This is a genomic window from Shewanella rhizosphaerae, assembly GCF_019457655.1.
Lineage (GTDB): Bacteria > Pseudomonadota > Gammaproteobacteria > Enterobacterales > Shewanellaceae > Shewanella > Shewanella loihica.
Map to the genome: position 1 here is coordinate 459,439 of NZ_CP080420.1, position 55,443 is coordinate 514,881.

At 56.7% G+C, this 55,443-nt stretch carries 55 protein-coding genes (2 of these 55 cut by a window edge); 30 read left to right on the forward strand and 25 right to left on the reverse strand.

Features of this window, described 5'->3' with window-relative positions; all coding sequences use genetic code 11:
* The 4 genes in view from K0I63_RS02100 to K0I63_RS02115 are tightly spaced (at most 12 nt apart) and all read left to right on the forward strand, a layout consistent with a single transcriptional unit that may run on beyond the window.
* Nucleotides 1-242: the 3' end of a TolC family protein gene (locus tag K0I63_RS02100; protein WP_220082370.1), read on the forward strand. Its footprint begins 1,162 nt before the window's first position; only the last 242 of its 1,404 coding nucleotides appear in the window; its start codon lies beyond the left edge, outside the window; its stop codon occupies nt 240-242.
* Nucleotides 232-1,203, forward strand: coding sequence for an HlyD family secretion protein (locus tag K0I63_RS02105; protein ID WP_220082371.1), 972 nt, complete (start codon nt 232-234; stop codon nt 1,201-1,203). Before K0I63_RS02100 ends, K0I63_RS02105 begins: the two co-directional genes overlap by 11 nt.
* A 12-nt stretch (nt 1,204-1,215) precedes the next feature.
* Complete coding sequence (locus K0I63_RS02110; protein ID WP_220082372.1) at nt 1,216-2,388, forward strand: ABC transporter permease; 1,173 nt, start codon at nt 1,216-1,218, stop codon at nt 2,386-2,388.
* On the forward strand, nt 2,385-3,530 hold the full coding sequence (locus tag K0I63_RS02115) for an ABC transporter permease (RefSeq protein ID WP_220082373.1): 1,146 nt from the start codon (nt 2,385-2,387) through the stop codon (nt 3,528-3,530). The genes K0I63_RS02110 and K0I63_RS02115 overlap by 4 nt, the downstream gene beginning before the upstream one ends.
* Nucleotides 3,531-3,566: 36 nt before the next feature.
* Here K0I63_RS02115 and yjgA read toward each other — a convergent pair whose 3' ends face one another.
* Complete coding sequence (gene yjgA / locus K0I63_RS02120; RefSeq protein WP_041406308.1) at nt 3,567-4,106, reverse strand: ribosome biogenesis factor YjgA; 540 nt, start codon at nt 4,104-4,106, stop codon at nt 3,567-3,569.
* 149 nt (nt 4,107-4,255) lie between these two features.
* Here yjgA and pmbA point away from each other — a divergent pair, with 149 nt between their 5' ends.
* The 5 genes from pmbA (at nt 4,256) to arsJ (ending at nt 9,430) form a co-directional block, all read left to right on the forward strand.
* Entirely contained in the window at nt 4,256-5,596 is a 1,341-nt protein-coding gene (pmbA, locus tag K0I63_RS02125) for a metalloprotease PmbA (protein ID WP_220044053.1), read from the forward strand.
* A 165-nt stretch (nt 5,597-5,761) separates the two neighbouring features.
* Nucleotides 5,762-6,112 carry a metalloregulator ArsR/SmtB family transcription factor gene (locus tag K0I63_RS02130; protein WP_434086785.1) on the forward strand — a complete coding sequence of 117 codons (351 nt, stop codon included), beginning with the start codon at nt 5,762-5,764 and terminating at the stop codon, nt 6,110-6,112.
* A 4-nt stretch (nt 6,113-6,116) separates the two neighbouring features.
* Nucleotides 6,117-7,151: an ACR3 family arsenite efflux transporter gene (gene arsB / locus K0I63_RS02135; protein ID WP_220082374.1), complete on the forward strand. Its 1,035-nt coding sequence runs from the start codon at nt 6,117-6,119 to the stop codon at nt 7,149-7,151.
* Nucleotides 7,152-7,186: 35 nt separating this feature from the next.
* Nucleotides 7,187-8,197, forward strand: coding sequence for an ArsJ-associated glyceraldehyde-3-phosphate dehydrogenase (locus tag K0I63_RS02140; protein ID WP_220082375.1), 1,011 nt, complete (start codon nt 7,187-7,189; stop codon nt 8,195-8,197).
* A 3-nt stretch (nt 8,198-8,200) separates the two neighbouring features.
* Nucleotides 8,201-9,430 (forward strand): organoarsenical effux MFS transporter ArsJ, encoded by a 1,230-nt coding sequence (arsJ, locus tag K0I63_RS02145; protein WP_220083358.1) that lies wholly within the window; start codon nt 8,201-8,203, stop codon nt 9,428-9,430.
* Nucleotides 9,431-9,739: 309 nt separating this feature from the next.
* On the opposite strand, the gene K0I63_RS02150 is transcribed toward arsJ, so the two are convergent.
* Nucleotides 9,740-10,225, reverse strand: coding sequence for a DUF2938 domain-containing protein (locus tag K0I63_RS02150; protein ID WP_220082376.1), 486 nt, complete (start codon nt 10,223-10,225; stop codon nt 9,740-9,742).
* Between the two features lie 77 nt (nt 10,226-10,302).
* Between K0I63_RS02150 and K0I63_RS02155 the strand changes: the two genes are divergently transcribed.
* Both K0I63_RS02155 and K0I63_RS02160 read left to right on the forward strand, forming a co-directional pair.
* Entirely contained in the window at nt 10,303-10,725 is a 423-nt protein-coding gene (locus K0I63_RS02155) for a helix-turn-helix domain-containing protein (RefSeq protein ID WP_220082377.1), read from the forward strand.
* Nucleotides 10,726-10,929: 204 nt separating this feature from the next.
* Nucleotides 10,930-12,303, forward strand: a complete 1,374-nt coding sequence (locus K0I63_RS02160) for an alanine/glycine:cation symporter family protein (protein ID WP_011864230.1) — start codon at nt 10,930-10,932, stop codon at nt 12,301-12,303.
* Nucleotides 12,304-12,372: 69 nt separating this feature from the next.
* Here K0I63_RS02160 and K0I63_RS02165 read toward each other — a convergent pair whose 3' ends face one another.
* The 7 genes from K0I63_RS02165 to K0I63_RS02195 all read right to left on the reverse strand — a co-directional run bounded on the left by K0I63_RS02165 (nt 12,373) and on the right by K0I63_RS02195 (nt 18,037).
* The gene (locus K0I63_RS02165; protein ID WP_220079741.1) at nt 12,373-13,473 is read right to left on the reverse strand and encodes an ABC transporter permease; all 1,101 of its coding nucleotides are present in this window, start codon (nt 13,471-13,473) and stop codon (nt 12,373-12,375) included.
* Nucleotides 13,460-14,482: an ABC transporter ATP-binding protein gene (locus tag K0I63_RS02170; RefSeq protein WP_220082378.1), complete on the reverse strand. Its 1,023-nt coding sequence runs from the start codon at nt 14,480-14,482 to the stop codon at nt 13,460-13,462. Before K0I63_RS02170 ends, K0I63_RS02165 begins: the two co-directional genes overlap by 14 nt.
* Nucleotides 14,482-15,435: an HlyD family secretion protein gene (locus K0I63_RS02175; protein ID WP_220082379.1), complete on the reverse strand. Its 954-nt coding sequence runs from the start codon at nt 15,433-15,435 to the stop codon at nt 14,482-14,484. Before K0I63_RS02175 ends, K0I63_RS02170 begins: the two co-directional genes overlap by 1 nt.
* A gap of 230 nt (nt 15,436-15,665) precedes the next feature.
* The gene (locus K0I63_RS02180; protein WP_011864234.1) at nt 15,666-15,839 is read right to left on the reverse strand and encodes a hypothetical protein; all 174 of its coding nucleotides are present in this window, start codon (nt 15,837-15,839) and stop codon (nt 15,666-15,668) included.
* Between the two features lie 328 nt (nt 15,840-16,167).
* Nucleotides 16,168-16,860 (reverse strand): TorF family putative porin, encoded by a 693-nt coding sequence (locus K0I63_RS02185; RefSeq protein WP_220044063.1) that lies wholly within the window; start codon nt 16,858-16,860, stop codon nt 16,168-16,170.
* Between the two features lie 239 nt (nt 16,861-17,099).
* On the reverse strand, nt 17,100-17,372 hold the full coding sequence (locus tag K0I63_RS02190; RefSeq protein WP_011864236.1) for an HU family DNA-binding protein: 273 nt from the start codon (nt 17,370-17,372) through the stop codon (nt 17,100-17,102).
* 254 nt (nt 17,373-17,626) lie between these two features.
* The gene (locus K0I63_RS02195) at nt 17,627-18,037 is read right to left on the reverse strand and encodes a hypothetical protein (RefSeq protein WP_011864237.1); all 411 of its coding nucleotides are present in this window, start codon (nt 18,035-18,037) and stop codon (nt 17,627-17,629) included.
* 265 nt (nt 18,038-18,302) lie between these two features.
* Here K0I63_RS02195 and K0I63_RS02200 point away from each other — a divergent pair, with 265 nt between their 5' ends.
* Nucleotides 18,303-18,812, forward strand: coding sequence for a DUF4240 domain-containing protein (locus tag K0I63_RS02200; protein ID WP_220082380.1), 510 nt, complete (start codon nt 18,303-18,305; stop codon nt 18,810-18,812).
* 21 nt (nt 18,813-18,833) lie between these two features.
* On the opposite strand, the gene K0I63_RS02205 is transcribed toward K0I63_RS02200, so the two are convergent.
* The gene (locus K0I63_RS02205; protein ID WP_220082381.1) at nt 18,834-19,133 is read right to left on the reverse strand and encodes a hypothetical protein; all 300 of its coding nucleotides are present in this window, start codon (nt 19,131-19,133) and stop codon (nt 18,834-18,836) included.
* Nucleotides 19,134-19,315: 182 nt separating this feature from the next.
* The gene (locus K0I63_RS02210) at nt 19,316-19,627 is read right to left on the reverse strand and encodes a hypothetical protein (protein WP_220072932.1); all 312 of its coding nucleotides are present in this window, start codon (nt 19,625-19,627) and stop codon (nt 19,316-19,318) included.
* Between the two features lie 247 nt (nt 19,628-19,874).
* Between K0I63_RS02210 and K0I63_RS02215 the strand changes: the two genes are divergently transcribed.
* Nucleotides 19,875-20,396: a DUF3016 domain-containing protein gene (locus K0I63_RS02215; protein ID WP_220082382.1), complete on the forward strand. Its 522-nt coding sequence runs from the start codon at nt 19,875-19,877 to the stop codon at nt 20,394-20,396.
* 14 nt (nt 20,397-20,410) lie between these two features.
* On the opposite strand, the gene K0I63_RS02220 is transcribed toward K0I63_RS02215, so the two are convergent.
* Together K0I63_RS02220 and K0I63_RS02225 are read right to left on the reverse strand one after the other, a co-directional pair.
* Nucleotides 20,411-22,183 carry a bifunctional diguanylate cyclase/phosphodiesterase gene (locus tag K0I63_RS02220; protein WP_220082383.1) on the reverse strand — a complete coding sequence of 591 codons (1,773 nt, stop codon included), beginning with the start codon at nt 22,181-22,183 and terminating at the stop codon, nt 20,411-20,413.
* 115 nt (nt 22,184-22,298) lie between these two features.
* Nucleotides 22,299-22,610, reverse strand: a complete 312-nt coding sequence (locus K0I63_RS02225) for a prephenate dehydrogenase (protein WP_144199949.1) — start codon at nt 22,608-22,610, stop codon at nt 22,299-22,301.
* Between the two features lie 48 nt (nt 22,611-22,658).
* On the opposite strand from K0I63_RS02225, the gene K0I63_RS02230 reads away from it, so the two are divergent.
* Together K0I63_RS02230 and K0I63_RS02235 are read left to right on the forward strand one after the other, a co-directional pair.
* On the forward strand, nt 22,659-23,543 hold the full coding sequence (locus K0I63_RS02230) for a TraB/GumN family protein (protein WP_220082384.1): 885 nt from the start codon (nt 22,659-22,661) through the stop codon (nt 23,541-23,543).
* 108 nt (nt 23,544-23,651) lie between these two features.
* The gene (locus K0I63_RS02235) at nt 23,652-24,284 is read left to right on the forward strand and encodes a chemoreceptor glutamine deamidase CheD (RefSeq protein ID WP_220083359.1); all 633 of its coding nucleotides are present in this window, start codon (nt 23,652-23,654) and stop codon (nt 24,282-24,284) included.
* A gap of 8 nt (nt 24,285-24,292) precedes the next feature.
* Here the strand turns inward: K0I63_RS02235 and K0I63_RS02240 are convergent, their stop codons facing one another.
* Nucleotides 24,293-25,075: a methyltransferase gene (locus tag K0I63_RS02240; protein ID WP_220082385.1), complete on the reverse strand. Its 783-nt coding sequence runs from the start codon at nt 25,073-25,075 to the stop codon at nt 24,293-24,295.
* Between the two features lie 202 nt (nt 25,076-25,277).
* Here K0I63_RS02240 and K0I63_RS02245 point away from each other — a divergent pair, with 202 nt between their 5' ends.
* Nucleotides 25,278-26,117, forward strand: a complete 840-nt coding sequence (locus K0I63_RS02245) for a MaoC/PaaZ C-terminal domain-containing protein (protein ID WP_220073900.1) — start codon at nt 25,278-25,280, stop codon at nt 26,115-26,117.
* 133 nt (nt 26,118-26,250) lie between these two features.
* Here K0I63_RS02245 and K0I63_RS02250 read toward each other — a convergent pair whose 3' ends face one another.
* The gene (locus tag K0I63_RS02250) at nt 26,251-27,141 is read right to left on the reverse strand and encodes an aldo/keto reductase (RefSeq protein ID WP_220082386.1); all 891 of its coding nucleotides are present in this window, start codon (nt 27,139-27,141) and stop codon (nt 26,251-26,253) included.
* Between the two features lie 173 nt (nt 27,142-27,314).
* Between K0I63_RS02250 and K0I63_RS02255 the strand changes: the two genes are divergently transcribed.
* The gene (locus K0I63_RS02255; protein WP_220082387.1) at nt 27,315-29,009 is read left to right on the forward strand and encodes a formate--tetrahydrofolate ligase; all 1,695 of its coding nucleotides are present in this window, start codon (nt 27,315-27,317) and stop codon (nt 29,007-29,009) included.
* A 105-nt stretch (nt 29,010-29,114) separates the two neighbouring features.
* Here K0I63_RS02255 and K0I63_RS02260 read toward each other — a convergent pair whose 3' ends face one another.
* Nucleotides 29,115-30,737, reverse strand: coding sequence for a mechanosensitive ion channel family protein (locus K0I63_RS02260; protein ID WP_220082388.1), 1,623 nt, complete (start codon nt 30,735-30,737; stop codon nt 29,115-29,117).
* Between the two features lie 124 nt (nt 30,738-30,861).
* On the opposite strand from K0I63_RS02260, the gene K0I63_RS02265 reads away from it, so the two are divergent.
* Nucleotides 30,862-31,197 carry a hypothetical protein gene (locus K0I63_RS02265; RefSeq protein WP_220082389.1) on the forward strand — a complete coding sequence of 112 codons (336 nt, stop codon included), beginning with the start codon at nt 30,862-30,864 and terminating at the stop codon, nt 31,195-31,197.
* A 118-nt stretch (nt 31,198-31,315) separates the two neighbouring features.
* On the opposite strand, the gene K0I63_RS02270 is transcribed toward K0I63_RS02265, so the two are convergent.
* Nucleotides 31,316-31,513 carry a hypothetical protein gene (locus K0I63_RS02270; protein ID WP_150099935.1) on the reverse strand — a complete coding sequence of 66 codons (198 nt, stop codon included), beginning with the start codon at nt 31,511-31,513 and terminating at the stop codon, nt 31,316-31,318.
* A 230-nt stretch (nt 31,514-31,743) separates the two neighbouring features.
* Between K0I63_RS02270 and K0I63_RS02275 the strand changes: the two genes are divergently transcribed.
* The 6 genes from K0I63_RS02275 (at nt 31,744) to rraB (ending at nt 36,437) form a co-directional block, all read left to right on the forward strand.
* The gene (locus K0I63_RS02275; RefSeq protein ID WP_258406159.1) at nt 31,744-32,004 is read left to right on the forward strand and encodes an ABC-type zinc uptake system zinc chaperone; all 261 of its coding nucleotides are present in this window, start codon (nt 31,744-31,746) and stop codon (nt 32,002-32,004) included.
* Nucleotides 32,005-32,081: 77 nt separating this feature from the next.
* Entirely contained in the window at nt 32,082-33,287 is a 1,206-nt protein-coding gene (locus K0I63_RS02280; protein ID WP_220082390.1) for a hypothetical protein, read from the forward strand.
* Nucleotides 33,271-34,182, forward strand: a complete 912-nt coding sequence (locus K0I63_RS02285; RefSeq protein WP_220082391.1) for a metal ABC transporter solute-binding protein, Zn/Mn family — start codon at nt 33,271-33,273, stop codon at nt 34,180-34,182. The genes K0I63_RS02280 and K0I63_RS02285 overlap by 17 nt, the downstream gene beginning before the upstream one ends.
* A 61-nt stretch (nt 34,183-34,243) precedes the next feature.
* A complete protein-coding gene (locus K0I63_RS02290; protein WP_220082392.1) occupies nt 34,244-35,035 on the forward strand; it encodes a metal ABC transporter permease in 792 nt (263 codons plus the stop codon).
* A gap of 235 nt (nt 35,036-35,270) precedes the next feature.
* Entirely contained in the window at nt 35,271-36,005 is a 735-nt protein-coding gene (locus K0I63_RS02295) for a 1-acylglycerol-3-phosphate O-acyltransferase (RefSeq protein WP_011864256.1), read from the forward strand.
* 24 nt (nt 36,006-36,029) lie between these two features.
* On the forward strand, nt 36,030-36,437 hold the full coding sequence (gene rraB / locus K0I63_RS02300) for a ribonuclease E inhibitor RraB (protein ID WP_220044080.1): 408 nt from the start codon (nt 36,030-36,032) through the stop codon (nt 36,435-36,437).
* A 77-nt stretch (nt 36,438-36,514) separates the two neighbouring features.
* Here the strand turns inward: rraB and K0I63_RS02305 are convergent, their stop codons facing one another.
* Entirely contained in the window at nt 36,515-37,486 is a 972-nt protein-coding gene (locus K0I63_RS02305) for a GGDEF domain-containing protein (protein ID WP_220044081.1), read from the reverse strand.
* A 13-nt stretch (nt 37,487-37,499) separates the two neighbouring features.
* Nucleotides 37,500-38,495, reverse strand: a complete 996-nt coding sequence (locus tag K0I63_RS02310) for a response regulator (protein WP_011864259.1) — start codon at nt 38,493-38,495, stop codon at nt 37,500-37,502.
* A 404-nt stretch (nt 38,496-38,899) separates the two neighbouring features.
* On the opposite strand from K0I63_RS02310, the gene K0I63_RS02315 reads away from it, so the two are divergent.
* On the forward strand, nt 38,900-39,709 hold the full coding sequence (locus tag K0I63_RS02315) for a crotonase/enoyl-CoA hydratase family protein (RefSeq protein WP_220082393.1): 810 nt from the start codon (nt 38,900-38,902) through the stop codon (nt 39,707-39,709).
* A 171-nt stretch (nt 39,710-39,880) separates the two neighbouring features.
* Nucleotides 39,881-40,378 (forward strand): YqhA family protein, encoded by a 498-nt coding sequence (locus tag K0I63_RS02320; RefSeq protein WP_144199921.1) that lies wholly within the window; start codon nt 39,881-39,883, stop codon nt 40,376-40,378.
* Nucleotides 40,379-40,439: 61 nt separating this feature from the next.
* On the opposite strand, the gene K0I63_RS02325 is transcribed toward K0I63_RS02320, so the two are convergent.
* Together K0I63_RS02325 and rapA are read right to left on the reverse strand one after the other, a co-directional pair.
* Nucleotides 40,440-41,324 carry a DUF3530 family protein gene (locus tag K0I63_RS02325; RefSeq protein ID WP_220082394.1) on the reverse strand — a complete coding sequence of 295 codons (885 nt, stop codon included), beginning with the start codon at nt 41,322-41,324 and terminating at the stop codon, nt 40,440-40,442.
* 133 nt (nt 41,325-41,457) lie between these two features.
* On the reverse strand, nt 41,458-44,364 hold the full coding sequence (rapA, locus tag K0I63_RS02330; RefSeq protein ID WP_220072947.1) for an RNA polymerase-associated protein RapA: 2,907 nt from the start codon (nt 44,362-44,364) through the stop codon (nt 41,458-41,460).
* 365 nt (nt 44,365-44,729) lie between these two features.
* Between rapA and K0I63_RS02335 the strand changes: the two genes are divergently transcribed.
* The 3 genes from K0I63_RS02335 (at nt 44,730) to K0I63_RS02345 (ending at nt 52,680) form a co-directional block, all read left to right on the forward strand.
* Nucleotides 44,730-46,124 carry a PhoH family protein gene (locus tag K0I63_RS02335; RefSeq protein ID WP_144199915.1) on the forward strand — a complete coding sequence of 465 codons (1,395 nt, stop codon included), beginning with the start codon at nt 44,730-44,732 and terminating at the stop codon, nt 46,122-46,124.
* Between the two features lie 241 nt (nt 46,125-46,365).
* A complete protein-coding gene (locus tag K0I63_RS02340; RefSeq protein ID WP_011864265.1) occupies nt 46,366-50,058 on the forward strand; it encodes a response regulator in 3,693 nt (1,230 codons plus the stop codon).
* Nucleotides 50,059-50,280: 222 nt separating this feature from the next.
* Nucleotides 50,281-52,680, forward strand: a complete 2,400-nt coding sequence (locus K0I63_RS02345) for a zinc-dependent metalloprotease (RefSeq protein ID WP_220082395.1) — start codon at nt 50,281-50,283, stop codon at nt 52,678-52,680.
* A gap of 72 nt (nt 52,681-52,752) precedes the next feature.
* Here the strand turns inward: K0I63_RS02345 and K0I63_RS02350 are convergent, their stop codons facing one another.
* On the reverse strand, nt 52,753-53,292 hold the full coding sequence (locus tag K0I63_RS02350) for a hypothetical protein (protein ID WP_220082396.1): 540 nt from the start codon (nt 53,290-53,292) through the stop codon (nt 52,753-52,755).
* Between the two features lie 309 nt (nt 53,293-53,601).
* On the opposite strand from K0I63_RS02350, the gene K0I63_RS02355 reads away from it, so the two are divergent.
* Complete coding sequence (locus K0I63_RS02355; RefSeq protein ID WP_223294754.1) at nt 53,602-53,910, forward strand: hypothetical protein; 309 nt, start codon at nt 53,602-53,604, stop codon at nt 53,908-53,910.
* Between the two features lie 118 nt (nt 53,911-54,028).
* On the opposite strand, the gene K0I63_RS02360 is transcribed toward K0I63_RS02355, so the two are convergent.
* From K0I63_RS02360 to K0I63_RS02370, 3 genes are all read right to left on the reverse strand, one after another.
* Nucleotides 54,029-54,412: a DUF6677 family protein gene (locus tag K0I63_RS02360; RefSeq protein ID WP_220082397.1), complete on the reverse strand. Its 384-nt coding sequence runs from the start codon at nt 54,410-54,412 to the stop codon at nt 54,029-54,031.
* Nucleotides 54,413-54,464: 52 nt separating this feature from the next.
* The gene (locus K0I63_RS02365) at nt 54,465-54,866 is read right to left on the reverse strand and encodes a hypothetical protein (protein WP_220082398.1); all 402 of its coding nucleotides are present in this window, start codon (nt 54,864-54,866) and stop codon (nt 54,465-54,467) included.
* 325 nt (nt 54,867-55,191) lie between these two features.
* Nucleotides 55,192-55,443, reverse strand: the 3' portion of a protein-coding gene (locus tag K0I63_RS02370) for a c-type cytochrome domain-containing protein (protein ID WP_011864271.1). It continues 159 nt past the right edge of the window; 252 of the gene's 411 nt are visible here — the last part of the coding sequence; its start codon lies beyond the right edge, outside the window; the stop codon is at nt 55,192-55,194.

A 55,443-nucleotide genomic window follows, 5' to 3' on the forward strand; every position in this document is an offset into this window, starting at 1 on the left:
ACCTGTCGCTGTCGCTTGCCAAAGAAAACAAACGCCTAAGGGATCTCGCCTTCAGCCAGGGGCTGTCGACCTCTATCGAGAAGGTGGACGCCGAGCTTAAGCTGAGCGGCGTGCAGACCCAGCAGTTGGCGGCCCAGTATCGCTACGTACAGGCCTACGCCAGATTGATGGCCATCAGTGGCCAGTTAGATGAATTTATCGGTCGTTCACGCACCGCCCAGGAGAGAGCTGATGCGCACTAACAGAATCCTAGCCATTGTCGCCCTAATCGCCTTGGTGGCCATCCTGGCCTACGGCTTGATGCTGGCTCATACGCCCAAGGCCGAGCGACTGCAGGGGCAGATCGAGGCCAGAGAGTACAACATCTCCTCTAAGGTGCCAGGGCGTGTGGCGCAGGTCATGGTGCGCCGTGGCGACCAGGTGGCCGAAGGCGATCTCCTGTTTGCCATCGACAGCCCTGAGCTCAATGCCAAGCTGATGCAGGCCCAAGGGGGCCGCGACGCCGCCAAGGCGTTGCAACAGGAGGCGGATAACGGCGCCCGCAAGCAGCAGGTAGCGGCTTCTAAGGAGCAATGGCTAAAGGCGAAGGCGGCAGCAACCCTGGCCGAGACCACCTACCAGAGGGTAGAAGCCCTGTTTAGCGAAGGGGTGTTGGCCCGTCAGAAACGCGACGAGGCCTTTACCCAGTGGCAGGCGGCCAAATACACCCAGCAGGCGGCCTATGCCATGTATCAGATGGCCGAAGAGGGCGCTCGCGAAGAGACCAAGGCTGCGGCCGAGGGTAATGCCCGCATGGCCGAGGGGGCGGTCAAAGAGGTCAGCGCCATTTTGGCCGACAGCCAGATGCGCTCGCCCAAGTCCGGCGAGGTCAGCGAGGTGCTACTGCACCCTGGCGAGCTGGCGCCTAGCGGCTTCCCTGTGGTGAGCGTTATCGACATGCAAGATGTCTGGGCCGTGTTTCAGGTGCGTGAAGATCAGCTTAAGGGCTTTAAGGTGGGCGATACCCTGGAGGTGGAGATCCCGGCGCTCGGCGAGCGTTACCCCTTCAAGGTGGCGCACATCAGCGTCATGGGCCATTTCGCTACCTGGCGCTCCACCGAGAGTGGCCACGACTTCGATATGCGCACCTTCGAAATGGAGCTCAGACCCGTGTCGCCCATCGCCGACCTGAGGGTGGGCATGACCAGCCTGTTGGTGCAATAGGCCTTGGCATCCATGGGGCAACTCATCACGCGGGAACTCAGGCGGCTGTGGCAGTCGCCCTGGCAGCTCGCCCTGGTCAGCTATCTGCCCTTGCTGGGCACGCTCGCCCTCTGGTGGCTGTTTAGCGCCGGGCTGCCTCGCGCCCTGCCTGTGGCCGTGGTGGATCAGGATCAGAGCCAGCTGAGCCGCATGCTGGTGCGTCAGTTGAGTGCCAACTCGGTGATCAGCCCAGTGAGCTATCAGGATATCGGCCAGGCACAGGCCTCCATGGAGAGGGCCGAGGCCTATGCCATGGTGGTGCTCCCCTTCAAGCTGAATCAGGACCTGATGATAGGGCATCAGCCCAGTATCGATATTCGCTACAACGCCCAGTTTCTGCTGGTGGGCAAGCTGCTCTCCAGCCAGATCCAGCTCAGCCTGGCCGATGGTCTCAAACAGAAGGCGCGGCTGAAGCAGCTGGTATCTGGCGTGCCGCCGGTGCAGGCGGAGATCAACCTGAATCTGATAAAGACCCAGAGTAGCGCACTCTATAACGCCAACAACAACTATGTGGCCTTCCTGGTGCCGCCGATATTGATCGCCCTGGTGCAGATAGTGGCCATGCTGGTGTTTGCCAATGCCCTTACCGAGGAGCTGAGGCGCGAGACCCTGGCCGAGTGGTTTAGCCTAGGCACCTACCGGGTGCTGCTGAGTAAGGTCTTGGTCTATACCCCACTGCTGATGTTGCAGCTGGGGCTTGTCTACGCCTGGCTCTATGGCTATCTGGGATTGCCGATGCGCGGCGGCCTGGGTCAGCTGCTCATCGCCCAGCTGGTGATGCTCCTGGCTGTGTGGCTTATTGTGTTGACCATCTTCGCCCTGCTGCAAGATTCGGCCCGGGTGATCAGCTTTTGCACCGCCTTGTTCGCGCCCTCCTTCGCCTTCATGGGGGTGACTTTCCCCACCCACGAGATGCCGCTTCTGGCGCAGTGGTGGCGACAGATCATGCCCTCGAGCCACTATGTCAATACCCATATCGGCGTCATCGCCTATGGTCAGGAGACTCAGGCATTAGTCTCCCAGCTGTCGAGCTACTGGGGCTTCCTGCTGTTGCTGCCGGTGATCGCCTTGATGCTGGCTAAGATGCGCCGGGAACAGATTGGCGTGCAGCTGGGCCAAACGCAGATAACGGAGGGACAGGGATGAACTTTTTTGCCCTGATGTTTGAAGAGCTTAAGGCTATCGTTACCGACAAGGCGATCGCCATCACCCTGTTTGGCGGGGTGATCTTCTATTCGGTACTCTATCCCTTGCCTTATCTTAACGAGGTGCCGACCCGGCAGCAGATAGTGGTGGTCGATGGCGATCACTCCAGCCTGAGTCGCCTGGTGATCCGACATGCCCAGGCCAGCCCTAAGCTGGAGGTAGTGGCTCAGGTGGATGACCTGACCCAGGCACAGGCCGCCGTCAACTCGGGGCAGGCCCATGGCTATCTGGTGATCCCCGAGGGGTTTCGCCGGGATCTGCTGCGCCAGCGCGGCGTCACTCTGGCCTATGGCGGCGATGCCAACTATTTTCTGGTCTACTCGGCGATCCTCGAGGGGCTGGTGTCTGTGGGGATAGATGCGGGTAAATATATTCAGTTCCAGGGTCTGCTGGCCAGAGGCGAGGCGGCCAAGCAGGTTCAGCGCGAGCTTGAGCCGATTAAGCTCAACAGCGTGCCAGCCTTCAACCCCAGCCTGGGCTATACCTCCTACGTGGTGCCCGGTGTGCTCCTGTTGGTGCTGCATCAGACCCTGCTGATCGGCACTGGCATACTGGGCGCCGATCAGTGGCGGCGTCAGGGGTATTGGCACAGCGTGGGGCTCGGGCAGCTGCTGAGCGCCAGGGTGGCCACCTTCGGCCTCATCTATAGCCTGTTTACCGCCTACTACATAGGCTACTGCCACTACTGGTATCAGGTGGGCGTGCAGGGCAACCTGGGGCTGGTCTGTCTGTTTCTGCTGCCCTTCTTGCTGGCCACTAGCCTGGCGGGTATCGCCTTTAGCAGCCTGTTTGTGCGCCGGGATCTGCCGACCCAGGTGCTACTGCTGATCTCCATGCCCATACTGTTTGTGTCGGGTTTCGTCTGGCCGGTGGAGCTGATCCCTGCGCCGCTGCAGGCCGTGTCTCAGCTGATCCCCGGGGTGGTGACCATCAAGGGGATGTTACAGCTTAATCAGATGGGGGCGGACTGGCAGAGCGTCGCGCCGCTATGGTGGCAGCTGTGGGGCCTGGTGCTCTTCTATCTACTGTTGGCCTATCTCGGGCTGCGACTCAGACTCGAGACAAGAAAAAGCCCGCACTAGTGGCGGGCTGTTTCATCTTTCGTTTTTGGCTGGTGGCTATTCGCCGGTCTCGGCGCGCAGGTACTTCACCAGCTCGGCCGCTGACTTAGAGGCCGTCTCAGGCTGTTTAGCCAGCTCCTTGTTGGCCTGTCTCACCAGCTGACGCAGCTTCTGGCGCTCAAGGCCGGGATGCTGCTCGAGCAGAGTCTGAATCGCCTCATCACCACCTGTCAGCAGATGATCTTTCTGCTTCTCCGCGACGTTCTGCTTAGAGCTTTCGTTGCGGTTCTGGTTAAGCACGTTCTTCAGGTTTTCCTGCAGTTCGTCGATATCGACGCTGCGCATCAGTTTACCCACATAGTGCAGCTGGCGACGGTGAGCCTCGCTGTTGATACGGATAGTCTTGGCCTTCAAGATGTTGTCGTGTAGCAGCTCATCCAGCTCAAGCTTCTTCAGCTGACTCTTGCTGAGGGAGACCAGTTTCTTACCTAGCTCTTGGTAAATGGCAATTTCGCGCTTTATATCGGCTCTGCTGACGTAATCATCGTCATGATCGAAGGGCTGTTTAAAGTGTTCTGAGTCGCCAACAATATTCATCATTAAAAAATCTCTGGGGTCCAAGCCATAACTCCCCTAATCATAACATTTCCGGCCAATATCGCCTACGAAACGACTCAGTTATTTAATGTGAAAGCCCGACGGGTTTGCTATGCTACGGCCACGATTGATAACAAAAGAGTAGATCTGTGGCTTCTCCAAGCATCGAAACCGAATTGAATTCATTGAAAGACGCCGTGTCTATGGCATTGGAATATGCCGCCAAGTTGGGCACCTCGGGGGCCGAAGTGGCCATCAGCAAGCAACAGGGACTCTCTGTCTCGACGCGCTTGAAAGAGGTTGAGACCGTTGAGTTTAATAAAGATGGTGCGCTGGGGATCACCCTGTTTCGAGATGGCTGCAAGGGGAGCTCGTCGACCTCAGATCTGAGCCCTGAGGCGATTCGCCGCGCCGTGAAGGCCGCCGACGATATCGCTCGCTTCACCTCGGAAGACCCATTCAACGGCCTGGCCGATGCCGAGCTGATGGCTAAGCAGATCGACGATCTCGAACTCTACTATCCCCACGAGACTACGCCCGCAGAGCTCGAAGCCCTAGCGGCCCGCGCCGAAACTGCGGCCCTAGATGCCGATGCCCGCATTAAAAACTCCGACGGTGCCAGCGCCAACGCCCATACGGGTGCCAAGGTGTATGGTAACAGCCATGGTTTCCTCAACGGTTACGTCAGCTCACGCTACAGCCTGAGCTGTGTGGTGATCGGCGAGCAAGATGGCCATATGCAGCGTGACTACGACTATACCGTCGCCCGCCGATTCGATGACCTGTGGACGCCTGAGGCCGTGGGCCAGCAGGCAGCCAAGAAGACCTTGAGTCGTCTGGGCGCGCGTAAGATTGCCACCACTAAGCTGCCGATTCTGTTCGCACCCGATGTGGCCACCGGCCTCATGGGCCACCTGGTAGGCGCCATCAGCGGCAGTAGCCTGTATCGCAAGTCGAGCTTTTTGCTCGATGCCATAGACACCCAGATCTTCCCCGAGTGGTTCACCATCGCCGAGCAGCCGCACCTTAAGGGGGCACTGGCCAGTGCCTGGTATGACAGCGAAGGGGTGGCGACAGTCGATCGCAACATCATCGACAGCGGCATACTCTCGACTTACCTGCTGACCAGTTATTCGGCGCGCAAGTTAGGGCTGACTAACACAGGCCATGCCGGTGGCATCTATAACTGGACGTTGTCCCATACCGGACAGACCTTCGATGAGCTGGTGAAGCAGATGGGCACAGGCCTTATCGTCACCGAGGTGATGGGTCAGGGCGTGAATGGCGTGACCGGCGACTATTCTCGCGGCGCCGCCGGATTCTATGTGGAGAATGGCGAGATCCTCTATCCGGTGGAAGAGATCACCATTGCCGGCAATCTCAAGGAGATGTATCGCAACATGGTGGCCGTAGGTAAGGAGCAGGACCTGCGCTCCTCTATCCGCACCGGCGCCATTTTGCTCGACGAGATGAAGATAGCCGGTAACTAATCCTAGGGCCTGATTAGCCTGAAATTTTTAGCGACCTTAAAGCGAGCCCGATGGCTCGCTTTTTTGTGCGTTAAACTAATCTGCCAGGGCAAAAATGTGGCAGTCACGACTTGTATATATGGATAACCATATATATGCTTAGCCATATATTTATTTGAGGAGCTGTTGATGGCTGTTGCAATCTTTAAAGCCCTGTCCGATGAGACCCGTCTGCTGAGCCTGCTGCTGATCCAGGCCGAGGGCGAGCTGTGTGTGTGCGAGTTGATGGTGGCGCTGGACGAGAGTCAGCCAAAGGTCTCGCGTCATCTGGCGCAGCTGCGCAAGGCGGAGCTGCTGAGCGATCGCCGCCAGGGTCAGTGGGTATTCTACCGCATCAATCCTGAGCTGCCGGACTGGGCGGGCGAGGTGATCCAAAAGACGCTGGCGGGCAACCCTCAGCTGTTGAGTCAGGCCCAGGCCAGGTTGGCCGAGATGGGTCAGCGCCCCGAGCGGGTGCAAGTCTGCTGTAAGGGATAAAGCCATGGGATTATTTGAGCGTTATCTGAGTGTCTGGGTGGGGCTGGCCATAGTCGCCGGCGTCGGCCTAGGTTATCTGCTGCCGCAGCAGTTTGCCCTGATCGCCTCGTTCGAGTACGCCAGCGTCAATCTGCTGATCGCTGTGCTGATCTGGGTGATGATCTATCCCATGATGGTGCAGATCGACTTCTCGGCGGTAAAGGATGTGGGCAAGCGCCCTAAGGGGCTGCTGCTGACCTTGGTGGTGAACTGGCTGATCAAGCCTTTTACCATGGCGCTGCTGGGCTGGCTCTTCTTTCGTGTACTGTTTGCCTCCTGGGTAGACCCCCAGACCGCCAGCGAGTATATCGCCGGCATGATCTTACTGGGCGTCGCGCCCTGTACCGCCATGGTGTTTGTCTGGAGTCAGCTCACCAGGGGTAACCCTAACTACACCTTAGTACAGGTGTCGGTGAACGACATCATCATGGTGTTCGCCTTCGCCCCCATCTGCGCCTTCCTGCTTGGGGTGAGTGATATTCAGGTGCCCTGGCAGACCCTGCTGATCTCTGTAGTGCTCTACGTGGTACTGCCCCTGGTGGCGGGTATTGCGACGCGCAAGGTATTGAATAAAAAGGGTCATACCTCGGGTGTCGAGGCCTTCGTCGCCCGCCTCAAGCCCTGGTCTATCCTGGGCCTGCTGGCGACCGTGGTGCTGCTGTTTGGCCTGCAGGCCAACACCATTTTGGCTCAGCCGCAAAACATCTTGCTGATTGCCATCCCCTTGCTGCTGCAGACCTACGGCATCTTCTTCATCGCCTATCTGGCGGCCAAGCGGATGAGGCTGGAGCAGGATGTGGCGGCGCCCGCCTGCATGATAGCCACCTCTAATTTCTTCGAACTGGCGGTGGCCGTGGCCATCTCCCTGTTTGGTCTGCACTCGGGGGCAGCCCTGGCGACCGTGGTCGGTGTGCTGGTGGAGGTGCCTGTGATGCTCTCCCTGGTGGCCTTCGTCAATCGGGACAAAACCAATTACCTGCGCGGTCTGGGCAAGGCCTAGGCGGTTACCGCGAATCTAACGAATAGGACGATAAGATGACAATCAAAGTGGGAATTAACGGCTTTGGCCGCATGGGACGCCTGGCGCTGCGCGCCGCCTGGGAGTGGGACGATATCGAGTTTGTGCAGATAAACGACCCGGCGGGCGATGCCGCCACCCTGGCGCATCTGCTGACCTTCGACTCTATCCACGGTCGATGGAGCCATGATGCCGTCGCCGAGTGCGAGCAGATCATCATAGGTGACAAGCGCATCACCACCAGTGCCAACCGCGCCATCGGCGACACCGACTGGTCGGGCTGTGACCTGGTGATCGAGGCCTCTGGGGTGATGAAGTCTAAGGCGCTGCTGCAGGCCTATCTGGATCAAGGCGTGAAGCGCGTGGTGGTGACCGCACCGGTGAAAGAGGAAGGCGTACTCAACATCGTCATGGGCGTTAACCATCAGCTGTATGACAAGGATAAACATCCTATCGTCACGGCGGCCTCCTGCACCACCAACTGTCTGGCGCCTGTGGTGAAGGTGCTGCATGAGCAGATAGGTATCAAGCACGGCTCCATGACCACCATTCACGACATCACCAATACCCAGACCATTCTCGATGCGCCCCATAAGGATCTGCGCCGGGCCCGCGCCTGCGGTCAGTCGCTGATCCCGACCACCACGGGCTCGGCCACCGCCATCACCCATATCTTCCCCGAGCTGAAAGGCAAGTTAAACGGCCATGCGGTGCGTGTGCCGCTGGCCAACGCCTCCATCACAGACTGTGTGTTCGAGATGCAGCGCCCTGTGACCGAGCAGGAGGTCAACGCCCTGTTTAAGGCGGCCGCCGCAGGTGAGCTGAAAGATATTCTCGGCTACGAGGAGCGCCCGCTGGTCTCTGTGGATTACAAGACAGATCCCCGCTCCAGCATAGTCGATGCCCTGTCGACCATGGTGATCAACGGCACTCAGCTCAAGCTCTATGTCTGGTACGACAACGAGTGGGGCTATGCCAACCGCACCGCCGAGTTGGCGCGTATGGTCGGCCGCATGGATAAGGCCTAAATGATGCTCGCCAGCCTGCGTGCCCTGCCGAGCGAGATGCGTCAGTATCTGCTGGTAACCGGCAACTACTGGGCCTTCACCCTTACCGACGGCGCCCTGCGCATGCTGGTAGTACTGCATTTTCATCAGCTAGGCTACTCGCCGCTGTCCATCGCCATGCTGTTCCTCTTCTACGAGATCTTCGGCGTGGTGACCAACCTGGTGGGCGGCTATCTGGGGGCGCGCCTCGGGCTCAATCGCACCATGAATATCGGTCTCGGGTTGCAGGTGGTGGCCTTGACCATGCTCTTGGTGCCCAGTAGCTGGCTTGTCGTGCCTTGGGTGATGGCGGCCCAGGCGCTATCGGGGATCGCTAAAGATCTCAACAAGATGAGTGCCAAGAGCAGTGTGAAGATGCTGGTGGCCAAGGGGGAAGAGGGCAGGCTGTACAAGTATATCGCCGTGCTGACTGGCTCTAAGAATGCCCTCAAAGGGGCGGGCTTCTTCCTCGGCGGCGCCCTGTTGGCGCTGCTGGGCTTCAAGGGGGCGATCGGTCTGATGGCGGCGCTTCTGGCTATTGTCTGGCTGCTGAGCATCATCAAGCTCAAGCAAGATCTCGGCAAGGCCAAGAACAAGCCTAAGTTTACCGAGCTGTTTTCCAAGAGCCGGGCGATCAACATACTCTCGGCGGCTCGCATGTGCCTGTTTGCCGCCCGCGATGTCTGGTTTGTAGTGGCCCTGCCTGTCTATCTCGCCAGCCAGTTTGGCTGGGATCACTATCAGGTGGGCGGCTTCCTGGCGCTGTGGATCATCGGCTATGGCGCGGTGCAGAGTCTGGCGCCCAGAGTCACGGGCAAGGCCAGTGGCCAGGTGCCCGACGGGCGCAGCGCCATGTGGTGGGCAGGTGCCCTGACGTTAATCCCTGCGCTGATCGCCTATTTGATGAGTGGTGAGTTGGCAGCACAGGTGCCCGAGTTCAATCTTGGTGTGTTGCTGGTTGGCCTGATGCTGTTTGGCGCCGTGTTTGCGGTCAACTCCTCCCTGCACAGTTACCTGATTGTCAGCTATGCCAGCGACGATGGCGTCTCCCTGGATGTGGGCTTCTACTACATGGCCAATGCCATGGGGCGTCTGCTGGGGACGATCCTCTCGGGCTGGGTCTATCAGGCCTATGGGCTGGGGGCTTGCCTGTGGATCTCTACTGGGTTGCTCGGATTGACGGCTGTGATAAGCGTGGGACTGCCTAGGCGCTAGCCTTGGCATGAAGGCCGGGCATTTAGGGGGGCAGACTGAATTTGACTTAGCTTTGTTGAAAGGTATTTGAAAATTTAATCATCTAGTTTATCGATAGCCTGCGGCTCGCTTTTGCGTAGATACAGCTGCTACACGCCGTAAATCCTTCCGTGGAGGCTCGACGATGGCATCCCTGCCATCGACGTCCGCAGCAGCATCTACACTCGTTAATTTACTCTCTTCGATTTGATGGCATTTGAATCATTGTGGGTTCAATACCTGAGGTTGTCGTTTCTCCCCATAGTCCCCTTCAATTCATGGTATTCCGTCTCAGTTTAGCCATCTTAGGCCGAGGGCCGAGAGATAGAGGCCAAGACCGAATATGCTGTGGGTGATCAGGCTGTGTAGTCGTGCCTGGCCCGGGTTGGGCAGACGTGAGGCGGCGATGCCTGCGCCCATACCGGGTTGCATCAGCAAGAAGGGGGCGAGCACAGTGACTAGGCCCACCGCGAGGGCGGGGGTCAGGCTTGGGCTGGTGAACCATTCCGATCCAGCGACGAGCAGCAAGAGGGCGGCAAAGCTGACGCCGATAAGATAGTGGGCCAGCCAACCTATGAGGGTCTCACCCGGGACGGGGGCGGCCTTTGCTATCGCTTGGTGACGAAATTGCCCCTTAGGCATGTGGCCCAGCCAGCGGCCCACCAGATAATAGCTTGGCCGGGGCATACCCAGCAGGGGGTGACGCAGCAGGCCCCAAAAATCCATGATGAGGGTGGCGCCCAGGCCGATGAGGAGGCAGTCGATAAGGGGAGACATATTCATTCCTTTGTTGTGTGAAGCCGTTGATATTGTTAGCTTACAACTTCAAGTCGACTTGAGGTCAAGGGAAGGATATGGATATTTCACAGGTCGCCAAGCGTTCGGGCGTACCGGCGTCGACCCTGCGTTATTACGAAGAGCGGGGGCTGATCCGCTCGCTGGGACGTCATGGCATTCGTCGCCAATTTGGCGTCGAGGTGCTAGAGCGTTTGGCGTTAATCGCCCTTGGCCGCTCGGCGGGATTGTCCCTCGATGAGATTGGCAGCATGCTAGCTACAGGCGGCGATCCCCTCATAGATAGAGAGCTGCTGCTGCGCCGGGCCGACGAGCTGGAGCGCACCATCTTGAGGATGCAGGCGATGCGTGACGGTTTGAGACACGCCGCCAACTGCAACGCGCCCAGTCATATGGAATGCCCCAAGTTTCGCCGTCTGATGAAGGCCGCTGCCGCCGGTGCATTTGACCTGCAGGATAAGCCTTCTCTGCCAAGGCGTTAGCGGCTCGCTTGCGTCTAACGCCCTGAACATCCCTTGCGCCTTATTCTTCGGCGTGAGGCTCGTCGCTTCGGCTAACATCTCTCTTTGTTTCAATTTGTTAACAATCGCTGCTTTCATTTTGAACGCTTTTCGTTGTACTCTGGGATGCAATCAACAGAGCGTGGCGTAGATCACCAAAATAACGATAAAAACGACGAGGTTTGAATGGAAGGTATTACTGAATTTGTCAGTACGATCAACGGGTTCGTATGGGGTACTCCCATGCTCGTGATGATCTTAGGCGTGGGACTCTTTCTCTCCTTTGGCTTGCGGTTGATGCCGATCCTCAAGCTGGGTACCGGCTTTAAGCTGCTCTGGTCCGGACGTATTCCCGACAAGGATAAGCAGATGAAGGGGGAGATCAGCCCCTTCAACGCCCTGATGACCTCGCTGTCGGCCACCATAGGTACGGGTAACATCGCAGGGGTGGCGACCGCCATCTTTATCGGTGGCCCAGGCGCCCTGTTCTGGATGTGGTGTACCGCCCTGGTGGGTATGGCTACTAAGTTTTCCGAGGCCGTGCTGGCGGTGAAATACCGTGAAGTGGATGATAACGGCAACCATATCGGCGGCCCAATGTACTACATCAAGAATGGTCTGGGCAGCAAGTGGGCCTGGCTGGGCACCGCCTTCGCCCTGTTTGGATCCTTTGCCGGTTTCGGTATTGGCAACACGGTACAGGCCAACTCTGTAGCCGATGCCCTTAACAGTAACTTCGGCGTGCCAACCTGGGTGACGGGTCTGGTGCTCATGGTGCTGGTGGGCGCCGTGCTGATGGGCGGTATCAAGCGTATCGCCGATGTGGCGGGTAAGCTGGTGCCCTTGATGACGGTATTCTATATTGCCGCCGGCCTGTCTGTGATAGTGGTTAATGCCGCAGCTATCCCAGATGCTATCGCTCTTATCGTTCACAGCGCCTTCAATCCTGTGGCGGCCCAGGGCGGTTTTGCCGGGGCGGCAGTGTGGGCGGCGGTGCGCTTCGGTGTGGCCCGCGGCGTCTTCTCTAACGAGGCGGGTCTAGGTAGTGCGCCTATTGCCCACGCGGCGGCGCAGACCAACAACCCTGTGGCTCAGGGCCTGGTGGCTATGCTGGGTACCTTCATCGATACCTTGGTGGTGTGTACCATTACCGGTCTGGCGATCGTCGTTTCCGGTGCCTGGACATCGGGTGAGAATGGCGCGGCGCTGACCTCCTACGCCTTCTCTCACGCCCTGCCTATGGGTAACTATATCGTGGCCATCGCCCTCTCTATCTTCGCTTTCACCACCATCCTGGGTTGGAGCGTCTATAGCGAGAAGTGTGTGCAGTACCTGTTTGGTGTGCGCGCGGTAAAACCCTTCAGAGCCATCTGGGTCATTGTTGTTCCCCTAGGGGCCGTCAGCTCGCTCGACTTCATCTGGCTACTGGCCGATACCCTGAACGCCATGATGGCGATACCAAACCTGATCGCCCTGTCGCTGCTCAGCCCTGTGGTCTTCGGCTTGACCCGCGAATACTTCATCAAGAAGCGTCAGCAGGAAGCAGAAGCCAGCAGCTAAGCCGACCTGTGTTTGTTGAATTGAAGAAGCGCCCACAAGGGCGCTTTTTTTTGTACCTCAGTTCTGGAATCAATCGAGGCGCTTATTGAAGCGCAGCGAGGCGACCAAGATACCGACCAGGGTGAAGCCGATAAGCCAGAGGGCATCGAACTGCATGTCGCTCAGGGCGCCGCCCCGCAGCACTATGGCGCGAATGATGCGCATGAAGTGGGTGGCGGGCAGCAGCTCGGCGATCCACTGGGCGGGCTTGGGCATGGCCTCGAAGGGAAACATGAAGCCCGACAACAAGATAGTGGGCAGTATGATGAAGATGGTCATCTGCATCGCCTGCAGCTGGGTCTTGGCGATGGTGGAGATGATAAGCCCCAGGGTAAGGCTGGCGGCGATAAAGAGCAGGGTGCCCATCAGCAGTTGGGCGATGGCGCCATTGATGGGCACATCGAAGATAAGATGCCCAAGGCCGAGGATGATGGTCATCTGCACCAGCCCCACCAGGATATAGGGGACTATCTTACCCAGCATCAACTCTAACGGCTTGATGGGGGTGGTGATCAGCAGCTCCAGGTTGCCACGTTCGCGCTCTCTTACTATGGCCGCCGAGGTAAAGAGTATCATTGTCATGGTGAGGATCACCGCGATCAGCCCTGGCACTATGTTGACCGCCGAGCGCTGCTCTGGGTTGTAGAAGAGGGCGACCTCGAAGGTGGGCAGTCGCTGGCTGTCTTGGCCCGTGATCTGATCCAGCGGCATGTTTCTCAGTTGGCTGATGGCCGAGGCCACCATAGTATCTGAACCGTCGACCACCCATTGCCCCAGCGTTTCGCCGTTGGCCAGTTTCTCGGTAAGGTTGGGGGGCAATATCAGCGCCGCGCGTACCTCGCCACGGGTGATGGCGGCCTCAGCTTCCTCGGCACTGGCGTAGTGCTTCTCTATGCTAACCACCTGAGTCACCTTGACGGCCTCGACGATCCAGCGCCCGGCGGCGGAGTGGCTCTGATCCACCACCACCACAGGCACGTTACGCACATCGGTATTGATGGCGTAGCCAAAAAGCAGCAGCTGGATCAGCGGGATCATCACCACCATACCGAAGGTGATGCGATCCCGCTTAAGCTGGCGGATCTCCTTGGTGGTGATCGATTTTATCCGTCTCAGGCTAGCCAGTAACATCTTCAGCCTCCCGAGAGGTCTTGAGTCCCTTACCGGTGACTGAGACGAAGAGATCTTCCAGGTTGGGCGAGACCAGGCTTAATTGGCTTGGCTTTAGTTGGCTAGCGTTAAATTGATTTGCGCTCAGCGGTTCAGGCGTTGGTTGCCCTGCCATAGTGCGACTCTTCTCCAGCAGCCAAGGGATGGGATCTGCTATCTGCTTATCGACTAGGACTCGCAGACGGTCGCCGAGTTGGGCGGCGGAGGGGATCTCGCTGAACTGGCTCAGGTGTGATTTAAGCTGTCTCAGCCTGTGGCCGGCGATCTCTATGACATGCAGCGGCATCGCCTCGAGGAGTGCCTGAGGATTACCCTTGGCGCGAATGTGGCCGCTTTCCATGATCGCCAGCTGGTGGCAGCGCTGCGCCTCGTCCATGTAGTGGGTGGTGACCAGTATGCTGGTGCCGCGCTCGGAGAGGTCGAACAGCTGCTCCCAGAAGTCGCGCCGGTTCTGGGGATCCACCGCCGAGGTGGGCTCATCGAGAAACAGCAGCTCGGGCTCATTGATGCAGGCGCAGGCCAGCCCCAGGCGCTGCTTCTGCCCGCCGCTGAGGGTCCCCGCTAGCTGCTGGCGCTGGGCGTCGAGATGATAGGTATCGATCAGTTCATCTATCTTGCGTTTGCTCTCCCTGGCACCCAGGCTATAGATGTCGGCGATAAATTGCAGGTTCTCCCTGACGCTCAGGTCTTCGTAGAGGGAGAATTTCTGGGTCATGTAACCGATGCGCCGCCTGAGGGCCTCGGCCTGCTGGGGGATGGCCATGCCGAGCACGGAGATCTCGCCCCGGGTCGGGGTCAGAAGGCCTGTGAGCATGCGTATTGTGGTGGACTTGCCGCAGCCATTGGGGCCGAGAAAGCCGTAGATGTGGCCCTTCTGCACCTGTAGATCCAGCTCGGCCACCGCCAAGAGATCGCCAAATTGCTTATCGACGCCGCGGGCATCTATGGCCAGATCCGCATTTGGTTGCATCAGGGCAGCTCCACCTGGGCGGGGATCCCCGTGGGCAGGCGCTGGGCCGCGTCGTCGAGATCGAATTCCGCCAGATAGACGAGGCGAGACCTGTCCTGCTGATTCAAGGCGTAATAGGGGGTGAAGGCCGGCTCCTTGCTGAGCCAGCGCAGTGTGCCGCTGAAGGGCTGCTCTTGACCGTCGACATGCACCTTGAGCTGTATTCCTATGGTGAGCTTGGCCATGGCGGGGGCGGGAATATAGACCCTAGCATAGGCGGCCTTGTCGGCCTGAATCGCCACTACCACGGCGTTGGCGGGCACCCGCTCCCCCAGGTTAAAAGGCAGGCTGTCGAGGCGGCCGCTGCGGGTCGCCGTGATGCTGAGGTCATCCAGCAGTTGCCGCGCCAGATCCAGCTCGGCCGCGGCGGCATCCAGGGCGGCCTGGGCCTGCTGAATATCTTCCTGGCGCACGCCGACAATAAGCTTGCTCAGGGCCTCATTGGCGGCGCTGTGTTCGGCTATGGTCTGATCCCGGCTGGCAACGGCCTGATCCAGATCTTGCTGACTCACCAGATTTTGCCGCTTGAGCTTGTCTATGCGTCGATAGGTCTTTTCCGCTTGCACCATGGCGGCGGTGGCGCGCTCCAGATTAGCCTGGGCACTGGCGATATCCTCGGGGCGCTCACCATTGGTGAGTCTGAGCAGATAGGCCTGGGCCTTCTGCCACTGGGCCTGGGCGTTGGCGACACGAGCGGTTTGTTTGCGGGTGTCGAACTGTAGCAGCAACTCTCCTTCGGTGACCTGGCTGCCCTCGCGTTTGGGCAGTGCCGTGATGATCTCTGAGGTGGTGGCGCGCAGGAGTACCCGGTCGCGTTCCAGTGTGCCCAAGGCCTGGGGAGGTTCGGCGCCCTGACAGCCGCTAAGCAGCAGGAGCAGCGGGGCGAGAAGGCGTAAGGATTTACTCAGCGTCATGGTGACCTCTTGTAGACAAACCGCTTGGAAGAATTATGACTATCAATAAGTTATGTGCTGAATTTAATCTTACACCAATTTAACCTGGGTAGAAGGGGAATCTTTGAGCCCTGAGTTTGAGTGCTATATCCTTGATGTACTCAAGGCTTATACTCAACGTCGAGAGCAAACGCCTGCATGGAGCCTGGCCCCATGCAGTGGTCGCGCGAAGGAGGCAAAGGAGTCTGGGGTTAGTAGAAATCTCCCCCCATGGCGCGTTTAAGTGCCGCCTCTTCGAGTAACTCTTCTAGGCGACGTTTGACTTCGCGTCTGTGTTGCAGCTCACAGGCGGCCTTAGGGTTTTTGGGTGCTGTGATCGCTTCGATTTCAGCATCGTTCGGAATAACATCGAGTAACTGAGCCATAGTGAAATCCTCGTCAAATAAAGTGCTTGTGCACTCATTTGGTGCCGCTTAGCACTGAGCCGCTTTAACATAAAGTTAACTGAGTCAAAGCGTTAGCTAGTTTAGCGTCCTAAGGCGTGAGCACATTAGCGAGCGCTAATGAGAAAAATAGCAGGGGATTTTCGATTTTTGTTTGATCGAGTTAACACTATTGTATTTGTCGTTGATTTAGACAAAATGTGAGCGAATATACGGGGTGGGTGTTTTTAATCAACTGTTTTTAATTGAAATATTTTTAGAGTAATAGTGAGTTGCCAGCTAATTTAGTGGCAACTCATTTAAATTTAGATCACAAATCGAAACTATAGCTGTAGCCAACGACCACTTTCGGATCGTCACCCTCGAGGTCGGTATCGCTGACCAGGAAGGAGATGGTGCCGAAGTCGGTTTCCTTATCCAGAGACAAAGAGTAGTCGGCATAGTTGTCGGTATCGAACCAGGCGTTGACGACATCACCACTGGAGTAGCCATAGTGGGCCGAGATAGACAGTGTCTCCGACAGTGGGAAGCTGACGCCTGCGTTGATATAGCTGAGATCTTTCTCATCGAAAGGATCCGATGCCACGTCGCTGCCGGCATTGACCACCTTTGAATAGCCGATGCTGAACCACTTCCAGCTCAGGGCCAGGGTGACTTCACCGAAGTCTATGCTCGAATCGCTGTCTGGGTAGGCGTAGTAGAGATAGCTGATGTCATACCCAAAGTCTTCCCCTATGCTGCCGGCATAGCCGCCGTAGAAGTCGATCTCATAGCTGGTGTCGTCGCCGAAATCCACATTAGACGCCCAGGTTCCGAGGTAGAGACCGCTGTCGTGTTCGAAGTCTATGCCGCCTTGAACCGCGGGCGCATCTCCCGTCTGTGTGGCGCCGCGCCACAAGTAGTTGGAGGTTGCGCCTATGTTGCCCGTGACGCTAGCGCTGGCCGGTAGGGCAACCATCAAGGTGCCCGCGAGTAGGCTTAGGGTTCGCAATGCTTGTTTCATACTCATTCCTTCTTATTGGTCTATGGGAGCGGCCCTGCCTGTTGTTATGAGTATTGTCAGGCCGCGTACAAGCTATAGCGAAGAGCGTGCCAAATATTTATCTGTTATTTTTCAGGTGTTTATTTTATTTGCATCAGAAGTAGGCAACGAATTGGTTAAAAATGAGGCAGAGGATGCACTAGGAGGGTGCATAAAAAAACCTCCATGGAGGAGGTTTTTTCGACGGATTAAATACCGATTTAGTTTACGCTGTCTTTTAGCGTCTTACCGGCTTTAAACTTAGGTACTACAGCCGCTGGGATCTGAATTTCTTTGCCCGTCTGTGGGTTGCGGCCTGTACGTGCTGCACGGCTAGTGGTCTCGAAAGAACCAAAACCTACAATAGAGATTTTTTCGCCGTTCTTCATCGCTTCCGCTACCGTTTCTTCGAAAGACTTTAAGGCGCGAGCAGCTTCAGCTTTAGTGAGTTCAGCGCTTTCCGCTATTTTTGCAACAAGTTCAGTTTTATTCATTTGGATAGTCTCTTCTTTCCGTAGATTTAGTAATACCAATTACATTAGATACTTGCAATTGCTGGACTTAACATGCCACAAGCATCCCTATAATGAAAGCGGTTTTATGCGCTCAAAGGGTGCTTTCAGTCAAATTCAGTAAAAATTTAACCCTGTGACAGAGGAAAGCGGTTTGGATTTGACTGAATTGGCACGAAGGCCTGTCAGATAAGAGCTGGGGAGGAGATGGGATGTAAACCTCCCCGATAGAGGGATTAGGCCTTGGTCTGGTCGCTGGTTTGAGCCGCCTGCGGCAGATACTGTTTCAGTCCCTTGGAGAAGGCCATATACCACTGGAAACTCAGTAGAGCGGTGACGACTAGGGCGATGGCCCAGATGGGCAGCTCCTGACCACGCACCACTACCTTAACGTCCTCCGGGGTGATCTGATAGGCGATCACCGCCGTGGCGCCCAGCGCCGTGAAGCCCAGGGTCTGTATGCCAATGTAGATCTTCAGCACCAGGCTTGCCCAGCTGGTGCGGGCGATGAGGCCGATGAGCACAGGGATCACGCCCAGGGTAAAGAGATCTAGGGTCTGGCTGTCCAGGGCGCGCCAACCAGCGAGGATGGCGATAACAATATAGAGGGCGATCAGTAGCAGTATGCTGGGACTTGGTCGGTTCATCTTGGCTCTTGGGTGAATGATTTGCCCCGCAGTGTAGAAAAATGGCGCGATTTAGTCCAACGCTTTGCTTAAATGTCTAATGCTTTACCTAAATGTCTATTGCTTTGGCTAAATTGCAAAGGTCATGCTGCCAGCTGGGCAGGCTTAGGGTAAGATGTGGCCTCTGTTTGGCCTGTCGCTTGATAAAAATGAGTCATGATATGCAGGCCAGGAGTATATATGAAGGTTATCGTTAACCATGAACCGCGTTTGGTATGAGAAGAGCATGAACGAGAATGAATTTTGGCAGTTAGTCACCCGCAGCAAGCCTGAGCAAGATCAGGAGAGCCTGGCGGCGGAGCTTAAGGCGAAGCTGAACGAACTCGACAACCAAGCCTTGGCGGCCTTCGATAAGTTCTTCTCGCAGCAGATGCGCCGATCTTACCTCTGGTCGCTGTGGGGCGCCGCCTACATAGTGACCGGGTGTGACAGCGAATATGGCTTTGCCGAATTTCGCGCCTTTCTGATCTCCCTGGGGCAGGAGTGGTTCGAGCAAATACTGCTTAACCCGGATGCCTTGGCTGAACTGCCCGCCTGGCCGGAAAAGGATGGCTATGCCTATCCCTTCGTGGAGGATTACGATCTGATCGCGGGGCAGATCTATGAAGATCGCACCGGCGAGGAGCTGCCCTTTGTGCCTTCTGGGCAGGCGACGCCTCAGGGCAAGAAGTTTTCGCCCAAGAAAAAACAGCTGAAGGCGACTTACCCTCAGCTGTTTCAGCTATTTCCTTTCTAGCGAGTCCTTACTAAGCCTGTTCTAGTAGCAGACCTGGCTATCGCTATCGAAGGTTAGTTCATGCTCGGCGCAGGCGCCTTCCATAAACTCCTCTTCGGCCTGTTCCAGCTGACTGTCGAGATCGGCCTGGAAACCGTCGAGCGTCTGGTTATCGCTAGCTTCTTGCTGCTGGTCCAGAATCTGGAAGTGTTGTTCTACCGCGGCGCGTTCGCTGTCGCTAAGCTCATTGGCGTTGGCGCCTGAGATAAAGGCGAAACCAAGGATTAGCGAGGCCAATAGGGCGAATCTACCTGAGAATCTTGTATGGGTTAGCTTGCTCATTGTCATAGCTCCTGTCGGTGTCTTAAATTCAATCTGTTGTCGGCATCTGGGGCTGTGTTTGCTGCGGCCCGGGTGCTGCTGCCGTTTCATTGATACCTATGTTAATGGCAATAGCTTGAACAGAAGCTGAATAAAAAACGAACAAATCAAATTGGCTCGCTGAGCGATGAAAGGCGGCTGACTCACTCCTGATTTTGCATGGTCTCGCACTGAAAGCCCTGACGGCTGTTATCGAAGCGACACCTGAGGCCACACTCCCATAAGACATCGCCAAGCTCCTTGGCCTGCTCGGTGGCGAAGGCCTTACAGCTTTGGTAATCCTCGAAGTCGTCGGTTTTCTTGTAGCGCCCCGAGTTGTAGCCATGGGCATAGACGAAGGCCGACCAGGTTTCTGGGGCCTGCTGGGTCTCCTCCTCTAAGGTGATCCAATAGAGGGCGCCGGCCAGCAGCGAAAAGAGGATGACGACGAACAGCAGAGATGATCGATTTTGCATGATTTACCTTAGTAGCCTCACTTGCCCAGTGAGTCTACCCCAGGCTCGAAGCAAATTGATACAAAGGCTGCCAAAAACAGTGGGCTGGGGAGAAAAGGGTTAATTGCGCTTGTCCAATAGGTAAATGATGGCGAAAAGATTCGCCAGGATTTTGCATTAAGCCTATATTCAGGTTAGCTTTTGTACACTCAATGCAGTCGCTAGACTCAGTAGGTGTCCCAAGCTTGGGCGATTAAGGAGGCATAATATGAAGTTTCAATCTCTACTCTTGGTGGGAGCACTGGTGTCACTCAACCTTGCCGCCGAAGAAGCCAAAGAGAATCCAGTCACAGAGGCCGGGGTGGTTAAGATCACCTGGCAAGATACGGATAACTATCGTGACGTGAAGGCGGTGGGCGACATTCAGTCTCGTTATGAGTTGCGTGTGTTCGACACCCTGACCAAGAACCTCAACAAGGCCGCCGAGAAGACGCTTAAGCCTAATCAGAAGCTGGAGTTGGTGGTGACAGATGTGGATCTGGCCGGTGATGTGCGCCCCACCTTTGGCGCGACCCCTAACGATATTCGTCTGATCGAAGATATCTACCCGCCGCGCATGACCTTTAGTTACCAGGTGCTCGACGGTGATAATGTGGTGATCGCCGGTGACGAGAAGCTCAGAGACATGAGCTTCATGCATACCACTGGCGTGATGAACGACAAGCCCCTGAGACACGAGTCTAAGATGCTGAGCGATTGGCTGAAGAAGACGGTGCAGCCCAAACTCTAAGGCTGCTGGGCCTCTTAGGCGAACTTGAGCGGCCGATACATGGCAATTGCCGCGTCATTGGGCGCGGGCGTAAACAGGCTAAAGCCATTCAATGCGGCTTTGGCCTGTTTTTTTGCCGCCGCGCTATAGGCCGACAGCCCCTGCTCGTCGCAAAAGCGAGTCACCTCGGGGGGCAGCAGGCCGACACACAAACTGATCAAGGGGTGTGCCACCCTCTGTCCCTGTCTGTCTTCGGCCATCACGCACTGGGCCAGCCAGTCGTCTGGGCTGTAGAAGGCTTCTCTGTCCTGGTTAAAGTCGAGCAGTAGGCGGCGACACTCATCGACGATCGCCTGGCTTGTGCCTATCACCACAAAATCATCGCCGCCCACATGGCCGACAAAATGCTCGCTACCCAGTTGCTGCTGCAGGCGTAGCGCCAAAGATTGGATCACCTCATCGCCACGGCAGAAGCCATAGATATCGTTGTAGGGCTTGAAGTGGCACAGGTCGAAGTAGGCCAGATAGAAGGCGCGGCCCTGTTGACGCAGACGCTGTAGCTCCTCCTGTATGGGGATGTTGCCGGGAAGACCGCTCAAGGGGTTGGCGTGACGAGCCATCTTGATACGCTGCTCGGTGATCTGTTGCAGCAGATCTTTGGTATGGCCTATTCCTAACAGTTGTTGCTCGCGCATCACCATGAAGTGTTGTGCAACCGTGCCATGTTCTGCGGTCAGGCACTGACTCACCTCGGAGATTGGCATGCAGGCCGGCACTTTCAGCACCTTGTCGTTCATCACCTCTAAAACCGGGCTGTTCTCGTGCAGGGCGCGGCCATAGGGAGTACTGAATAGCTCCATCAACTGTGCCCTGTCGACGACGCCAAGGGGTTTCTGCTCGGCATCGACGATGGCGACCACCTGCAGGTGCGGCGAGCGCACGAAGCGGGCGCTCAGGGCTTTGAGCTTGGTCTCGGGCGTCACACATATTGTGCGGGTCGACAGGCTTTCGGCCGATTCGGCGTAACGGGTCTGTCGCTGCTTGGTCTCCTGGGGCGCCAGTTCGGTCAGTATTTGTGTCGGTTGTGTTTGGGGGCGGCCCAATAGGTAGCCCTGACAATAGACTATGCCTAGCTGAGTCAGTAGCGCCAGCTCCGCAGGTGTCTCTATCCCTTCGGCGATCACCTTACAGCTCAGGCTCTGGCAGAGATCTATGATGGAGCGGACAAACTCCTGCTTCACCGGCGATTGGTCGATTTGGTGGATGAAGTGGCGGTCTATCTTGACATAGTCTGGCGCCAGTTCGGACCAGAGCCTTAACCCTGAATAGCCGGTGCCGAGGTCGTCGATGGCGGTCAGAAACCCCTGGCTGCGGTAGTGGTTGAGACATTCCTTCAGGAGATCGATATCGTCGGCGGGATATTGCTCCGACAGCTCTATTACTATCTGATCCGGCGACAGTCCCAGCTCTTGCACCAGGCTGAGGGTAAGTCCCTTGGCATGGCTGGGTTCCAGCAGGGCCTTGGGGGAGATGTTGATAAACAGCTTGCCCGGTAACTCGCGGGCGTCGAACTGTCTGATGGAATGACGACGGCAGATCTCTTCAAGCTCGGACAGGCGTCCCTCGTGGGCCGCGGTCTGAAACAGGGGCACGGGAGAGAAGAGGGCGCTATGCTCGGGCCCTCGGCTCAGGGCCTCGAAGCCATGTAGCCGCTGGCTGTTGATGTTGAAGATGGGCTGAAACAGCACATGGATTTTCTCATTCTCGATGATCTTATCCAGTTCACTGCTCAGGTCGATTGCTGTCATCTAGGTCCGCCTCGTACGAAAAGTAGGGCGATTCTATGGCCAGGCCATGACAGCAATATGACACTAAAGTATGAGCCTACCCGCTCATTCAGTTGCTTAGTTTCTTAGCCTGAAGTTACTTGGCCTGGCTCTTAAATGCCTGCAGGGTCTGTAACAGTACCCCTAGCTTTCGTACGAAACTCTCCAGCGCCGGAGCCAGACCATCGCCTTGGCTTGGCAGCTTGGTCATCTCGTCGGCCAGCTCCTGTACATAGGGGCCGAAGCGGTTGCTGCGCGAAGTAAAGCCTTCATCTTGGGTGAAGATGGTGGTGAATTTACCGTGGCCGGCCTTCTTTAACTCATCCAGTTTGGCATCGGCGTCGATGGCCTGACGATAGGCCAACTGTAGGTTCTCTTTCAGTTGCTCTATTAGGTGACTATGTGGCATAACAGCCTCGTGTTGAAAAATTTAGCCGAATTATAAGGGGCAAGCCAGATGGCAACAAGTCGACCGCGTTTATTAACCATAGGGATTTTACTACTGACAGGGATCATGTCACTCAGCGCGATGGCCGCAGGTGATGACAAGCCGCCCTTCTATAAGATCACTTATCAAGGCAAACAGACCTATCTATTGGGATCGATTCATATCGGCCAGGCCGATTTTTACCCCATGGCGGAGCAGATCGAAGCGGCCTTTGCCAAGGCGGGCGCCCTGGCGGTAGAGGCCGATACTAATAAGGCGGATATCATGGGGCTGATCCGTAAGTATGGTTTGGCACAGGTGGCCGCCGATGCCAAGACCCTGACGCGCCTTGAAGAATACTGCCGTACCCGCAGTGAGATCTGCACCCCTATGCAGCCCTATGCTCCCTGGATGCAAGCGATGCAGTTTAGCGTGATGCGTTTCGCCGCTTTGGGTTATCAGGCTCAGTGGGGCGTGGATCAGATGTTGCTGAGTAAGAACGGTTCGCGCCCTGTGGTCGAGCTTGAGAGCACAGAGTATCAGTTTAAGCTGATGGCCTCTTTCAGCCCGCAGATGCAGTGGGATATGGTGCTCGAGGCGATAGATGCGCCGGACGAGGAGATGGTGCAGCTGATCAAGGCCTGGCGCAGTGGCGATGAGGCGGGGCTCGATGCCTTGATGCAGGGGCAGATGCTGCACGATGGCGATAAGGAGCTTATCGACAAGATGCTGTGGCAGCGTAACGAGCAGATGACGGCCAAGATCAGATCCTTGATGATGCAACAAGATGGCCCATCGCCACTGTTTGTGGTGGTTGGCGCCGGTCACGTGGTGGGGGATAAGGGCATACCCGCCAAGTTTGCAGATGTAGAAGGAGCCAAGGTGCAAAACTGTTGGCAGACGGCCTGTAACTAACCTTTCTTAAGCTCTGCACCGGTTTCTCCCGTTTGGCTATACTGTTAGGCAGGATAAACCTTGGAGAGATCTCGATGGACGCCAAGTCCATCGATGCAGGGAGGCAAGATGCAGGCAGAGGCGACCCTTTTCCCCGTTCGACCGGAATTTGAGGCGATTCCCCGCCAATGGGATTGCCGCCACGACGCCGTGGTGGCCCGGGTCGATCCCGGCAACTTCTATGTTACCGCCCACGATGAGCTGATCTTCACCCGCCTGGGTTCTTGCGTCGCCGCCTGCATCTGGGACCCCTTGCTGGGCATAGGTGGCCTCAACCATTTCCTGCTGCCCGAGCGGCAACTCCATGAAGACTGGCATCAGTTGACAAGCTATACGTGCCGCTATGGCAACTGGGCCATGGAGCAGCTGATTAACAGCATTTTGAGTCTGGGGGGCATGCGTAATCGCCTCAAGGCCAAGGTCTTCGGCGGCGCGCAGATGACGGCCACCAGTGTGCTGAACGTCGGCGAATCCAATATCAGCTTTGTGAAGAACTACCTCAAGACAGAGGGGATAGAGATAGTGAGCGAAGATCTCGGCGGGCCCTGGCCGCGTAAGGTGCTGTTTCATCCCAACAGCGGCAAGGTCAAGCTGATGCGCCTGTCACCTGAGCGGATCGCCAAGATGATGAGTGAAGAGCAGCGCTACCTGAAACAGATTGTCACCGCTCAGGGGGAGAGCCAGGTGGAGCTGTTCGATTAGTGAGCTAGCTAATTTTGCCAACGGGTGATGAAGTGAACGTAGCGCCCCAGGCCTATGTAGGCGGGGTGGGTTGAGTATTGCAGCTCCATCTCCAGCAGCTGGCTGAAATCTGAATTAGGGGGCTGGTGGGTCTTGAGATAGTCGTGGATCACCCGCACGCCAGAGGCCGTCACCAGCTCCATCTGCCAATCTGTCACCCAAGCTCGCACATCGTCGATATAGAGGGGATAGCTTGGGGTCAGGCCGACCTTCTTCTTCACCTTAAAATCTGCCGCCACATAGTCGAAGTTACCCGAGATCAGGCTGTGAAAGCGCATCGCCTCCTTGTTGTAGAACATGAGGGAAAACAGCCCCTGGGGTTTTAACAGCTGGGTCAGACCGGCCAGGGTCTGCTTGGCATCGCTGAGCCACTCGGCCACCGCATGGCAGAGGATGAGGTCGAACTGGCCAAGCTCTTCCCGGGTCAGGGATTGTATCGGTGCGTGCAGCAGTGTGATGTCCAGCTTCTCACCGCTATCATTTTCATACTCTGTAATCTGCGCCTGACCCAGGGCCAGCATCTCGCTGGAGATATCGCACAGGGTGACGCTATGGCCAAGCTTGGCCAGCTTCTGGCTAAAGAAGCCGAAGCCGCCGCCGGCGTCCAGAATACGCAGTGGCCCCTCGGGCAGTTGTGTCATGGCCTGGGAGATATCCCGCCACAGCACGGCGGCGCGGACTTCGCCCTTAGGCGTGCCGTAGATGTTTTTGGCAAATTTACCGGCTAATGCATCGAAGTTTTTGTCTTGCACTGAGTGACGCCTATGGGAAAAGCTGACTGAAATTAGGAGGGCTATTTTGCCATAGGCGGGGGCGACGCGCATTAAACAGACTTAAGGTTTAGGTAAAAAGCGTGATTTTGGGGTATACTCGCGGGCTTGCAATTTTTAGGCTGAGTAAAGTGTGAAGGGTTTGGATAGCGTGAATAAAGAAATTTGTGTTGAACTTAAGGCGATGCCGTCGCTGTTATCGCTTTATCGCAAGATCTTTTTTGGCCGAAAGCCAGGCTGGGACGAACAGCCTCTGCCCCATGTTAAGGTGACCTGTCCACAGGTGGCCGTGCGCGCCGATAAGGTCGCCCAATATGCCAAGGTGTGTGGCTTCGAGTTCGATGGCCAGCAGCTGCCGTTGACCTATCTTTATGTCATGGTGTTTCGCCTGCATGCCAGCATCTTTACCTTAGATGCGATCACCTTCCCCTTGCTGGGCATGATCCACCTGAAGAACAGTATCACCCGTTACCGCACCACGAGTGTCGATGAGCGCTATGATCTCGAGTGCGAACTGACCAGCAGCCAGATGACAGACTCAGGGTTGGAGTTTGAGCTGGTGTCTCGCGCCTTCGTTGGCGGCGAGCTGGTGTGGGAGTCGCTGTCGACCTATCTCTACCGTATCGAGCAAAGCGGCAAGCGCGCGCGTCCGCCAAAGGCGAGCCCAATGAGCTGGTCGAATCCGGTTAGCTGGGAGCTGAGTGAAGATCTCGGCCGACGTTATGCCAAGGCATCTGGCGACTACAACCTGATCCATCTGCATCCCGTGCTGTCTAAGCGTTTCGGTTTCGATCGCGTGTTGGCCCACGGCATGTGGTCTAAGGCGCGAAGCGTGGCTCAGCTGATGCCAGAAATCGGCGACAAGCCCTGTACCGTGGAGGTGGCCTTCAAGCTGCCGCTACTCATGCCGGCCCAGGTGAGTTTCGACTTCGATACCGAGAGTGCAGAAGGGTTGATGTTCGAACTGCGTGACGTCAAGGGGCGCAGGCCGCACCTGACGGGGCAGGTGAAGTTTCACGACTAAATCCTTAGAAGCTAACTCCTTAAAAGCTAATTACTCAAAAGCTAACTTCTAAAGCGCAGCCCCAGTTTTGAGATAGATAGAGAAAAGCCAGCAGATTGCTGGCTTTTTCGTTTCTGATGCAGATTTTAGCGTCCTAAGGCACACTGTGGCCGGTGGAGGCCTGCCAGATGCTAAACCACTCCTGTCTGTCGAGCTTTATCTCGCCGGCGGCAACGGCGGCGCTTATCCTCTCTGGATTGCCGCTGCCGATGATAGGCCTTGGCTGGCTCGGCAGGGCCATCACCCAGGCGTAGATGATCTGGCTGATATCGTCCGTGCCATGGTCGGCGGCTATTTTGGTTAACGTCTGGCGAAGTCGCTTGGCCTGCTCTCTCTGGCTGCTGAAGATCTCACCGCCGCCAAGGCAGGACCAGGCCATGGGCGGGCAACGATACTGCTGCGCCTGATCCAGGCTGCCATCGCTCAGGGTATGCATGGCCAGGGGCGAGATCTCCAGCTGATTGGTCACCAGGGGGCGATCCAGCCGGGACTGTAACAGGTCGAACTGAGCCGGGGTGAAGTTGGAGACGCCGAAGTGGCGCACCTTGCCGGTCTGATAGAGCTGTTCGAAGGCCTGGGCGACCTCGTCGGCATTCATCAGGGGATCTGGCCTGTGGATCAGCAGTAGATCTATCTCATCCACCCGCAGCGCCTTAAGCGAGTTATCGACGCTGGTGAGGATGTGTTGGTAGCCTGTGTCATAGTGGTTGACGTAGCGCTCAGGTGTCGAGGCGAAGGCGGGCTTGATGCCGCACTTGGTGACTATCTGCATCTGGTGTCTCAGCTCGGGCTTGAGGGCCAGTGCGCGGCCAAACAGCGCCTCGCAGCTGTACTCGCCATAGATGTCCGCATGGTCCATACAGGTCACGCCCAGGCTGAGATAGTGCTCGATCAACGCCAGGGTCTGCTGCGGTGTCTGTTGCCAGCTATCCAGGCGCCAGAAGCCGGCGATAAAGGGGGAGAATGTAAAGCTTTGCTGACTCATGGGCTGCTCCGTTTGGATTAATTTTTTCCATTAATAATCATTTTATTGATTTAGATTCATAAATCCTTAATTAATACCTTCGCCGACAATGAATAGGTTTGTAATGATCACCATTTCCTCTATATTCGCACCAGCTCGCTTTTTTTCATGCTTATTCATTGTAGGAGCGCTATATGCTGACTGACATCGAAATTTCACGCCAAGCCAGCTTACAACCCATAGAAAGCATAGCTACTGCTTTCGGGATCTTGCCCCACGAATTAAGCCCTTACGGCAGAACCAAGGCCAAGGTCGATCTGGCTATTACCAACCGAATTAAAGATAACAAACATGGTAAGTTAGTGATAGTCACGGCGGTAACGCCGACCCCCTTCGGCGAAGGCAAGACAGTGACCAGTATCGGCCTGACCCAGGGCTTACAGGCGATCGGCAAGAAGAGCTGCGCCTGTATCCGTCAACCCAGCATGGGACCAGTGTTTGGCATCAAGGGTGGCGCCGCCGGTGGTGGCCTGGCCCAGGTGGTGCCCATGGAAGATCTCAACCTGCATCTGACCGGCGACATACATGCTGTGACCAGTGCCCATAACTTGGCGGCCGCGGCCATTGATGCCCGCCTCTATCATGAACAGCGTCTGGGCTGTGAGGCCTTTCGCGAACAATCTGGGCTAGCTCCCTTAGATATCGATCCCGACAAGATCTTATGGCGCCGGGTATTAGATCAGAATGAGCGCAGCCTGCGCACCATCACGGTCGGCCTTGGCGAGGTTAACGGCCCAGTGCATCAGGGGGGCTTCGATATCAGCGCCGCCTCCGAGTTGATGGCGATTCTGGCGCTGAGCCGGGATCTTAAGGACCTGCGTGCCCGCATCGGTCGTATCGTGCTGGCGCAGAACAAACAGGGCGATTACATCAGCGCCGAAGATCTAGGTGTAGCCGGTGCCATGACTGCCATCATGAGTCAGGCCATCGCGCCGACCCTGATGCAGACCCTAAGTGGTGCCCCTTGTATTATCCATGCCGGCCCCTTCGCTAACATCGCCCATGGTAACTCGTCGATCATCGCCGACGATATCGCCCTCAGACTAGCAGATATCGTGGTGACCGAGGGGGGCTTCGGCTCAGATATGGGCTTCGAGAAATTTTGTAATATCAAGACCCGTCAGTCGGGTAATGCGCCGGATGCGGCGGTATTGGTGGTGACGGTCAAGGCGCTTAAGTCTCATAATCCTGACGCAGGTAGCGAGATGGATAAGCTCGCCGCCGGCTATGCCAACCTCAGCTGGCACATCAGCAACGTGGCCAAGTATGGCCTGCCGCTGGTGGTGGCCATCAACCGCTTCGCCGAGGATACCCAGGAGGAGCTAGAGTGGCTCAAGGCCCGCGTGCTGCAAGAGGGGGTATTTGCCTGCGAAGTCTGCGAAGCCTTTACTCAGGGGGCCGAGGGCGCGATGGCGCTTGCTAGGGCGGTGGTGCGGGCCACCGAGCAGCCGAGTCAGTTCCGTTATCTCTATGAGACCAAGCAGTCTATCGAGGCCAAGCTGCTGACCATCGCCGAGGCAGGTTACGGCGCCAGCGGCATCAGTTTATCCGACACGGCCAAGGCTCAGCTGGCTCAGCTGCAACGCCAGGGATTTGATAAGCTGGCGCTCTGTATCGCCAAGACGCCGATGTCGGTCAGCCATGATCCTAAGCTCAAGGGGGCGCCACAAGGGTTTGAGCTGCCCATCGCCGAGCTGAAACTCAATGCCGGTGCCGGCTTTATCACTGCGCTGGTGGGTAAGGTGATGACCATGCCAGGACTTGGGATACGTCCCGGTTACCTCAACATAGATATCGATGAGCGAGGCGAGATAACAGGACTGGCCTAACGCTGGTTGGTCTCTGCTCCTTGCTAAAGAGAGATAAAAAAAGCGCCTGTAGTTGCAGGCGCTTTTTTGTGAAGGGCTTTGTTATAAAGAGCTGTCTTTGAGCCCTTACTTGCCAGTCTGGTAGATATGCACGTCGCGCTGTGGAAATGGAATCGAGATATCTTCCTGATCGAAGCGCATCTTCACCGCGCGGGTGATGTCCCAATACACATCCCAGTAATCTTCCGGCTTCACCCAAGGACGCACCACGAAGTCGACCGAAGACTCGCCCAGCAGGTGTAGCTTCACCGTCGGCTCAGGCTGCTTGAGCACCTTAGGATGCTCGTCGACTATGCCGCGTAGCACCTGCTCGGCCTTCTCTATGTTGTCGCCGTAGCCTATGCCGAAGGTCATGTCGACGCGGCGCTGATGTTCCACCGTGATGTTGTTGATGGTATCGCCCCAGATCTTGTTGTTGGGGATGATCAGACGCTGGTTGTCCAGGGTCTTGATGGTGGTGGAGACTAGGCTCATCTGGCTCACCTTACCCGTTACACCCGCGGCGTTGATCAGGTCGCCCACGTCGTAGGGACGATAGATGAGGATCATCATGCCCGAGGCGAAGTTAGACAGGGTGTCCTGCAGGGCGAAACCTATGATGACACCCGCGACCCCGAAGCCGGCCAGTAGCGGCCCAAGCTCGAAGCCTAGCTGTGACAGGGCGATCATCAGACCCAGGGCAAACACTGTCTTACCCGAGAGGGAGACGAAGAAGTCTTGCAGCAACTTGCTGAATTTAAGCTTTGAGTTGCTCACCATCTTCTTGACGATGCGCTGCACCGCCTTGCCAGCCAGATGGGCAAGGAAGAGGATCAGCAGGAAGACAAACAACTTGAACAGCAGGCCCGGGCCGTTGTCCAGCGCCTGATTCTTGGCCTGGTTCCACCACTGGTCCAGCAGGTTGCTGGCCACATCGACGTTGAGCACGTCTTGGGTGATGTCCCCTGAGATGCTAAACAGGGTCTGCTTGAGGGCCGTGGTGTCCTGGCTCAGGGCATCCAGCAATTCGATCGCTACCGACAGGCTGGCGCTGGTCAGGCTGAGTCGTTCGTTGAGGTTGGTGACCAGGGCGGTCTGCTCAGCAGTGACATCTTTACCCGCCTTGGCCGCCTCATCTACCGCCAGCTTGAGTTTGTCCTGGGTGAAATGCACCAGGCTGTTGAGCATGTCTGAGCGTTTCAGCAGTTGAGCCGTCAGCTGGGTCTTGATGGCCTGGGTATCTTCGCCCAGGGCGTCCAGCCAGGTGAGGGTCTCATACTTGGCGCTGAGGATCTCGTCGCGCTGGCGATCCCGCATGGCGAGCTTATACATGACGCCTGTGTCATTGTCGCTGCCAAGCTGTTGTTTAAATTGGTCAATGTCGGCGGCGTAGTAGTTGGCCACCTTGTCGATGAAGGCCAGATGCTTCTGTAGCAGTGGTAGCAGGTTTGCCTTATCCAGCGGTTGCTGGTTCATCAGCAGCTTGAACTTGTCGTGCAGCTGATTGGCGTGCTCCTTGATACGGTACTCGATAAACTGCTTCATCTCTCCGTTGGCATTGCCTAGTTTAGCGATGTCTGAATTTATGGTCTGTTGCAGTTGAGTCAGTTCGGTCAGGGGCTGGGGTGTCTGGAGAGCTTCATCTGCGGTGGCGGGAAGATGGGCTAGGGCCATCATAGTCACCAGCGCCAGGGCTAAGTTGCGTAACATATTATCCGTCCTGTGTTAGCTAATGGCTGGGATCATAATCTGTTCCATCTGCGCTGTAAATTCACAACGCGCGGCGGCGCAATCTGATAGACTAGCACTCTTTGCCGTTATTTGAGAGTTTGTTGTGCTGTGTCCTCACTGTAGTCACCCCTTTCGCGCCCAACAGGTTGCTGCCCAGCGAGGCAAGGGGTTGGATGCTCAGATCCAATGTCCTCACTGCGAGGCCTGGCTGGGTCGAAGTGCCAACCTGATGCGATTGAAGATGTTGGGCTTCTATCTGGGGCTGGTGATGCTGGTCGTGGGCTATTTCCTACCAGAGTGGCGTAACTTGACCACGCCGGTGGCGATATTTGCCGTGATGATTCTGCTGGTGACTCATATGATGGACCACCTCAAGGTGACCCAGGCGCCGCCGAGGCAAGAGGTGGACGACAGCGAGCACAGACAGAAGTATCGCTAATGGGCGGGCTGTGAGAGTCGGTTAGATGATGATGCGCTTGAGCTAGGCCTGGCGCCCAGCTCATCAGAAATCTGATATGTGTGCCCGAGTCGTTATATGTCGACTCAGGCCTAAGCCGTTATTCGACGACCTGAACCTGAGCCTCGAGCGCCGCTTCGACGTAATAGATCCCGCCGAGAATGGCGACAAAGAAGATGGCGGTCCAGAACAGCATTTTGAAATTTTCGCGAAAAAATTCCTTCATAGAGAGCATTTCCTTTAAACCTTGAATGGTGAGAGTCGGTAGCCCAGAGCCGCCGCTCAATTTAGCTGTCATCTTAGTGTCACTAACTTAAGTCAGACTTAATTTTAGCCAATCTGGCCGTGATGTGGGCCACGCTTTGGGTCGGCGCATAAGTAAAATTTTCGAATAACTTTTGTTACATTCCAGCCTGAGCCACCGCCAATTCTGGCTTGACTTCATCACTCGTATCCCTAAACTTGGTCGGAATTTGAATGCGTCCAGTAGATCCCATGGCAATAAAGGTAAAAGGAAAAGTTAGAGGAGTGGCGATATGGCTTAGTGCTATATTGTTCTGCTTGTCTGTGCTTGCGCCTGCCCATAGCCTGGAACATCTGGACGAGGGCGCCACCACACACTGCACCCTGTGTATTCAAAAACTGCAGCTCAATAGCGTCTTGCCGGTCGGCGAGTTCAGCTTTAGCCTGCCCAGCCTCACGGTGGAAGTGCCGCTGCGAGAGCCCACGGCCCTTGCCGCCGTCCACGTCGACTACTTCCAGAGCCGCGCCCCGCCCGCACAATCGTAATACCTCAAAAACTCAAGATAATTAATACTCTGCGCCCCATTGGCGGCGGAGTCGTTTAGCTGTTTTTTGGAGAGATTATGATGAATTTCAATGCCCGCCTGTCGGCGGTTGCACTTGCCTGTGCCTGTTTGCCTAGCCTAATGCCAAGCCTAAGTTTTGCGGCGGATCCTAGCCTGACTAACCCTGCCATCAGTGCGGTGCTCGACGGTTACTATCAAAACGCCGAGCGCCCCATGTCTGAGCGTGTCGAGGGCTTTGGTCTGGGCCACACAGAGCTGGCGCTGAGCGCCAACATAGACGACATGTTCTATGGCAAGCTGACCTCGGTGATCGAGGTGCACGATGGCGAGACCGAGGTGGGACTCGAAGAGGCCTTCATCCAGACCCTGGCGATGCCCTATGGTCTGTCGATGCGCGGCGGTCGTTTCCTGTCGGATGTGGGTTACCTCAACAATCAGCATGTGCACAGCGATGCCTTCTCCGATCGTCCGGCGGCCTATCGCGCCTTCCTGGGCAGTCACTACTTCGATGACGGTGTGCGTCTGGACTATGTCGCGCCTACCGATCTCTACTGGAGCATGGGCGTCGAGGCTTTCAAGGGTGATAGCATGCGCGCCGAAGATGAACACGGCGAGCGCGAATTTAAGAGCGTCGGCGTCTACACCGCCTACACTAAGTTGGGTGGAGATATCGGCGTCAGCAGTTCCTGGCAGCTGGGTCTGAGTTATCTGCGTAACGAAAACGGTCGTCTCACCGCCCATGAGGAGTATGAAGAAGCCGTGGTGGCCGAGGATGGCCACGATCATAGCCATGCCGCCAGATACACGGGTGAGAACACCTATATGGCGGACTTCGTCTACAAGTGGGCGCCCCAAGGCAACTACAAGTATCAGCATCTGACCCTGAGCGGCGAGTATTTCCGTGTGAGCGACTATGCGCCGCTGGACGACCATGACCACGAGGCGGTTGACGATCATGATACCGCTAAGCCGGATGCCCACACGGGTTGGTATCTAAGCTCTGTGTATCAGTTCTCGCCAAACTGGTCGGCGGGTCTGCGTTACGGTCAGGTCGATACGCACCTGATGCACTATGAGCACTTCGATGCCCAGAAGCTGAAAGAGACTGAGGTGAGCCTGGCCTGGCATCACAGCCACTTCTCCACCGTGCGCCTGCAATATACCAATCAGCAAGGCACTAACTTTGACGGCATCACAGATGATAACGTCATTACTCTTCAATATGTCATGACTCTGGGGGCTCACGGTGCGCATCAATTCTAACTACTTAAAGGCTGGCGTTGCGGCGCTGGCACTGAGCTTTGCCTGTGGTGCACAGGCGAAATTGAATATCTTCGCCTGTGAGCCTGAATATGCCGCCTTGGCCAAGGAGCTGGCACCGGACGCTAAGATCTACGCCGCGACCACTGCGATGCAAGACCCCCATCAGGTGCAGGCCAGACCCAGCCTGATCGCCAAGATGCGCCAGGCGGATCTGGCGGTCTGTGCCGGTGCCGATCTCGAGGTGGGCTGGCTGCCCATGTTGCAGATGAAGTCGGCCAATGCCCAGGTGCGCTCGACCGACAAGGGGTTGTTCTATGCCGCCGAGCATACCCAGACTCTGGACCAGCTGGCTCAGGTGGATCGCAGCATGGGCGATGTCCATGCTCAGGGCAATCCACACCTGCACTTCGACCCAGAGCGTCTGCTCGAGGTGGCTAAGGCGCTGTCGGCCAAGATGGTGTTGCTGGATCCGGACAATCGCGCGGCCTACGAGTCGGCTCTGGCCGATTTCAGCCAGCGCTGGCAGACGGCGATAGCTGGTTGGCAGTCACAGGCGGCGCCGCTTAAGGGCAAAAAGGTGATCGCCTATCACACCAGCTTCCGCTACCTGTTTAACTGGTTAGGCATGGAGCAGGTGGGGGATCTCGAGCCTAAGCCTGGCCTGCCGCCGAGCACGGGGCACTTGGCCAGCCTGCAGGGGCGCGCCGGTCAGGGCGATGTGATGGCGATTATCGTCGCCTCCTATCAGGATGAACGCGGCGCCAACTGGCTCGGTGAGCGCACCGGCCTGCCGGTGGTGAATCTGCCCATGTCGGTCGGTGGCAACGATGACGCCCAGGACCTCTTTGGCCTGTACGACAGCGTTATCCACTTGTTGCTGGGCGTGAATCACTAGCCTGGTTTAGATCCGGCGCCCTCATTGGGGGGCGCCGTTGTTCGCTTTTTGGTACTCAACTATGTTTGATCTCGATCTCTTATCAATTCTACTCCCTGCCTTCGCTGCGGGGATCCTGGTGCTCTCAACCCATGTCTTGCTCGGGAGTCAGGTGCTTAAGCGGGGCATCATCTTCATCGACCTGGCGATCGCCCAGGTGGCGGCGCTGGGGGCGATTATTGCTCACACCAACCATGAGCTGGAGCATCTGCCCTATGCCACGGTCTGGATGCCGGCACTGTTTGCCCTGCTGGGGGCCGGGTTTATCGCCTGGCTGGCCAAGCGGATGGCCGACGAGCTGGAGGCGATCATCGGCTGCTTCTATGTGTTGTCGGCGGTGGCGGCCATGCTCTTGTTGTCCAACGATCCCCATGGCGCCGAGATGCTTAAGCAGTTGATGTCTGGGCAGATCCTCTGGGTGAACTGGTCACAGTTGATCCTACCGGCTGTGGTGTCTGGCCTGGTGCTGGCGATCATCGCTCTGCGCCCCGCCATACTCAATGGCGCCGGTTTCTATCTGCTATTTGCCTTAGTGATCACCCTGTCGGTGGAGCTGGTGGGGGTCTATCTGGTGTTCAGCTCGCTGATTTTGCCGGCGCTGGCGGTCAACAAGCTGCGAGGCAAGGGTAAGTGGCCGTTGGCTTACCTAGTGGGCCTGCTGGGCTATGGCATAGGCCTGCTGCTATCGGCTAGCTTCGATCTGCCTAGCGGCGCAGCGATCGTGGCGACCCTTGCGGTCAGCACGATAGCGTTTCGTCTGCTGCAGCCCAGACTATTCAGAGAAAGTTCGATTACAAAGGTCGAGGCTAACTAGAAAAGTCGATAAAAACGACGCACTTGTGAGTTGAGCGGGTAGGGAACAACAGGTTCCCGCCCGCTTTTTTCTTAGCTGCATTTGATTGCGGTGATGTTTTTCTACTGTTAATTCCATGACTTATATCGTTAACACTTGCCCTGTATCCTATCAGGCTGCTAGGGGCCTAAGACGACAGGTGTAAGTCAAAAAGCCTGCTGCTATAATGTCGCCACTGAAATCACAGGAGTAAGTTGTGCTGTTAATCTTCAGATCTCTGATCTTAGCCATCATGTTGTTGTTGGCCTTTGTCTTCGGTGGCCTCTATTGTCTGCTGCGCCCCCGTCATAGAGACAATGTCCATCTGTTTGCTAAGATTTTTTCCTGGGCCGCGCCAGTCTTGGGGGTCAAGGTGGTGGTGCGTAAACCCAAGGTGGAGCGCAGCGAGCCCTGTATCTTCCTGGCCAACCATCAGAACAATTTCGATATGTTCACCCATACGGCCGCCGTGCCAAAGGGGACAGTTAGCCTGGGCAAGAAGAGCCTGGCCTGGATCCCTTTCTTCGGCCAGATCTACTGGCTGTCGGGTAACATACTGATCGACCGTAAAAACCGTAACCGCGCCTTCGAGACCATGGCGCAGACGGCGAAGAAGATTAAAGATAAGTGCCTCTCTATCTGGATCTTCCCAGAGGGCACACGCTCACGGGGCAAGGGGCTGCTGCCCTTTAAGGCTGGCGCCTTTCATACCGCCATCGAGGCGGGTGTCGCCATGGTGCCTGTGCTGGCCTCGAATCAGGAACATATTAAGCTCAATCGCTGGAACAACGGCGTGGTGATCATCGAGGTGATGGATCCCATAGAGACCAAAGGTCTGGCTAAGTCTCAGGTAAAAGAGCTTTCTACCCGGATTCATGCCATGATGGCGGAAAAACTGGCCCAGCTTAATCAGGAAGCCAGCGCCCTGATGGCCAAGAAAGCAATTAATTAAGAACATTTTTATTCGGAGAGATCCATGTCTACAGAACGTCAGCTGCAGGAACAGAAACAGGAAAACCAGGAGATCGTGGATGCGATTCTTGCCGATGGTTCTGAGCCAGATGCCGAATACACCATAGAACACCACTTCTCGGCCTCTAACTTCGATCGTCTGGAGAAGGCGGCGGTGGAAGCCTTTAAGATGGGCTTCGAGGTGAACGATGCCGAAGAGATGGAGCTGGAAGACGGCTCAGTGCTCTTCTGTTTCGACGCCATCGCCTACCACAAACTTGACGTGGCCCTGCTGGACAAGGCCTGTGAAGATCTGATCCAGCTGGCGGCTAAGCTCAAGGTGGATTACGACGGTTGGGGCACCTATTTCATCGGCGATGAGATGGAAGATGACGACGAGGAGTATGAAGAGGAAGACTCTCGTTTCCACTAATCTTCGCGTATCTCGCACCTAACAAAAAGCCCATCATAGATGGGCTTTTTCGTATCTGTCACGGCTTAGATGTGACCCTATTCGGCTTCATCAGGATTGAAGATGACGCAGCAGTTACGCCCCTTCTGCTTGGCCTGATAGAGGGCACTGTCGGCCTGACCTAACCACTGAGCGCTATTGCTCAGATGCTCGTCTATGCCGCAGATACCGATACTCACCGTCACCTTGAGGATGGCACTCTCGAATCTCAGCTCTGAGGCCTCGATCTTTTCCCGCAGGCGGTCGGCAAAATGCAGTGCGGCCTCGGCATTGGTGTTCGACAGCACTACGGAGAACTCCTCACCGCCGTAGCGGCCGGCGCAGTCTGTGTCCCGCAGGGACTGACGCAGGATATGGGAGACATGCTGGATCACCCTGTCACCGGCGATATGGCCGTAGGTGTCGTTGATCCGTTTGAAGTGATCTATGTCGAACATCACCAGTGTGGTGGGCTCTCCGTAGCGGGCATGGCGGTCGAACTCCTTCTGCATACATAGCTGCCAGTGACGGCGGTTGTGCAGCTGGGTCAGGCCATCCGTCTGGCTCAGATGTTCCAGGCGCTCGTTGGCGGCCTTGAGCTGTAGCTTGTTGATCGCCACATCGGTAACGTCATAGATGATCATGCTGATATGGGTGATCTGCCCCGTGAGGGAGGAGAGGGGCAACAGGGTCACATTCTGGTACATGAAGTCGGCGCGGCCCGTGATGGGGCGATAGTTGCCAAACTTAAACACATAGGGGCGCTGCTCCCAGCTGATGAAGGCGCGGTTCTTGAGCAGAAACACAGACTCCATCTTCTGCTTCAGCCAGTTGGCCGGCAGGTAGTCGAACTGATCGAACAGATTCTTGCCCTTGATGGAGTTGGGTGAGATGCCGCTATGGTTCTCCATGAAGCCGTTCCACAGCTGGATGTTGTAGTCGCGATCCAACACGACCAGGCCCACCTCTATGGTCTGCACCATATCGATTAGCCAGTGGAGTTCGTTCATCGCGCTTTGGTCATATGGCATATCTTGGTCCAACTTAATCCAGCAGGTAGCCCAGCTTATAGTTAAGCGTCGGCAAAGAGTCTTCGGTAAACAGCAGCAGGAGATCGCATTGAATATCATGGCCTTCGATGCGGTAGTTGATCTCCATCGCCAGGGTGCGGGACCATTTCTCCGAGTTGTCGTGAATCAGGTCATTTACCGTGCAGTGACGTCCCAACACCACGGGATGGCTCTGGCTGAACTTCATGTGCAGCTGCTCCGAGATACCGCTGAGGAAGGCGCCGATAAGCACGTTGCCCGTGTCTATCATCACCTCGATCTCTGTGTTGGCATCCTCGGGATTTGCCAGCCCCATCAGCTTGGCCATGTCCTGAAAGGAGGAGTCGTGAAACAGCAACAGCGCCTCGCCGGCCACGCCCGCGCCGATAAAGCCCTGGCACAGGGCCGATACCGTGCTGTAGCGCTCGGTGGCCTTGAGGGTCATGGTGAGTTCGCTGACTTCCAGTACGTTGACGTTAGGGATTGGCAGCAGCACGAAGACATCCAGCAGCTTGGCCAGCAGATCGGCGGCGCGGCCCATGGCCACGTTGGCGACCTCCTGGCAGGCGTCGCGCAGATCCACTTCTATCATGGGGTTGTCGTTGTCTTGCTCCCCCAGAGCTATGGTGAGTATGCCGTATTCCTGGAGGATATTGCTGATGGCATCGGCGCTCACCGGCTTCTGAATAAAGTCCAGGGCGCCCAGGGCCTTCACCTTCTCGTGGGCCTTGATCTGAATGTCGCCGGAGACCACGATCACTAGGGCGGGCAGATCTTCCTTCTGAATCGTTTCGAGTACCTCGTAACCATCCATGACAGGCATGTTGAGATCGAGAAACACCACTTCGCCCTTGCCGGCCCTGATCGCCTCGATACCTTCGGCACCATTGTTGGCAAAGGTGATCTCGACATCCCACTCCTTGGGCAGGGTCCTGGCCATCTGCTTGCGAGCGAGTGCGGAGTCATCGCATATGAGTACGGGAATCGACATCTAGTTATAACATCCTAATCTGCCTTCATTATTAGAAGATAACACCAAATCACTTGCTTGGTGGCTAAAAGCTTCGTCCTGAGGCAGTTTTCATCGGTTTTGTCTGTGGTAACGACAGGGTTTAATGGGACTTGCAGTTGGTCTCTTTGCCGGGGCATCTACCCCAATCCCAGGCATCCAGGCCGGGTCGCCGGGTATCTCGGCGTAGGTATATGACAAGCTTTGCCCAAAGGTTATTATCTATCAGCTTGATTAACAACCGTAAACTCTTAAGTGGCAATATTTTGACGCCAGTCAAAAAACGGACTTATGTTATATCTTTTAGGGATATTTGCCAAATGTGTTACATTCCTTCTGGACTGACCAGTAGCAGAGTTTAACTGCAGCGATTGAGGAGTAAAGGAATGCAACATCCCCACGTCACCCTGACCATAGTCGAAGGCATTGCCTGGGTAGAACTGTCACGGCCGGAAAAGTACAACGCCCTCAACTATGCACTGTTCGACTCTATCGTGAAGGTGCAGAAGGTTATCGCCGGGCGCAGAGACGTGCGGGCGGTGATCCTCAGTGGCAGTGGCGGCAACTTCTGCTCCGGCCTGGATGTGGCCAGCGTGATGAAGTCACCCATGCAGGCGTTTAAGTTGCTGTTTAAATGGCTGCCGGGCAATGCCAACTTGGCGCAGCGGGTCTCCATCGGCTGGCGCCGCCTGCCCGTGCCAGTGATCTGCGTGCTCGAGGGGATCTGCTATGGCGGCGGCACTCAGATAGCCTTGGGGGCCGACATGCGTATCGCCGCGCCAGACTGCCGCCTCTCCATCATGGAGGCCAAGTGGGGCCTGGTGCCTGACATGGCCGGCCTGGTCGGCCTGCGGGAGCTGGTAGGTAAGGATGTGGCCATGCAGCTCACCATGACCGCCGAGGTGATCGATGCCGAGCAGGCCATGGCCTATGGCTTGGTGACCCAGGTGAGTGAGGCGCCGCGCGAGGCCGCCGAGGCGCTGGCCTTGCGGCTGGCGAATACCTCCCCCGATGCTAACGCCGCGATCAAGTTCAGCATCAACAAGAGTTGGCGCGCCGGTGAGCGCAGCCTGCTGGCGCGGGAATCTCTGAGTCAGGTACGTCTGCTGCTGGGTAAGAACCGGGTGATAGCCGCCCTGCGTCAGACCAAAGATCCCGAGCGGCGCTACCGGCCGCGTCAGCCCTGGTGGCGCTAACCAGAACCCTTATCGCTAAGGTCGGCGACATTGGTATGTCGCCGCTAAGCGAATGAGTCATAAGTAATTTTCAATGTGATCTGCTTCACACTCCGCCTTCCTAGGCGCGACTAAGCCCCTGAGGCTCGCTAGTATCCCGCTGCCAAATTTTTGATTAAGGAAAGCATGATAATGCGACAAGGGTTCGAACGATTTCTCTGGAGTAGCCGCCTCTCTGTGATGATAGGGGTGTTTGCCTGTGTGCTGGCGGCCTTTGTGGTGTTTATCATGGGGGTGAAGGATGTGGTCCACATGGTCGCCCTGCTGTGGGACTATGTGCTGACCGGCAGCTACGAGGTGCGCAACGATCTTGTGATGGTGGTGGTCGAGATCTTAGATACCTTCCTGCTGGGATCTGTGCTGCTCATCTTCGCCTTCGGCCTGTATGAGCTGTTTATCAGTAACCTGCAGGCGGCAGAAGACAGTGTCGCCGGCGGCAAGATATTGGTGATCAGTAGCATAGACTCGCTCAAGAGTAAGCTGGGTAAAGTGATCCTTATGATGTTAATCATTAAGGTGTTCTCTTATTTTACCGAGATGAAGCCCACCTCAATGCTCGAGCTGCTCTACATGGGCGTCATCGTCGTGCTGATCGCCCTGGCCTTGATGTTGAGTAAAGACAAGAAGTAAAAGACAAGAAGTAAAAGACAAGAAGTAAAAGACAAGAAGTAAGGGACTAGATACCCAAGCTTTATGGATAGGCCCGCAGGATGCGCTGGGCGAAGCCCTGCACCAGGGTCAGCACATCCTGCCAGGCGCTGGGCTGATCCAAGTTTAACGCCAATTGCTGCTGCTCATACCGCAGCGGCTCCCCCATGGGGGAGAGGGCCTTGCGGGCCTTCTGGGTCGCCAGCGAGGCGGGCAGTGCGTCCGGCGATTGAATATCCAATACCGGCAGCTTCAGCTTAGCCAGCTTGCCCGGCAGATCGCGATTCTCCTCATCCTGTTCAAGATAAGGGTTGATCACCACCAGTAGATCTGGGCTCGGCAGCGCCGAAGTTGTCAGCATCTCGATAACCAGGCCGGCGCTCTGGCCGGTAACTATCAGTATGCGTTTACCCGGATAGCTCTTGCCGAGAGAGTCTAGCTGACCCAGGGTCTGACTCATCACAGTCTTCTGTTGCTCCCTTAGTGCCGCCCAATCCTCCTGGCTGTATTTCGGCAGACTCTGATTACTCTTCTGGCTAAGCTGCTGCTCACCCGGCTTAGGGATCTCTCCTGCTTCGGTAATATGGTTAGGTTGCGCCGCGCCCTGAGGCGCGCCTATGCTGAGGGTCGCCCAGCCCTTGGGTGTCAGCTCTCGCCTGAGAAACGCCAGCAGTCCCTCTGGGTCGGCGTCCTCGCCTAAATCTCCTAATAAGACTGCCGCACCATATTGATTTCGCCCCTGCCAGGGACGCACCAATACAGCTTGCTCTGCGTCACCTACTGTTATTTTTTCCACCTCGGCAGGCGGCAGGTAATCATATTCTGGTGTGGCACTGCGCTGGGCTATGGCCATAACCGGGAGGAGGGCCAGGCTCATCAGAGCGAGCAGGGAAAGGCTAAGCTGTGTGGAGCGTAGAGTCATCGGCATCTAAGTCATTGGGCGTTTACTTTGGCTATGGCGTCAGTATAAGCCTAAGTGCTTGCCATTGGCGACAAAATGCAGAAGAAGCTGGCACCGACTAGAGGTCGGTGCCAGTGGGGCTGGTTAGGCGTGGCTGGACTTAGGCGTGGCTGACTAGCACCAGACGCACGGCGTCTAGCTGCAGCTGACAGGCATCTAAGTAGTTGCCCAGTTCGACCATCTGATTTCTCAGGTGTTCCAGCTCCTCGTCACGAATGTTGGGATTGACCGCCTTGAGGGCCTCCAGACGTTCCAGCTCTGCGGTGAGCTGCTGGGTCATCTTGTTGCTGGCCTCTTCGGTCAGCTGTTTCATCGCCGCCTGGGCAAACTCTTCCCCCTTGGCAAACAGTGGATGCAGCAGGGTTTGCGAGGCGTTCACCAGCTTGCTGGCAATATGGCGGTTGACCGCGCTCAGCTGCTTGTCGAAGCTCTCGTAGCTGACGTTCTGCGACAGGTTGTTACCATTTTTGTCCAGCAACACACGTACTGGCGTCGGTGGCATGTAGCGGTAGAGCTGGCTCGAGCGCGGCGCCGAGGCATCGGCCATATAGATTAGCTCCAAGAAGATGGTGCCCGCAGGTAGTGCCTTGTTTTTGAGCACGGCGACGCTGGTGGTGCCTGTCTCAGAAGAGGTGATCAGATCCAGCCCCGTCTGCACCAGCGGGTGCTCCTGGGTGATCAGGGCGATATCGTCGCGTGACAGCGCCATCTCGCGGTCGAAGGTGACGGTAATGCCATCTTCCGGCAGACCCGGGTAGGTCGGGAACATCATGTGCTCGCTCGGGTGCAACACTATGGCATTCTCGCCGCTGTCTTCCTGCTCGACGCCTATGATATCCCACAGGCGGATCACAGAGCCGATCAGCTGGGTGTCCTGATCGCGGGCCGCCAGACTCTCCACCAACTTCTGCGCCTTGTCGCCGCCATGGGAGTTGATCTCCAGCAGCTTGTCGCGGCCCTGTTCCATCGCCTTCTTCAGCGCCTTGTAGCGGCTCTGGGTGTGGTTGAGCAGCTGGGTGAACTTGTCTTCGTCGCGGTAGACCAGCTGGGTCAGCAGCTCTTCGGAAAACTCGTTAAACAGAATATGGCCGGTAGGGCAGGTCTGCTCGAAGGCGTTCAGTCCCTTGTGGTACCAGTTCATCAGGTTTTCCTGGGCCGTATTGGCCAGGTAAGGCAGATGGATCTCGACATCGTTGGCCTGACCGATACGGTCCAGACGGCCGATGCGCTGCTCCAGCAGATCCGGATTCAGCGGCAGGTCGAATAGCACCAGGTGGCTGGCAAACTGGAAGTTACGACCTTCCGATCCGATCTCGCTACAGATCAGTGCCTGGGCGCCGCCGCTTTCCTGGGCGAAGTAGGCGCCGGCCTTGTCGCGCTCTATGATAGACATGCCTTCGTGGAAGACGGTGGCCTGAATGCCCTCACGGGTGCGCAGGGCTTCTTCCAGGCTCAGGGCGGTCTCCGCCTGGCTGGCGATGATCAGCACCTTCTTGCTGCGATGGTTCTTGAGGAAATCGATCAACCAGTCGACCCTAGGATCGAACTTCCACCAACTGGCGCTATCGCTCTCGAAGGCCTGATACAGCTTCTCTGGGCTCAGGGCCTGTTTCACCTTGGCGGTCAGATCTGTCTGGCCACCCATCATGTCAGACACCCTGGCGGCAGTCTCATACTGAGCCGGCATGGTCTGTGGGTGGGCGTTGAAGATACGGGTCGGGAAGCCCTTCACCGAGGCGCGGCTGTTGCGATAGAGCACGCGGCCGGTGCCGTGTCTGTCTAACAGTTCCTGCAGCAGCTCGCTGCGGGCCTGGTCGCGTTGTTCGTTATCGACGCTCTCATCTTCAATCAGACGCAGCGCCGGGGTGATATCTTTCTCGTTAAGCAGCTCGGTCAGGCTGGCAACGGCCTCGTCGGGAAGACGCTTACCGCTGGCCAGGGCATCGGCGGCGCTGGCCACCTCTTTATAGCTCTCCTCCTCTTTGAGGAAGGCCTGATAGTCGTAGAAGCGGTCTGGATCCAGCAGGCGCAGACGAGCGAAGTGGCTCTGGTGGCCCAGCTGATCCGGGGTGGCGGTCAGTAGCAGTACGCCGGGCACCACTTCACTCAGGGCCTCGACCACGCGGTAGGCGCGGCTCGGTTCCTCTTCTGTCCACTCCAAGTGGTGGGCTTCGTCGACCACCATGAGATCCCAGTCGGCATCCAGCGCCTGGTCCAGGCGCTTCTTCTTACGTAGCAGCTCGAGTGAGCAGATCACCAGCTGCTCTGTGTAGAAGGGGTTGTCGTGATCGGCATAGGCCTCGACGCATCTGTCTTCGTCGAACACCGAGAAGCGCAGGTTGAAGCGGCGCAGCATCTCCACCAACCACTGATGACGTAGGGTATCTGGCACTATGATCAGGATACGCTCGGCGCGGCCGGTCAGCAGCTGCTGGTGTATGATCAGGCCGGCTTCTATGGTCTTACCTAGGCCCACCTCGTCCGCTAACAGAACGCGCGGTGCGAAACGCTGGCCCACTTCATGGGCGATCCACTGCTGATGGGGGATCAGGCCGACGCGGGGACCCTGTAGGCCCAGCAGATCTGAGGTGGCCAGCTTATGACGCAGCAGCTGGCTCTGATAGCGCACGCCAAATCTGTCCAGACGATCGATCTGGCCGGCAAATAGCCTGTCTTGGGGCTTGTTGAAACGAATATTGTGGTTAAGCAGCGTCTCTCTGAGGCTGACCTCTTCGCCGGTCTCGGTGTGGATACCGTGGTAGATCACCAGCTGGTTCTTCTCTTCGATTTCGCTGACCTTGAGACTCCATCCTTCGTGACTCTCAATGATATCGCCGGGGTTATAGATCACTCGGGTTAGCGGGGCATCGTCGCGGGCAAACATGCGGTTTTCGTCAGTGGCGGGGAACATCAGGGTGACCATACGGCCTTCGAGTCCAATGACAGTACCTAAACCGAGTTCCGATTCGGTATCACTAATCCAACGTTGACCTAAGGAAAAGGGCATTTACAAATTCTCATCTACAGGGTGAATCACGAAAGGGCGCGTATGTTATCCAATCGAGACTATGATGTCGAACATATCTGACCCGTAATTGCCTCGTTAAAAATACTAATTAGATTACAAATTATCCAATCGGATCGGCCGCCGCCCGCCTTGTCATCTTAATGTCATTTTAGGCCACCAGTCTCGAATTGGGTTGGGTGATTTTCTGGACAAGTTTCCGTTGAAGCCGTGAGATTTTGGTGTCAGTATGGATTTAATCCCTAAGTGCTTTGTTGCGCGTCACTATACTGACAGAGAAGGAGGCTAATTACCCGCTCAGCTCGCTTGACTACAAATATAACACCCTACGCACAAGTGGAGGCGCCATGGAACAAGACGACAAGAAGTTGTTTGTACTGGATACCAATGTGTTACTGCATGAACCCTTAGCCATCTATTCGTTTAAGGAGCATGATGTCGTAGTCCCCATGACTGTCCTTGAAGAGTTGGATCAGATCAAAGACAGGAAACGAGATGTTAGCCGAGATGCCCGAGTCGCCATTCGCGCATTGGAAGACATACTCGGCGGGCAGACCACCCCAGAAGAGATTGTCAGCGGGGTGCCCTTGCCCAAACGCGAAGGACACGGTGACGCAGTAGGTTCCCTCTCTATCTTCCCCGACCATCAACTCGAATTTACCCAGGCATCCCTGCCCGGCGACAACAACGACAACCGCATCATCAATACAGCACTGCATCTGCAGAATCAGTTTGCCCCACGCCATGTGGTGCTGGTGACCAAAGATATCAACATGCGTCTCAAGGCCAAGGGCGCCGGTATCAATCTGGTCGAAGACTATCGCACCGACCAGCTGATCGACGACATTCGCTTCCTTACCAAAGGCTTCCATCAGTTTGAGGGGGATTTCTGGGCGCGCAAGGAACATGTGAATACAGAGACTCAGGGGCGTCATACGGTACACCGTGTACCTGTTAAGGAGGTGGGTGAAGAGAACTTCTATACCAACCAATACCTTATCGACGAAGACTCCAACTTCTGCGGCCGGGTACTGAGCAACAACGACGAAGAGCTGGAGATATTGGATCTCGGTCGCGACCGTCTGCTTAACCTGGATGCCTGGGGCATCAAGCCTAAGAACGTCTATCAGGGGATGGCGATGCAGGCGCTGCTGGATCCCGATATCGATCTGGTGATCCTCACCGGCCCCGCAGGCTGTGGTAAGACGCTACTGGCCATGGCGGCGGCCCTGGAGATGGTGGTGGAGCGTGGCCTCTACGATAAAGTGATAGTGACCCGTAACACGCCGGAGATCGCCGAGTCTATCGGCTTCCTACCTGGCACAGAGGAGGAGAAGATGGCGCCCTGGCTAGCGGCCATTACCGATACCCTGGAGGTGCTGCACAAGCACGATGTTAACCCCAGCGGCAGCATGAACTACATCATGGACAAGGCCAACATTCAGTTTAAGTCGATTAACTTCATGCGCGGACGTTCGATACAGAACTCTGTGGTGCTGCTGGATGAGTGTCAAAACCTCACCGCCTCGCAGATCAAGACGATGATCACCCGTATGGGCGAGGGGACTAAGCTGATCTGTAGCGGTAACCTGGCGCAGATCGATTCTAACTATCTGACGGCGGTGACCTCGGGACTCACCTATATCGTCGAGCGCTTTAAAAACTTCGACGGCAGTGCCAACGTCTACCTCAACGGCGTGGTGCGCTCTCGCCTGGCAGAGTTTGCCGAGGAAAACCTCTAACCGCTTAGGCGGCCACCGACGGCAAAAGACTCCCATGGCGGAGTCTTTTGTCTAAAGTAAGGGCGATCTTGTGGGTCTGCGCCAATGCGCCGGCCCTGTGCCAGCCTGACGACTGAGATCATTCTGGCAAAAGCGACTCCCCTTTGTATTCCATTGGGCTGGCTTCCTGATACTATATGCAGAATATGATGCGCCGCTCCGGGTTAGCCCAAGGGCAGATGCTTGTTTTCAAAGGTAATCAATGAAGTCGACAGAGCCGGACTTACAGCTTAAGTCTCCGATTCAAAAAAACTACAATCGCGCGGTTTTCTATACCTATATCGGCGTGATCATCATGGCGTTACTGACGGCCTGGATCTTCTTCGAGCGTCAAAAGACCCAGATGATGGATCAGCGCGAAGAGCTGGTCGAGCGTCACGTGTTGCAGATCGACCTCCTGTTGGAATCCAGTATCCGCGCGGTGAAGAGCCTGCGCAACGTGGCGGTGGATCACCTGCGTCTGGGTGAGTTGGTACGTACCGACCGTCTGCCACAGTATGAGAAGTTTAACGAGAGCGGCCAGTTTTTCACCCTTGAGCCCAGCTATGCCCAGAGCGGCAAGCCCTTCACCAACATGGGTCGGATCACGGGCGCGGGCTCGCTCAATGGCCGCAGCGACAAGTTTTATCAGGAATTGGAGATGCTGTTCGAGCTCTCCCTCTCCTTCCCGGTCGCCAGACAAGCGGCACCCAAGGCCTCCTCTATCTACTACATCTCCAAACATAGGATGATGTCGTACTACCCCTGGCCCTCGGATGAGCAGCGTTTTCGCGACGAGCTGCTGAAGAAGCAGCAGTTCCAGCTGGTCACCCCGGCGATGAACCCACAGCGCAGCGTGGCCTGGAGCCCCGCCTATGTGGAGCCCAACGGCAAGGGGCTGCTGACCACGGTCGGCGTGCCCATCTATCTCGAAGATGAGTTTATCGGCTCCATCAACCTGGACATGACCCTCTCCTCACTGGATAAGCAGATCCGCCTCTACTTCAAGATGCCGGGCACGGTAATCCTGCTGGATCAGCAGAACAATATTCTCTCCCACAGCGATATCGACGCCGCCGACATCAACCGGGTGTTCCATATCAGCCAGAAGATCCCTTCGGCGCTGCACTCTGTGCCCGAGTCTGAGTTGTTCGATGCCCACGAGGGGATCATGCGCAACGGCTACTATATCCACTCGGTGGCGCTACAGAACGCCCCCTGGCGTCTGCTCTACCTGCAGGATGAGAACGAGCTGTTTAAGGATTCCTGGGAGAAGCTGGAGCTAACCTTCCTGCTGGTGGTGATCGCCCTGTCTGTGCTGGTGACCATAGTGCACTGGCAGACCCGCCGCTCCTTCGTTAATCCGGCGTCGCGCCTGCTGTCGCATCTGGAGGGCTGCTCTCAGGAGCCACGCAAGCCACCGGCGAAAATCACCCAAGGCTGGGAGCCCTGGTTCCAGCTGGTGAGTCGCATCTTCGAAGAGAACCAGCAATATACCCGACACCTGGCGGAGCAGAACCGTCGCCTAGATAACCTGGTGGCGCGGCGCACCGAGCGCCTCAAGGAAACCACGGAGCGGCGCGAGCGGGAATACGCCCTGTTGCGCTCCCTGCTGGACTCCATCCCAGAGGCGATCATCTTCAAGGATAAAGAGGGTAAATACCTGGGCTGTAACAAGTCCGCCGAGCGCATGCTGGGGTATACCGAGAGCGAGATGATCGGCCAGGATTCCCAGACCATGACCAGCAACGAGCAGTCGATGCGGATCCGCGCCGAGGATGAGCGGGTGCTGTCCGAGCGCACGCCACTGCGCTATCAGGAGAAGGTGGAGCTGGCGGGCAAGCCGGTGCTGCTCGATACCCTCAAGCTGCCTTTCTACAATCGCCGTGGCGAACTGCTGGGTCTGATCGCCGTGTGGCGTGACGTGACCAGAGAGTATGAATCCGCCGAGCAGCTCAGGCTGTCGGAGGAGCGTTATCACCTGGCGATGGACGCGGTAGAAGATGGCCTGTGGGACTGGTATCTGGATTCAGAGCAGATCATCTGTAACCCGGCCTACTACTCTATGCTCGGCTATAAGAGCAACGAATTCCCGGCCCTGGTCTCCACCATAGACGAGCTGGTGCATCCAGACGATCGCATCCGGGTACAGGAGTACCGCGAGCAATACCTTGCGGATCCTATCGGCGCCTACGACGTGGAATTCCGTATGCGTGGCAAGAGCGGCATGTACCACTGGGTGCTCAGCCGTGGCCGTGTGGTGGAGTTCACCTCGGACAATCAGCCTAAGCGTATGGTGGGTACCCACAAGGATATTACCCGCCATAAGAGCAACGAGGTGGCGCTGCTGGAAGCCAAGCAGGACGCCGAATCGGCCAACCTGTATAAGAGTGAGTTCCTGGCAAACATGAGTCACGAGATCCGCACGCCGATGAACGCCATTATCGGTATGTTGCAGCTGGCCAGTCGCACTCAGTTGACGCCACAGCAGGCGGATTACCTGGATAAGGCGGGCTTCTCGGCCCAGTCACTGCTGCGCATCATCAACGACATCCTCGACTTCTCCAAGATCGAGGCCGGTAAGCTTGAGCTGGAACGGGTCGCCTTCCCACTGGATAAGGTGCTGGACCACGCCCTGGATCTCAACGCCCTCAAGGCGCAGGAGAAGGGGGTCGAACTGCTGCTGTACGCGCCGGTCACCGCCGGGCTTATCCTCGAAGGGGATCCTCTGCGTCTGGGTCAGGTGCTGATCAACATGCTCAGCAATGCGGTGAAATTTACCCAGAGCGGCGAGATCGAGCTGGGCTGTGAAGATGTGGGCGAGCGGGATCACCGCATCACCCTCAAGTTCTGGGTGCGCGACACCGGCATAGGGATTAGCAAGGAGCAGCAGGAGAGCCTGTTCGACGCCTTCGCCCAGGCCGACGGCTCGACTACCCGCAAGTACGGTGGCACCGGCCTTGGCCTCTCCATCAGTAAACATCTGGTCTCCATGATGGGCGGCACCATGCAGGTGCAGAGTGAGCTGGGGGTCGGCAGTACCTTCAGCTTCACCATCAGCTTCGAGATCGCCGAAGAGGCCGAGGTGAAGCCGCTTATCGTTCCTGAGGTGATCGGCAACCTGAAGACGCTGGTGGTGGACGATAACCCGACGGCGCTGCAAATTTATTCTACCGCCATGCGCGACTTCCACTTCGACGTGGACACAGCCTCCAACGGCGCCGAGGCGCTATACAAGCTGGAGCACAGGCCGGTGGATCTCCTGCTGCTGGACTGGATGATGCCAGAGATGGATGGGGTCGAGGTGATCAAGGCGCTGGACGCCATGGTGGCCGACGGCCGCCTGGAGAAGCGCCCGGTGATCATCATGATGACCGCCTACGCCTCCGAGCCGCTCAAGGAAGATCTGGACGATCTCGACATCTACGCCATGTTGCAGAAGCCGTTCAAGGCCTCGGCCCTGTTCGACGAGATCATCGCCGCCTTCATCGACAAGCCTAAGATCAATCCGGCGGCCGCGCTGCCGGTGGAAGGCAACGCCACGGGCACTGGACAGATCCTGCTGGTGGAGGACAACTTCATCAACCAGCAGGTGGCGACCGAGCTGCTCAAGAGCGCTGGTTACGAGGTGGATGTGGCCGAGAATGGTCAGGTGGCCTTAGATATGGTGGACGCCAAGCAATACGACGCCGTGCTGATGGATATTCAGATGCCAGTGATGGACGGTCTGACGGCCACCAAGGAGCTGCGTAAGCGCTACACCAAGGAGGAGCTGCCGGTGATCGCCATGACGGCCCACGCCATGTCGGGGGATCGCGAGAAGAGCCTGGCGGCGGGCATGAACGCCCACATCACTAAGCCTATCGTGCTCAACGAGCTGTTCGACACCCTGGCCCAGTGGATAGTGCGTCACTAATCAGACAGTGCAATGCGCATGTGAGAGAAGAGAAGGGGCCTTGGCCCCTTTTTTGTGGCTGTCGCTCCGCTGGCCAATAAGGCGGGGAGGCTTATGATGCGGCGTGAATTATTTGCACTTGAGCCAGAGTGGAGACCTGTTAAGCTAAGTGACTGATATTCACGAGACGCATAATATTTGAACAACTCAGTCTCCCATTATAAGTCTCAGCAAGGAGATAACATGAGACCCTCTACACTCGCGCTGGCCCTTGCCCTCATTCTGGTCCCGACTGGCCCCCTGCTCGCCGTCGAAAATAGCGCTAAGGTGATCAAGAGCAGCCAGGCCGCTAAAGGCTTTATCAACCTCTTCTATCAGCAAGGCTCGGGCGATCTCTACCTGGAGACGACCCGCCTCAATCAGCCTTTCTTGCTGGTCACCAGCCTGCCCCATGGCGTGGGCTCTAACGATATCGGCCTGGATCGCGGCCAGCTGGGGATGACCCGCCTGGTGCAGTTTGAGCGCCACGGCCCCTATCTCATTCTGAAACAGCTCAACACCCGTTACCGGGCGACCACAGACAACGGCGCCGAGCAGCGGGCAGTCAAAGAGGCCTTCGCCGAATCTGTGCTCTGGCGCGGCAAGGTGCTGGAAGGCAAGCAGGCGCTGGTATCGATCAATGACCTGGTACTGCGCGATCTGCACGGCATAGCCGATACCCTGGAGCAGACCAAACAGGGCCATTATCAGCTGGATAAGGAGACCTCGCTTATCCTGCCTCAAGGGGTGAAATCCTTCGAGCGTAACAGCGATGTCGACGTGCTGCTTACCTTCAAGGGCGCCAAGGCTGGGCCTCAGGTGGCCGAGGTCACCCCAGACGGCAAACAGATGTCACTGCGGATGCGCTACTCTTTCGTCGAGCTGCCGGACGACAACTATCAGCCACGGGCCTATCACCCCAACAGCGGCTACCTGTCCGATGAGTATCTGGATTACGGCGCGCCGATCGACAAAGACATAGTGCAGCGTCATCTGCTGCGTCACCGCCTGCAGAAGGTCACCCCGGGCGATGCGCCTAGCGAGGTGGTGAAACCTATTATCTACTACCTGGATCCCGGTGTGCCCGAGCCCATTCGTAGCGCCCTGCTAGAGGGAGCCCGCTGGTGGGAGACCGCCTTCAACGAGGCCGGCTTCATCAACGGCTTCAAGGTGGAACTGTTGCCGGAGGATGCCGACCCTCAGGACATTCGCTACAACGTGATCCAGTGGGTACACAGGGCGACCCGCGGCTGGTCCTACGGCAGTGCCATCGCCGATCCCCGCACAGGTGAGATCATCAAGGGCCATGTGACCCTGGGCAGTCAGCGCGTCAGGCAAGATCACCTCATCGCCCGCGGCCTCACCGCAGGCTGGCAAAACAGAGAGGCAGCCGCCGAGGCGGTGACGGAGCTCTCCCTGGCGCGTATTCGCCAGCTGTCGGCCCATGAGGTGGGCCACACCCTAGGCTTAGATCATAATTTCGCGGCGTCGAGTAACGATAACGCCTCTGTGATGGATTACCCGCACCCCAAGGCGACCCTCAAGGGCGATAAGATAGATATCTCTGCCCCCTATGATGAGGGCGTCGGTGCCTGGGACAAGTTTACCGTAGCCTATGGCTATGGTCAGTTTAGCCCTGAAGATCAACAGGCTAAGCTGACCGAGCTGATGCAGGCGGTGGAGCGTCAGGGGCTAAGATATATCGGCGAGGCAGATTCGCGCCGCGCCGGTGCCAGCCATGCCTACGCCAGTCTGTGGGACAATGGCCAGGATCCTGTGGCCGAGCTGAGCCGCCTGGCCAAGGTGCGTGAGGCGGCCATCGATGGCTTTAGCGATGCAGCCTTGTTGCAAGGCCAGCCCTATGGCGAGCTGCGCGATGCCTTCGTGCCCATCTATCTGCTGACCCGCTATCAGATAGAAGCCGCGGCCAAGTTTATCGGCGGCACCGACTATACCTATTCCACCCAGGAGGGTGGGCGCAGCTGGCATTATATGGCGCCTGAGTTGCAAAAGAATGCCCTGGACGCACTGCTGCAGGGCCTGAGCGTGGATGCCCTGGCGCTGCCGACTAAGGTGACCGATGCCTTGGTGCCTAAGTCGGGTAACTATGGCGCCACCCGCGAGAGCTTCGATAGCGCCACCGGCGTGGTGATCGACCCTATCGGCATGGCCGAGGTGCTGAGTCGTCACACCTGTGGGCAGCTGCTGCAGCCGATGCGACTCAATCGCGTCAATCAGGGCTACTTTGCCGACAAGGAGCAGCTCTCCGTCGTCACTCTGGTAAACAAGCTGCTGGCCAAGACAGTGTTTGCCGATGCCCCTAACGGTCAGGCTCAGGGGGTATGGATGCGGGTCAATGCCGTGGTGCTCGACGCCCTGTTGGCCAGCTACCATGACGCGGCGAGTTCGCCTGAGGTGAAGGCGCAGCTGGCGGGCCGTCTGGCTTTTGCGCAGAAGCAGCTCAGCCGACTGGTGAAGCGCAGTAGCGACTATGAGGCGGCCCACTATCAGTGGCTGCTCGATGGCCTGGAGAAGGGGCTGAAGGATAGCAAGTACAAGCTGATCCACAAGCCGCTGGCCATGCCGCCGGGTTCGCCGATTTAAGCTCTGTTACATTAGCTAAAAGCCCCGCATCGCGGGGCTTTTTTATGGTCTAAATTTGCCCGAGCCGGCGGGCTATAGACGCTGCACCGAATCGAGGAAGTTGCGGGCGGTCTGCTCTTCGCGGCTGGACTGATAGCTGGCCATCAACAGCAGCAGGTGGTCGTCGATAATATAGATGTGTTGCAGCATGCGGGTATCGTCCTTGGGCAGACGCATCTCTACCTCGTAGCCACGCATGCCATTGGTGTTGATATAGCCCTTGCTGAGGATCATCTCCTCGAGAATGGCGGCGACTTCGGGCCCCGCCATGCTAGTGTATTTATCCATCTCATACGGAAGAAACTCCAGATCTTCTGGCTCGAAGCGTTCCATCGAGGACTTGAAGGTCATCACGAACATGGTGAGCTTGTCATCGGCTTTTTTCTGGGTATTGAGGGACTCGAACTCCACCTGGGTGTTTTGCTTGTGCAGCACCTTAGGATCCGGCAACAGCTTGAGGCTCACGGGCACAGAGGTGAGGCGATAGGTTTGTAGCGGGTAGGGGGCAAACCAGTGTTGGTAGCCAAAGTAGAGTGCAGCCACCAGGGCCGCCAGTTTGATCAGGTGCGACATGTTTGTTTCCTTGTCTGCTTAGCCTGGGGCTAAGGGTTATCCGTAACGCGTCATTGGGTCGTGCTAGCCATATCTGCCCGACTTGCTTTATTTGCTGGGCATTGTGCACTTGCCATGCAAATAGACTTGGGGGCTGCAGCAACCAAGTGAGTTTACCCAGCAAATCACCCAAATAGCAAATTTGCTGCTGGATGGATTGCCATGCAAAAAGTGTAACAATTTGCAAGCCTTACTGTGATCTTGTTCAAAAAATGTGGGGTTTAGGTTAGTATCTTTGTTAGCTAATTGTGGTCAATAAGATTGGAGTACATGATGAAGTTGTTAGCCAGCACGACCTTAGCTTTAGCCTCTCTACTACTTACTACCCAGGCGTTTGCCGAGAGACCGGATTTCTCGAAGACCGCCGCGGCAAGAGCCGATTATCTCTTTGCCAACAACCCAAGTGCGCAGCTGGATCAGGTGCAGCGCTCGAGCAGTCGTCATGATTTTTCCAAGACGACCGCCGCCAACAGTGAGTATCGCTTCGCTGACAATCCTCCCGCCGATGAAACTGAGCTTGAGCCGAGAACGACTCAGCACGATTTCTCGCGCACGGAAGCGGCCAGGAAACAGAGCTAAAGCATTTTTGATCTTGTGAAGGAGCCGCTTAGGCTCCTTTTTTTATGGCTGTTTTTGCGGTTGTTTTGCAGAGTTAGCTAAGGATTTGAGTCGGTCATTTGAGCCAGTCTCTTGAACTTTAGCGGTTAGCCTCGGCGTGCGTCTCGTCTTGCCGCGCCTCCAGGCGCATCAACTTTCGACCCTGACGATAGGCGTCTATGATGCCGATGAGCCAACCGAGGATGAAGGCCCAGGTGGCGGCCTCGACCCAGAAGGCCTCGCCGCCCTGAGGCGCCTGGCTGATGGCGGCATAGATGGCGCCATAGTCCAGCGGCAGCTCCCCCGACAGAATCTGGTCCGATACCGTCACGGCGCGGTTGACCGCCTGATACAGGAGGTAGGCGAGGCCGCTCAGGCTGATGCAGGAGATCAGTGTCCCGGCGTTATAGCGCTTGAGGTAGAAGTGGCCCGACCCCGGGCAGACGAAGGCTGAAAGCAGGGTGGCTATGATGGCTTTATTCATAATGTTCGCTTCTGAGTTGTTTGTTTTCAGCCTCTACACATTAGTGGCTGAACTATTCCAGGTCGATGCGCCGGATGGCGGCTTTTAGGTGTTCGGCCTTGGCCCGCATTGTCTCGGGCGCCCCGTCGCCATGGGCGGCGAGCTGACTCTCAATGCCGCTCAGCTCCTGCACCAGCCAGCCACGCACCATCACATAGTAGCGAGAATCCGTGCCGTAGCGGGCGATCACCTCTAGTTGCTCGGGCGATGGGGTGGCGATCGCTCGCTGCAGCGCCTGCACCATGGCCCCCAACTCTTGCTGCTCTGCCTGGAGATTAGACTGAGCCTGAGACTGGGACTGAGCCTGAGTTTGGGACTGAGCGTGGGCCTGTCCGTGATGATTGGCGCAGCCGGTCAGCAGTCCGGTGATGAGCAGGCTGGCTGCAAATAGGGTGAGCAAAAACAGACGAGCCATGGGCGTGTCCAACTAAGTGGCCTATAAGTGAGTCTGATAATAACAGCTCTTTTGGGCCTGTTTATACCAATCGTAGTAAATAGCTGTTCATTCTAGCGTGTTAAAATGCGCGATAACGGCGTTAGTATTTTTGATTGTAGTATAACTACTTATCTAAAAATCCTGCCTTGTTCTCACGCGTTTTCCCTGCGCTATTTCTGATCATCTACTTACTTTGATTGGTATTAGCTTTCTGGTTTAATTTTTATGCAAGCTACACCCGCGCTGTTTATTTGTGAAGCAGAAAAAAACCACCGCCTCGGGGCGGTGGTCAGCAGGTGGAATCTTAGTTCTGTTTCGCGCCTTCATCTATCCAACGCTTGATGAGGGCGATCTGCTCGCTGCTGAGGGGCTTTCCTTCGCCTTGCGCAAATTTATCACTGTGGTGGGGCGGCATCTGGATCTTGCTGTCGACCTTATGATCGATCGCCAGATAGAGGGTGCTGGAGGCGGAACTGCCGGGAACCACGACGGGGCCAAGCTGGGTACCGCGCATCACGCCCTGATAGCTATCCAGTGCCAGATGGGTTTTTGCCAT

Excerpts from the sequence above, each read along its gene's own strand:
- K0I63_RS02105 (WP_220082371.1), top strand. The coding sequence starts at position 232 with ATGCGCACTAACAGAATCCTAGCCATTGTCGCCCTAATCGCCTTGGTG.
- K0I63_RS02110 (WP_220082372.1), top strand. The coding sequence starts at position 1,216 with ATGGGGCAACTCATCACGCGGGAACTCAGGCGGCTGTGGCAGTCGCCC.
- K0I63_RS02115 (WP_220082373.1), top strand. The coding sequence starts at position 2,385 with ATGAACTTTTTTGCCCTGATGTTTGAAGAGCTTAAGGCTATCGTTACC.
- yjgA (WP_041406308.1), bottom strand. The coding sequence starts at position 4,106 with ATGAATATTGTTGGCGACTCAGAACACTTTAAACAGCCCTTCGATCAT.
- arsB (WP_220082374.1), top strand. The coding sequence starts at position 6,117 with ATGGGATTATTTGAGCGTTATCTGAGTGTCTGGGTGGGGCTGGCCATA.
- K0I63_RS02140 (WP_220082375.1), top strand. The coding sequence starts at position 7,187 with ATGACAATCAAAGTGGGAATTAACGGCTTTGGCCGCATGGGACGCCTG.
- arsJ (WP_220083358.1), top strand. The coding sequence starts at position 8,201 with ATGCTCGCCAGCCTGCGTGCCCTGCCGAGCGAGATGCGTCAGTATCTG.
- K0I63_RS02150 (WP_220082376.1), bottom strand. The coding sequence starts at position 10,225 with ATGTCTCCCCTTATCGACTGCCTCCTCATCGGCCTGGGCGCCACCCTC.
- K0I63_RS02155 (WP_220082377.1), top strand. The coding sequence starts at position 10,303 with ATGGATATTTCACAGGTCGCCAAGCGTTCGGGCGTACCGGCGTCGACC.
- K0I63_RS02160 (WP_011864230.1), top strand. The coding sequence starts at position 10,930 with ATGGAAGGTATTACTGAATTTGTCAGTACGATCAACGGGTTCGTATGG.
- K0I63_RS02165 (WP_220079741.1), bottom strand. The coding sequence starts at position 13,473 with ATGTTACTGGCTAGCCTGAGACGGATAAAATCGATCACCACCAAGGAG.
- K0I63_RS02170 (WP_220082378.1), bottom strand. The coding sequence starts at position 14,482 with ATGCAACCAAATGCGGATCTGGCCATAGATGCCCGCGGCGTCGATAAG.
- K0I63_RS02175 (WP_220082379.1), bottom strand. The coding sequence starts at position 15,435 with ATGACGCTGAGTAAATCCTTACGCCTTCTCGCCCCGCTGCTCCTGCTG.
- K0I63_RS02180 (WP_011864234.1), bottom strand. The coding sequence starts at position 15,839 with ATGGCTCAGTTACTCGATGTTATTCCGAACGATGCTGAAATCGAAGCG.
- K0I63_RS02185 (WP_220044063.1), bottom strand. The coding sequence starts at position 16,860 with ATGAAACAAGCATTGCGAACCCTAAGCCTACTCGCGGGCACCTTGATG.
- K0I63_RS02190 (WP_011864236.1), bottom strand. The coding sequence starts at position 17,372 with ATGAATAAAACTGAACTTGTTGCAAAAATAGCGGAAAGCGCTGAACTC.
- K0I63_RS02195 (WP_011864237.1), bottom strand. The coding sequence starts at position 18,037 with ATGAACCGACCAAGTCCCAGCATACTGCTACTGATCGCCCTCTATATT.
- K0I63_RS02200 (WP_220082380.1), top strand. The coding sequence starts at position 18,303 with ATGAACGAGAATGAATTTTGGCAGTTAGTCACCCGCAGCAAGCCTGAG.
- K0I63_RS02205 (WP_220082381.1), bottom strand. The coding sequence starts at position 19,133 with ATGAGCAAGCTAACCCATACAAGATTCTCAGGTAGATTCGCCCTATTG.
- K0I63_RS02210 (WP_220072932.1), bottom strand. The coding sequence starts at position 19,627 with ATGCAAAATCGATCATCTCTGCTGTTCGTCGTCATCCTCTTTTCGCTG.
- K0I63_RS02215 (WP_220082382.1), top strand. The coding sequence starts at position 19,875 with ATGAAGTTTCAATCTCTACTCTTGGTGGGAGCACTGGTGTCACTCAAC.
- K0I63_RS02220 (WP_220082383.1), bottom strand. The coding sequence starts at position 22,183 with ATGACAGCAATCGACCTGAGCAGTGAACTGGATAAGATCATCGAGAAT.
- K0I63_RS02225 (WP_144199949.1), bottom strand. The coding sequence starts at position 22,610 with ATGCCACATAGTCACCTAATAGAGCAACTGAAAGAGAACCTACAGTTG.
- K0I63_RS02230 (WP_220082384.1), top strand. The coding sequence starts at position 22,659 with ATGGCAACAAGTCGACCGCGTTTATTAACCATAGGGATTTTACTACTG.
- K0I63_RS02235 (WP_220083359.1), top strand. The coding sequence starts at position 23,652 with ATGCAGGCAGAGGCGACCCTTTTCCCCGTTCGACCGGAATTTGAGGCG.
- K0I63_RS02245 (WP_220073900.1), top strand. The coding sequence starts at position 25,278 with ATGCCGTCGCTGTTATCGCTTTATCGCAAGATCTTTTTTGGCCGAAAG.
- K0I63_RS02250 (WP_220082386.1), bottom strand. The coding sequence starts at position 27,141 with ATGAGTCAGCAAAGCTTTACATTCTCCCCCTTTATCGCCGGCTTCTGG.
- K0I63_RS02255 (WP_220082387.1), top strand. The coding sequence starts at position 27,315 with ATGCTGACTGACATCGAAATTTCACGCCAAGCCAGCTTACAACCCATA.
- K0I63_RS02260 (WP_220082388.1), bottom strand. The coding sequence starts at position 30,737 with ATGTTACGCAACTTAGCCCTGGCGCTGGTGACTATGATGGCCCTAGCC.
- K0I63_RS02270 (WP_150099935.1), bottom strand. The coding sequence starts at position 31,513 with ATGACAGCTAAATTGAGCGGCGGCTCTGGGCTACCGACTCTCACCATT.
- K0I63_RS02280 (WP_220082390.1), top strand. The coding sequence starts at position 32,082 with ATGATGAATTTCAATGCCCGCCTGTCGGCGGTTGCACTTGCCTGTGCC.
- K0I63_RS02290 (WP_220082392.1), top strand. The coding sequence starts at position 34,244 with ATGTTTGATCTCGATCTCTTATCAATTCTACTCCCTGCCTTCGCTGCG.
- rraB (WP_220044080.1), top strand. The coding sequence starts at position 36,030 with ATGTCTACAGAACGTCAGCTGCAGGAACAGAAACAGGAAAACCAGGAG.
- K0I63_RS02305 (WP_220044081.1), bottom strand. The coding sequence starts at position 37,486 with ATGCCATATGACCAAAGCGCGATGAACGAACTCCACTGGCTAATCGAT.
- K0I63_RS02310 (WP_011864259.1), bottom strand. The coding sequence starts at position 38,495 with ATGTCGATTCCCGTACTCATATGCGATGACTCCGCACTCGCTCGCAAG.
- K0I63_RS02315 (WP_220082393.1), top strand. The coding sequence starts at position 38,900 with ATGCAACATCCCCACGTCACCCTGACCATAGTCGAAGGCATTGCCTGG.
- K0I63_RS02320 (WP_144199921.1), top strand. The coding sequence starts at position 39,881 with ATGCGACAAGGGTTCGAACGATTTCTCTGGAGTAGCCGCCTCTCTGTG.
- K0I63_RS02325 (WP_220082394.1), bottom strand. The coding sequence starts at position 41,324 with ATGCCGATGACTCTACGCTCCACACAGCTTAGCCTTTCCCTGCTCGCT.
- rapA (WP_220072947.1), bottom strand. The coding sequence starts at position 44,364 with ATGCCCTTTTCCTTAGGTCAACGTTGGATTAGTGATACCGAATCGGAA.
- K0I63_RS02335 (WP_144199915.1), top strand. The coding sequence starts at position 44,730 with ATGGAACAAGACGACAAGAAGTTGTTTGTACTGGATACCAATGTGTTA.
- K0I63_RS02340 (WP_011864265.1), top strand. The coding sequence starts at position 46,366 with ATGAAGTCGACAGAGCCGGACTTACAGCTTAAGTCTCCGATTCAAAAA.
- K0I63_RS02345 (WP_220082395.1), top strand. The coding sequence starts at position 50,281 with ATGAGACCCTCTACACTCGCGCTGGCCCTTGCCCTCATTCTGGTCCCG.
- K0I63_RS02350 (WP_220082396.1), bottom strand. The coding sequence starts at position 53,292 with ATGTCGCACCTGATCAAACTGGCGGCCCTGGTGGCTGCACTCTACTTT.
- K0I63_RS02355 (WP_223294754.1), top strand. The coding sequence starts at position 53,602 with ATGATGAAGTTGTTAGCCAGCACGACCTTAGCTTTAGCCTCTCTACTA.
- K0I63_RS02360 (WP_220082397.1), bottom strand. The coding sequence starts at position 54,412 with ATGAATAAAGCCATCATAGCCACCCTGCTTTCAGCCTTCGTCTGCCCG.
- K0I63_RS02365 (WP_220082398.1), bottom strand. The coding sequence starts at position 54,866 with ATGGCTCGTCTGTTTTTGCTCACCCTATTTGCAGCCAGCCTGCTCATC.